Annotated in this window: 45 protein-coding genes (2 of these 45 only partly in view); 21 read left to right on the top strand and 24 right to left on the bottom strand. The window is 37.5% G+C overall.

Features of this window, described 5'->3' with window-relative positions:
• From K5X82_15460 to K5X82_15445, 4 genes are all read left to right on the top strand, one after another.
• Positions 1–42 carry the 3' portion of a carboxypeptidase-like regulatory domain-containing protein gene (locus K5X82_15460; GenBank protein ID QZT36629.1) on the top strand. Its footprint begins 5,889 nt before the window's first position, so only the last 42 of its 5,931 coding nucleotides appear in the window; its start codon lies off the left edge, out of view; it ends in the stop codon at positions 40–42.
• Between the two features lie 902 nt (positions 43–944).
• Positions 945–1,688 (top strand): hypothetical protein, encoded by a 744-nt coding sequence (locus K5X82_15455; GenBank protein ID QZT36628.1) that lies wholly within the window; start codon positions 945–947, stop codon positions 1,686–1,688.
• Positions 1,689–3,414: 1,726 nt separating this feature from the next.
• Positions 3,415–4,626 carry a hypothetical protein gene (locus K5X82_15450; GenBank protein QZT36627.1) on the top strand — a complete coding sequence of 404 codons (1,212 nt, stop codon included), beginning with the start codon at positions 3,415–3,417 and terminating at the stop codon, positions 4,624–4,626.
• A gap of 9 nt (positions 4,627–4,635) precedes the next feature.
• The gene (locus tag K5X82_15445; GenBank protein QZT36626.1) at positions 4,636–5,550 is read left to right on the top strand and encodes a DNA/RNA non-specific endonuclease; all 915 of its coding nucleotides are present in this window, start codon (positions 4,636–4,638) and stop codon (positions 5,548–5,550) included.
• 104 nt (positions 5,551–5,654) lie between these two features.
• On the opposite strand, the gene K5X82_15440 is transcribed toward K5X82_15445, so the two are convergent.
• The 3 genes from K5X82_15440 to tsaD all read right to left on the bottom strand — a co-directional run bounded on the left by K5X82_15440 (position 5,655) and on the right by tsaD (position 8,268).
• The gene (locus tag K5X82_15440) at positions 5,655–5,828 is read right to left on the bottom strand and encodes a hypothetical protein (GenBank protein QZT36625.1); all 174 of its coding nucleotides are present in this window, start codon (positions 5,826–5,828) and stop codon (positions 5,655–5,657) included.
• A gap of 308 nt (positions 5,829–6,136) precedes the next feature.
• Complete coding sequence (locus K5X82_15435; protein QZT36624.1) at positions 6,137–6,505, bottom strand: hypothetical protein; 369 nt, start codon at positions 6,503–6,505, stop codon at positions 6,137–6,139.
• Positions 6,506–7,236: 731 nt separating this feature from the next.
• Positions 7,237–8,268, bottom strand: coding sequence for a tRNA (adenosine(37)-N6)-threonylcarbamoyltransferase complex transferase subunit TsaD (tsaD, locus tag K5X82_15430; GenBank protein ID QZT36623.1), 1,032 nt, complete (start codon positions 8,266–8,268; stop codon positions 7,237–7,239).
• Positions 8,269–8,451: 183 nt separating this feature from the next.
• Between tsaD and K5X82_15425 the strand changes: the two genes are divergently transcribed.
• The 4 genes from K5X82_15425 (at position 8,452) to K5X82_15410 (ending at position 15,135) form a co-directional block, all read left to right on the top strand.
• Entirely contained in the window at positions 8,452–12,933 is a 4,482-nt protein-coding gene (locus tag K5X82_15425; protein QZT36622.1) for a translocation/assembly module TamB, read from the top strand.
• A gap of 115 nt (positions 12,934–13,048) precedes the next feature.
• A complete protein-coding gene (locus tag K5X82_15420) occupies positions 13,049–13,750 on the top strand; it encodes a MotA/TolQ/ExbB proton channel family protein (GenBank protein QZT36621.1) in 702 nt (233 codons plus the stop codon).
• Positions 13,751–13,758: 8 nt separating this feature from the next.
• Positions 13,759–14,190: a biopolymer transporter ExbD gene (locus K5X82_15415; protein ID QZT36620.1), complete on the top strand. Its 432-nt coding sequence runs from the start codon at positions 13,759–13,761 to the stop codon at positions 14,188–14,190.
• A gap of 18 nt (positions 14,191–14,208) precedes the next feature.
• Positions 14,209–15,135, top strand: coding sequence for a hypothetical protein (locus K5X82_15410; protein QZT36619.1), 927 nt, complete (start codon positions 14,209–14,211; stop codon positions 15,133–15,135).
• An 80-nt stretch (positions 15,136–15,215) separates the two neighbouring features.
• Here K5X82_15410 and K5X82_15405 read toward each other — a convergent pair whose 3' ends face one another.
• From K5X82_15405 to K5X82_15395, 3 genes are read right to left on the bottom strand one after another with little or no spacing between them, the layout of a single operon-like run.
• Positions 15,216–15,734 (bottom strand): acetyl-CoA carboxylase biotin carboxyl carrier protein subunit, encoded by a 519-nt coding sequence (locus K5X82_15405; GenBank protein QZT36618.1) that lies wholly within the window; start codon positions 15,732–15,734, stop codon positions 15,216–15,218.
• A 2-nt stretch (positions 15,735–15,736) separates the two neighbouring features.
• Positions 15,737–17,233, bottom strand: a complete 1,497-nt coding sequence (locus tag K5X82_15400) for an ATP-grasp domain-containing protein (GenBank protein ID QZT36617.1) — start codon at positions 17,231–17,233, stop codon at positions 15,737–15,739.
• 16 nt (positions 17,234–17,249) lie between these two features.
• Complete coding sequence (locus K5X82_15395) at positions 17,250–18,797, bottom strand: acyl-CoA carboxylase subunit beta (protein ID QZT36616.1); 1,548 nt, start codon at positions 18,795–18,797, stop codon at positions 17,250–17,252.
• Between the two features lie 473 nt (positions 18,798–19,270).
• Between K5X82_15395 and K5X82_15390 the strand changes: the two genes are divergently transcribed.
• Entirely contained in the window at positions 19,271–20,251 is a 981-nt protein-coding gene (locus K5X82_15390) for a lysophospholipase (GenBank protein ID QZT36615.1), read from the top strand.
• A 252-nt stretch (positions 20,252–20,503) separates the two neighbouring features.
• Here the strand turns inward: K5X82_15390 and K5X82_15385 are convergent, their stop codons facing one another.
• The 8 genes from K5X82_15385 to K5X82_15350 all read right to left on the bottom strand — a co-directional run bounded on the left by K5X82_15385 (position 20,504) and on the right by K5X82_15350 (position 29,771).
• Entirely contained in the window at positions 20,504–22,120 is a 1,617-nt protein-coding gene (locus K5X82_15385) for an organic solvent tolerance protein OstA (GenBank protein QZT36614.1), read from the bottom strand.
• Positions 22,121–22,237: 117 nt separating this feature from the next.
• Positions 22,238–23,485: a peptidylprolyl isomerase gene (locus K5X82_15380; protein ID QZT36613.1), complete on the bottom strand. Its 1,248-nt coding sequence runs from the start codon at positions 23,483–23,485 to the stop codon at positions 22,238–22,240.
• Positions 23,486–23,618: 133 nt separating this feature from the next.
• Positions 23,619–24,464, bottom strand: a complete 846-nt coding sequence (locus tag K5X82_15375; protein QZT36612.1) for a hypothetical protein — start codon at positions 24,462–24,464, stop codon at positions 23,619–23,621.
• A gap of 504 nt (positions 24,465–24,968) precedes the next feature.
• Positions 24,969–25,196: a hypothetical protein gene (locus K5X82_15370; protein ID QZT39140.1), complete on the bottom strand. Its 228-nt coding sequence runs from the start codon at positions 25,194–25,196 to the stop codon at positions 24,969–24,971.
• Between the two features lie 28 nt (positions 25,197–25,224).
• Entirely contained in the window at positions 25,225–26,460 is a 1,236-nt protein-coding gene (locus K5X82_15365) for a hypothetical protein (GenBank protein ID QZT36611.1), read from the bottom strand.
• 78 nt (positions 26,461–26,538) lie between these two features.
• Positions 26,539–27,147: an OmpH family outer membrane protein gene (locus tag K5X82_15360; protein QZT36610.1), complete on the bottom strand. Its 609-nt coding sequence runs from the start codon at positions 27,145–27,147 to the stop codon at positions 26,539–26,541.
• 171 nt (positions 27,148–27,318) lie between these two features.
• A complete protein-coding gene (locus K5X82_15355; protein QZT36609.1) occupies positions 27,319–27,906 on the bottom strand; it encodes a hypothetical protein in 588 nt (195 codons plus the stop codon).
• A gap of 224 nt (positions 27,907–28,130) precedes the next feature.
• The gene (locus tag K5X82_15350; GenBank protein QZT36608.1) at positions 28,131–29,771 is read right to left on the bottom strand and encodes a leucine-rich repeat domain-containing protein; all 1,641 of its coding nucleotides are present in this window, start codon (positions 29,769–29,771) and stop codon (positions 28,131–28,133) included.
• 576 nt (positions 29,772–30,347) lie between these two features.
• Here K5X82_15350 and K5X82_15345 point away from each other — a divergent pair.
• Together K5X82_15345 and K5X82_15340 are read left to right on the top strand one after the other, a co-directional pair.
• Positions 30,348–31,259 carry a proline dehydrogenase family protein gene (locus K5X82_15345; protein ID QZT36607.1) on the top strand — a complete coding sequence of 304 codons (912 nt, stop codon included), beginning with the start codon at positions 30,348–30,350 and terminating at the stop codon, positions 31,257–31,259.
• A gap of 120 nt (positions 31,260–31,379) precedes the next feature.
• Positions 31,380–31,919 (top strand): hypothetical protein, encoded by a 540-nt coding sequence (locus K5X82_15340; GenBank protein ID QZT36606.1) that lies wholly within the window; start codon positions 31,380–31,382, stop codon positions 31,917–31,919.
• Here the strand turns inward: K5X82_15340 and K5X82_15335 are convergent.
• The 4 genes from K5X82_15335 to K5X82_15320 form a co-directional block, all read right to left on the bottom strand.
• Complete coding sequence (locus tag K5X82_15335; GenBank protein QZT36605.1) at positions 31,914–32,636, bottom strand: HAD family hydrolase; 723 nt, start codon at positions 32,634–32,636, stop codon at positions 31,914–31,916. The two genes, K5X82_15340 and K5X82_15335, sit on opposite strands and share 6 nt — an antisense overlap.
• A gap of 7 nt (positions 32,637–32,643) precedes the next feature.
• Positions 32,644–33,660 (bottom strand): FAD:protein FMN transferase, encoded by a 1,017-nt coding sequence (locus K5X82_15330; GenBank protein ID QZT36604.1) that lies wholly within the window; start codon positions 33,658–33,660, stop codon positions 32,644–32,646.
• Positions 33,661–34,015: 355 nt separating this feature from the next.
• Positions 34,016–34,975 carry a hypothetical protein gene (locus K5X82_15325; GenBank protein QZT36603.1) on the bottom strand — a complete coding sequence of 320 codons (960 nt, stop codon included), beginning with the start codon at positions 34,973–34,975 and terminating at the stop codon, positions 34,016–34,018.
• A 328-nt stretch (positions 34,976–35,303) separates the two neighbouring features.
• Positions 35,304–37,472: a M4 family metallopeptidase gene (locus K5X82_15320; protein ID QZT36602.1), complete on the bottom strand. Its 2,169-nt coding sequence runs from the start codon at positions 37,470–37,472 to the stop codon at positions 35,304–35,306.
• 94 nt (positions 37,473–37,566) lie between these two features.
• Here K5X82_15320 and K5X82_15315 point away from each other — a divergent pair, with 94 nt between their 5' ends.
• Positions 37,567–38,808 carry an ISL3 family transposase gene (locus K5X82_15315; protein QZT36601.1) on the top strand — a complete coding sequence of 414 codons (1,242 nt, stop codon included), beginning with the start codon at positions 37,567–37,569 and terminating at the stop codon, positions 38,806–38,808.
• Positions 38,809–39,404: 596 nt separating this feature from the next.
• On the opposite strand, the gene K5X82_15310 is transcribed toward K5X82_15315, so the two are convergent.
• Complete coding sequence (locus tag K5X82_15310) at positions 39,405–39,788, bottom strand: hypothetical protein (protein QZT36600.1); 384 nt, start codon at positions 39,786–39,788, stop codon at positions 39,405–39,407.
• A gap of 630 nt (positions 39,789–40,418) precedes the next feature.
• On the opposite strand from K5X82_15310, the gene K5X82_15305 reads away from it, so the two are divergent.
• From K5X82_15305 to K5X82_15290, 4 genes are read left to right on the top strand one after another with little or no spacing between them, the layout of a single operon-like run.
• Entirely contained in the window at positions 40,419–41,198 is a 780-nt protein-coding gene (locus K5X82_15305) for a patatin-like phospholipase family protein (protein QZT36599.1), read from the top strand.
• A gap of 31 nt (positions 41,199–41,229) precedes the next feature.
• Positions 41,230–42,495 carry an aspartate kinase gene (locus K5X82_15300; GenBank protein QZT36598.1) on the top strand — a complete coding sequence of 422 codons (1,266 nt, stop codon included), beginning with the start codon at positions 41,230–41,232 and terminating at the stop codon, positions 42,493–42,495.
• Between the two features lie 21 nt (positions 42,496–42,516).
• On the top strand, positions 42,517–42,999 hold the full coding sequence (coaD, locus tag K5X82_15295) for a pantetheine-phosphate adenylyltransferase (protein QZT36597.1): 483 nt from the start codon (positions 42,517–42,519) through the stop codon (positions 42,997–42,999).
• Positions 42,989–44,413 carry a hypothetical protein gene (locus K5X82_15290; protein ID QZT36596.1) on the top strand — a complete coding sequence of 475 codons (1,425 nt, stop codon included), beginning with the start codon at positions 42,989–42,991 and terminating at the stop codon, positions 44,411–44,413. The genes coaD and K5X82_15290 overlap by 11 nt, the downstream gene beginning before the upstream one ends.
• A 72-nt stretch (positions 44,414–44,485) precedes the next feature.
• Here the strand turns inward: K5X82_15290 and K5X82_15285 are convergent, their stop codons facing one another.
• The 3 genes from K5X82_15285 to recJ form a co-directional block, all read right to left on the bottom strand.
• Positions 44,486–45,253 carry a transporter gene (locus K5X82_15285; GenBank protein ID QZT36595.1) on the bottom strand — a complete coding sequence of 256 codons (768 nt, stop codon included), beginning with the start codon at positions 45,251–45,253 and terminating at the stop codon, positions 44,486–44,488.
• 191 nt (positions 45,254–45,444) lie between these two features.
• Entirely contained in the window at positions 45,445–46,674 is a 1,230-nt protein-coding gene (locus tag K5X82_15280; protein QZT36594.1) for a uracil-xanthine permease family protein, read from the bottom strand.
• 69 nt (positions 46,675–46,743) lie between these two features.
• Entirely contained in the window at positions 46,744–48,465 is a 1,722-nt protein-coding gene (recJ, locus tag K5X82_15275; protein ID QZT36593.1) for a single-stranded-DNA-specific exonuclease RecJ, read from the bottom strand.
• Between the two features lie 531 nt (positions 48,466–48,996).
• On the opposite strand from recJ, the gene lysS reads away from it, so the two are divergent.
• From lysS to K5X82_15255, 4 genes are all read left to right on the top strand, one after another.
• Positions 48,997–50,718 (top strand): lysine--tRNA ligase, encoded by a 1,722-nt coding sequence (gene lysS / locus K5X82_15270; protein ID QZT36592.1) that lies wholly within the window; start codon positions 48,997–48,999, stop codon positions 50,716–50,718.
• 21 nt (positions 50,719–50,739) lie between these two features.
• A complete protein-coding gene (locus K5X82_15265; protein QZT39139.1) occupies positions 50,740–51,735 on the top strand; it encodes an NAD(P)H-dependent glycerol-3-phosphate dehydrogenase in 996 nt (331 codons plus the stop codon).
• A 26-nt stretch (positions 51,736–51,761) separates the two neighbouring features.
• Positions 51,762–53,108 (top strand): glucose-6-phosphate isomerase, encoded by a 1,347-nt coding sequence (locus tag K5X82_15260; GenBank protein ID QZT36591.1) that lies wholly within the window; start codon positions 51,762–51,764, stop codon positions 53,106–53,108.
• A gap of 61 nt (positions 53,109–53,169) precedes the next feature.
• Positions 53,170–54,078: a DMT family transporter gene (locus K5X82_15255; GenBank protein QZT36590.1), complete on the top strand. Its 909-nt coding sequence runs from the start codon at positions 53,170–53,172 to the stop codon at positions 54,076–54,078.
• A gap of 80 nt (positions 54,079–54,158) precedes the next feature.
• Here the strand turns inward: K5X82_15255 and K5X82_15250 are convergent, their stop codons facing one another.
• On the bottom strand, positions 54,159–55,106 hold the full coding sequence (locus K5X82_15250; GenBank protein QZT36589.1) for a TonB family protein: 948 nt from the start codon (positions 55,104–55,106) through the stop codon (positions 54,159–54,161).
• 230 nt (positions 55,107–55,336) lie between these two features.
• Between K5X82_15250 and K5X82_15245 the strand changes: the two genes are divergently transcribed.
• Positions 55,337–56,347, top strand: coding sequence for a hypothetical protein (locus K5X82_15245; GenBank protein QZT36588.1), 1,011 nt, complete (start codon positions 55,337–55,339; stop codon positions 56,345–56,347).
• Positions 56,348–56,399: 52 nt separating this feature from the next.
• On the opposite strand, the gene K5X82_15240 is transcribed toward K5X82_15245, so the two are convergent.
• A protein-coding gene (locus tag K5X82_15240; GenBank protein ID QZT36587.1) for a lysine 2,3-aminomutase crosses the window boundary here: on the bottom strand, positions 56,400–57,671 show its 3' portion. The gene runs 24 nt beyond the window's last position; the window shows 1,272 of its 1,296 coding nt (coding positions 25–1,296); its start codon lies off the right edge, out of view; the stop codon is at positions 56,400–56,402.

The raw sequence follows: 57,671 nt of genomic DNA, 5'->3' as shown, positions 1-57,671 counted from the left end.
TATGGCAACAATCAAATTAAAAGCATAAAAGTGAATAAATAGGATGTTTTCAATTGCTCGTACATACAATGTTTTCTTTAATCATTGCACGTACGAGCAATAAAACATCAATCACACATACAGTCAAATCAATGCACATCCAAAACATTATAATTACCATAATAAAAAGAATCGTAAGATTGCCAAACGCTGGGAACGCTGAGCTCTAGCTCGGCAACGAAGCATCAACCAAGATCCATGAAGCAATACTAAGTTGTCGCTCTCCTGATACACGATGCCGAGCGAAGCGCTGCGTTCCCAGCAGCTGTCCCATACCCTTGCACCCCAACCAAGATCCGTGAAAATCCGTCTAATCCGTGGCTATGAATTTCTTATTTTCCATTCATATGCATCAGCACTAAGCGCAAGGCGTGCCAATGAATTGGCACAAACCATCACACTCCAACGTCAACCACACCACATCCAATACGACCTAGTTTGTGCCAATTCATTGGCACGAGAGGGACACCTCATCCATATAACATATAATAATCGCTATGTGTAAATAATATCATAGATCTAAGGTCGAATAACCATCTATTTTTACACCCCCTCCAGAGAATATCCCTACGATACAGCTATCATAGAAAATAGGGGAGTTGGCCCCGCCCACCCAATAATAATGCCCCCGCCCTGCTTCCACCCAAACACTCAGCCTCTCTTTCAGTCGTCCCTCCTTCAACATACAGCTTCGCTATCTCTGGGCTTCGCCCATCGCAAAAAAAACAATCCCTATACCTATAGCCTTATGAGCTTCGCTCATAAGGCTATAGGTATAGGGATCAATTAAAAAAAAGTGTCTCACCTATTTTCTTCATCCAATCATAGTCTAAGTTAAAACACCTAAGATTTCCTTATATTTATCAACACATTACAATTATCAATCTTGCATATAAATCTCAAGCATGAAAAGAAGAATACTGATTATTAAAGGGCAAAGTAATAGCATCAATGAATTAAAAAATGACAAAAAATATATTTCTTGTTATATCGACTATTTTAAGTCACATGCTGGTGGATGTTATGAAGATGATGAAATCATTAGTTTAGAAGAACCATCTCTTAATGAAATAAAAATTCACAATAGAGATATTGACTCTTCAGACTCTCTTATCGTACTTCTATTAGGTCATGGAGCCACTTCAAATGGTAAACATGTATTTCAATTACAAAAAAATGTAATTATTAATCCTGGACAACTTATATTTAAGACCAGAATTCAATTGTTTATAGTGGAAAGTTGCAGAAATATCATTAATAAAATAAGTGTCAAAAAAATTAACAACACTACGCCTAAATTTAAATACGGTGGTCTATTTGATCTTGATAAAAGACCAAAAACAAAACATGAAGTCATTGAAGCTTATAATAAAGCTATATCTGCATCAAATGATGGTTGCACTTACCTTTTTTCTGCAAATGTAAATCAAGAAGCATACAACTATTATTTCCTTAGATATCTTGTAACGACTGCCCTAGACAAACACCAATATACAACATGCGATCATGTTTTTTCTATTGAAGAAATGTTTGACTTAGTAAAAAATAAAGTCCAAGATAAATGCTTAAAAACCCCAGGAATTAAAGCTAAACAAACTCCTATTATGACAGGAAAAGGTGATTTCCCTTTTGTCGTTTCAATTATGTAGTAATAAATAACTTTATTTTTTTTAAAACCGTCAGTTGCAACAACTTAGTCTGTAAATTTATTTAAGTTGAAAGAAAATCAGTCAATATAAAGTTGTCAACTCTTTATATTGACTGATGTAAAATGAGTCTACTTCTTCTTTTCACTCCGCTTCTCATAAATCAGACATCCACTCAAACCAACTAGGAACGAAAGAACAATATGTATCAGCCCCCCTTAAATCATCCAGTTGTCTCTGTTGTCCTCGAATCTCCACATTTAATCTCGCTTCCACTCTATCCAATCGCTCAAAAAATCGATCTTCCCAATAAACCACTTTATGTTCTTGAGTCAACAACCTAACTTTCGTCTGATCTAATGTCTTCTTAACCTCTTACACATCATTCTCTGGATGTTCCACACTATCAAAAGAACTGATCCCAGTCAAACTAGCAAACACACACACCACATCCAATACGACCTAGTTTGTGTCAATTCATTGGTACGATAAGGAGACCTCATGCAAACATTTAATTTGCAACAACCATATGCTAAAAGTGCTAAATTTTAGACACGAGCATCGCGCCTCTACGTAGTCATAAAAAGATCTGTTTCATCTGTATGCCATCCGCAGGGAACGCAGTGCTCCGCTCGGCATCGTACCACAAGAGAGCGACAACCTTAGTATTCCTCTGCGTAGGTTGCGTCACGGGCAAGTTGCTCAATGGTAAAGTTGATACACGATGCCGAGCTGGAGCTCAGCGTTCCCAGCAGTTGCCCCATACCCTTGCACCTCAACCAAGATCCGTGAGAATCCGTCTAATCCGTTTCATCTGTGGCTATATTACCATGTATCACCACTAAGCGCAAGGCATGCCAATGAGTTGGCACAAACTACGCAAATCCACGTCAATGGAATGGATAGAGAGCAGTCGGACTTTCAGCCCTAAATCGGGAGGAACCTAGATACCCAGCGCTTCGCACTGGGCTATTAACTGTAGCACCTTCAGTGCATGTTGAAGTATGGTAAATGAGAGACAACCGCTGGGAACGATGAGCTCCGCTCGGCATCGTACCACAAGAGAGCGACAACCTTAGTATTCATCTGCGTATGTTGCATCACGGGCAAGTTGCTCAATGGTAAAGTTGACACACGATGCCGAGCGAAGCTCAGCGTTCCCAGCAGTTGCCCCATACCCTTGCACCTCAACCAAGATCCGTGGAAATCCGTGGCTATGAATTTCTTATTTTCCATTCATATACATCAACCCTAAGCGCAAGGCATGCCAATGAATTTGGCACAAGAGGGATACCTCATCCAAACATTAAATTTTGATAGTAGGTCTAATAGGGCGATTAGGGAAACTTTTGACTGTAATAGTGGTGAATTACTTTTACAAAAAATTAATGACAATTAATTTGCTATTTAAACCCCTTTTGACATACACTAATCAATGTCCCCTTCCTCCTCAATTCTCCTCCTTACTTATGCTCAAATACTCAGACTCTCTTTCACTCATTCATCTTTTAACATACAGCTTCGCTATCTCTGGGCTTCGCCCATCGCAAAAAATAAAATACCATTAGATTATTACATAAAAACACCTAAGGTCTAAAATATTGTTTAACTAAGACAATGATGTTTATTCAATACTACATTCTATCACATAAAACTTCAATATAAATAAACATAAAAAGCATAAATATTATTTATATTTGCATATCGACATCTATTAATTTTTACACAAATGAATCCCTACAAACTACTTTTATGCTTAACGGCTATTACTCTTATTAGCTGTAACTCTTCGAAAACAAACAATAGCAATGACTCTAAAAACAACCTACTTGCTTATTACAATTATAACATTGATTCAATTGCGAAAGCAACTCCAATAAGCAAGTCCGACTTTATTAAAATAGAGATCGGAGAAATTGAGATCAATCGTGAAGGGCATGATATGATACAAGAAATCATAGAAGCTGACAAAAGAGAAGATATATCAAGTATTAAATCTGAATACTCTCTTGAAGAAATAACAACAAAAGCACCTAATTTTAGTCCAATCCCGAAAGAAATTTACTCTTCGGAAATTGAGCATAATAATTCATTCCAAAATCATCTATATTCATCCGCAAGTAAATCTCTTATCAAGAGTGCAAAGAGTGTTATTGATGAGGAATTTGGGATCTTTAGACAGTTTCACCATCTATGGAATGCATTACTCGTGAAATGTTATATAAAAGACGATTCTGAAATCACAAGTGAATGGAATAATATCATAAGAAACAAATTAGACCTTCAAAATCTAAATGTCAATATCAATAATCGCATTAGAAACTACCAGAACCTTGTTTATAACAAACATTTATACCTTGATCCAAAAAATGCAACAAAATATCAAGAGTTACCAATGGTCAAAATTGACATTAATAAACTAGATTTGATGATAGAACCATACATCCAAGAAAAACTCTCAAATGAAGGATACGATATTGGTATTGACATATTCTTTACAATCTTGATTGTTTTTATTACTTCTTTAATTTATAAGCCTTTAATTGACAATGCAATTATTAATGCTAATAACTGGGGGAAAATTAGAGAAAATCTTCTTAATACTGGTGAGCTTCTTGTACAATCTAAACGAAAATCAAAGGACAATCCCTGGTGGATGAATCTTGCAATGGATGCATTTAAAACTGCAAACAAAGGTTTTACTGAATACAGGATTAGAGAAGCTAAAGCTAAATTTGAATCTGAAAGAAGACTTTGGAGATCCATAACAGGTTCAATAATAACTATTGCATCACTCTGTTATTTCGTCCCTCAAGATCTTAAAATAGAAGCACAAATTCAAGAAGAATTGACGCAGATCTTCATTAAAAACATTGAAGTTAAGAATATAGATGTTTTAGAAAATCTAGACAACTACACTAACCATTTTTTTAACGTATAATATTGAGGTATGAGGTATCTATATGTTCTTTGCATTCTTTTTACAATTATTTCCTGTGACTCTATTGCAAAGAAAGGCATCAAACAACTTGTAAAAAAAGGTGCTAAAGAAACAACTGAGGAAATAACAGAGGAAGGATTCGAAAAAATAATTAGAGGAGCTGCAAAAGAAGCTGTAGAGGAAGCAATTCCATTAACGAAAGTATTAAAAAACGCAAATAAAAATATGGTAACGAAGGAAATCCGAAAAGTTGGATTTTCTTCTATTACGGAACTTATTCAATCTAATAAGTTTATAGTTAAAAGCTCTAATGGTAGACATAAAGTTTTTTCTAAAGAAGGAGAACAATTAGCGACAATATTAGTTACAAATAAAAATACGCTTATTAATACAAATTGGGTCTCTCGTGGTACTAAAGAAGCTAAATTAAATACTCTATTAAACACTTCGAACTTAATCCCAAATGCAACATACAACGCAAATGGAGCTAAATATTTTACAGATGAACTATCTAGACCCACAAAAGCTATTATGCCATCATTTGCTAGAGTAAATAAAGTCCCTCGTAATAAAGGTATGCAAAGACAAGCAAGAGAAATGGCGATCGGTAAAATCGAAGCTAAAAATTATGATGGAGGTCATATGATTGCAAATTCTCTTGGCGGAATTAGTGAAGGTATTAATATTGTTCCTCAAGCCCCCAATGTTAATAGAAGAACAAGTCGTAATGCTTCTAAAATTGCGAAAGAAAACAATTTTTATGCTATCGAAGATATTGTGAGACAAAATTCTAAATTTATTAAAAACTATACAGTACAAAATGTATACGTTGGTACATCTAGAACTCCAACAAAACAAATCGTATCATATGAATTACGAGGAGAAACTGTAAAACATACTATTCTTAACCAAGTATTTGACTAGGTTAGCAAACCTTGGAACCTACACAAATAAATGTATCAAGATAAAATAGAATAACTCATATAGATCGCTCTCTCTGGGCTTTGCCCATCGCAAAAAAACAAACCCTATACCTCCCATGGTTTCAATCCTCCTGAAGTAACCATTTTATCTGTAATAAAAGCACCACTAGTCTGATCTAAATCCATTTCTGAAACAATTAATCCACTTGATTTGTCAATGATACTAATAGGTATATTACTTATTAGTATCATTGACAACTCTCTTCCACACTTCTTCATAAGGTTGGTTAATATCCACTATATTATTAGGAAGTTTTGGAGGTTGCACTGCTTCGTATGATGCACAACTGGACAAAAAGAAACTCATCAATAGGAGAAAATACGTTATTTTTTACAATTTAAATAATTCACACAAATATACCTCTTATTGATATTTGCATATCGTAATAATTATCAATAGCTATTAAAAACCCCTTTTTTATTAACCATTAAACCGAAAATAATGTATCTAAAATCACAACACAATAAATACCACATTTTCAACAATATCCATTAATTATCATCTGGCTAATATCAAAAGAAATATTCTACTCCTTCTTCTCACTTCTCTTCTCATAAATCAGATATCCACTCAAACCAACCAGGAACGAAAGAACAATATGTATCAACCCCCTTAAATCATCCAGCTGCTTCTGTTGACCTCGAATCTCCGCATTAATTCTTGCCTCTGCACCATCCAAACGCTCAAAAAATCGATCTTCCAAATAAACCAACTTCTGCTCTTGAGTCAACAACCTAACTTTTGTCTGATCTAATGTCTCCTTCACCTCCGCCACATCATTCTCTGGATGTTCCACACTATCAAAAGAACTGATCCCAGTCAAACTAGCAAACACACACCACATCCAATACGACCTAGTTTGTGTCAATTCATTGGTACGATAGGGAGACCTCATCCAAACATTTAATTTGCAACAACCATATGCTAAAAATGCTAAATTTTAGACGCGAGCATCGCGCCTCTACGTGGTCATAACAAAAAAAGATCTGTTTCATCGGTGTGCCATCAGCTGGGAACGCTGAGCTCCGCTCGGCATCGTACCACAAGAGAGCGACAACCTTAGTATTCACCTGCGTATGTTGCATCACGGGCAAGTTGCTCAATGGTAAAGTGGACACATGATGCCGAGCTGGAGCTCAGCGTTCCCAGCAGTTGCCCCATACCCTTGCACCTCAACCAAGATCCGTGAGAATCCGTCTGATCCGTTGAATCCGTGGCTATGAATTCCTTATTTTCCATTCATATACATCAACCCTTTGTGTCTTGGTGGTTCTATTTTAATCGGTATCCCATCCCTTGCGCTTCAAAGATGATATCGATGTTGGACATCTAAGGATATGATGGTAATAAAGTGGGGGACTTCTCTATATTTTCGACATATATGACTTACGGTTTGCATACGGTTTCTTTACCTTTTTGTCGTGTGGAGGTAAGGGAAGGGTAACTTAAGGGTAAGTTTAGGGTAACTTTAGTATAGGGATGGGTGCTAGAAGGGGGCTGGTTTTATGCAAGAAGAAAGGGCTTTCGTATATGAAAGCCCTCTGTTGGTAATGGTCCTACTCTATAAGAGAGGATTTCGAGTTTATGGTCTATTTTAATGATAGTCCAATCCTCTATAGTTATTTTTTATTTATCGAATGTTACTCTCGAATATGGCATTGCATCTTGACCAATGAAATCTTGGTTTAGATACTTGTAGTGCCCTGTAATGGCGATCATGGCCGCATTATCGGTTGTGAAAGCAAAAGGTGGGATAAATAGATTCCAACCGAATTTTTTTGCATCGTCTTGTAGGGCAGCGCGCAATCCTTTGTTTGCGGATACTCCACCTGCAATAGATACTTCGTTTATTCCTGTCTCTTTGGCTGCTTTACGTAGTTTAATGAGAAGGATATCGATGATTGTTTTTTGTAGGGATGCACAGATGTCGTTTCTATTCTTCTCGATGAAATCGGGATCTACTTTGATTTGGTCTCTTAAGAAGTATAAGAAACTTGTTTTCAACCCTGAGAAAGAGTAGTCGTATCCTTGGATACGTGGTTTAGAGAAGGTGAAGGCATCGGGATTACCTAAGGCAGCATACTTATCGATTAGTGGGCCTCCAGGATAAGGTAGTCCTATGACTTTGGCACATTTATCGAAGGCTTCTCCAGCTGCATCGTCGATGGTTTGACCAATCACTTCCATAGAGAGGTAATCGTCGACACGAATAATTTGTGAGTTACCACCAGATACAAGAAGACATAAGAATGGGAATTTAGGCATTTTTTTGTCTACTCCTTCTTCGCCAATAAAGTGAGCAAGGACATGTCCTTGAAGATGGTTAACATCAATAAGTGGCACATTTGTCGATAGCGACAAACCTTTTGCGAAAGAGGTACCCACAAGCAGGGAACCAAGTAGACCAGGGCCTCTAGTGAAGGCGATGGCAGAAAGTTCAGTTGCCTTAATACCGGCATTTTTCAACGCCATATCCACCACGGGAATAATGTTTTGTTGATGGGCTCTTGAAGCGAGTTCAGGAACAACGCCACCATAGGCTTCGTGACATTTTTGACCTGCGACCTCGTTACTCAATATCACCCCATTTTTGATCACTGCTGCTGAAGTATCATCACAAGATGATTCAATCCCCAATATAAAAATATCCTTTTCCATATGCTATATACGACAACGAAACGAGGAAATCTTGATATTATCGTAATTTTTTTAGCATCTTTTTATGAACCTGTGCAAAAAATTACGATTTTTGTTATCGAAGTATCCTCGGTTACGAAATGTTATTCTTTTTAAAGACTCAAAGTTATTAAAAAAATAGGTAAAATAGTACTACTTATACTCTTGATGCTAATAATCACTTTATGTGCTTGTTACGTTGCATTGATGAGCAGTCGTGTGCAGACCCTTATTGTGCAGTCCATAACGGACGATATCTCACAGCAGTTGGGGGCACAAATTTCCATACGAAAAGTTGATATTCGATTCTTTAACAAACTGGTTTTAAAAGACTTTCTACTGAAAGATCAAAAACAGGACACCCTTCTCTTTTCGAAAGCATTGGTTGTGGAGGTGGATTCGTTGAATTTAGAGAAACAACAACTGTTCTCTAATAGTATTCTGTTGGAGTCGGCTTATATCAATTCGAAACGATATAAAGATAGCTTAAGCTACAACTACCAGTTTTTAGTAGATTCGTTGCATAGCGACACCCCTCAAGAGAGTGGATCGCCATGGCAGTTTCAACTTCGCAATGTTCGTATTGAGGATGCACATATTAAGAATAATGATGAGAATGTGAAAGAGCTGTCGGATCTTTTCGACTATCGTCATATTGACCTGAAAAATATTACGGTTGATTTTTCGACTTCGAGGATGGACTCACTACTTCTTTTCAATCTAAACCAGTTCTCTTTAAAAGAGATTCATTCGGTAGAGTTGAAAAACATTACGGGAAAGCTGTCGGTGGACCCACAACAGGTACAAATACACAATCTGAAGGTAGAGACAGGGTTTTCGAAGCTTGAGGTAGATAGCTGTTTTATGCAGTTAAAGCAGGATAGTGTTTCGCTGGATATGATAAAAAGACCCTTTTATCTCCACTTTAAAAAGTCGAGTGTGTCACTTAAAGAGGTTGCCTATTTTGTTCCAGAGATAAAGGGGATGAATGAGGTTGTGTCGTTAAAAGGAACTATTAAAGGTCCGGTATCAAATTTGAAGGGAAAGGATTTTGAGCTTCGGGTTAAGGATCATACTATGCTGAAAGGAAATGTGGGTTTCTCAGGTCTTCCGAACATTAAGAACACCTTTATCTTTGCTCGTTTGGATAGAGCGGTGGTAGATCTAAGAGAGGTTCGTCGTATCAGGATGCCTTTATCATTTGGTGCGGAGTATATGAATCTACCTGAGAGTATCGACAATGAGCATCAACTCTATTATGAGGGGGAGTTCACGGGGTTTCCTTCGGATTTTGTTTCGTTCGGAACACTTACAGGAGCGTTAGGAAAGGTGGATACAGATATTGCTATTCGACCAGATGACGAAGGGAAAGTGAGTGTCAGTGGGGTGTTTAACACGACCAACTTTAAGCTGGGCGAATTGGTACAATCGGAGTCTCTGGCTAATTTGACACTTCGATCGAACCTTCATGGATACTATACCAATGAGAAAGATTATGATCTGAAGGTGGTTGGAACCATTGATGATATTCAAATTAAAGACTACATTGTTCACTCTATTTTTCTAAATGGACGCGCCTATGCAGGTGGTTTTGAGGGTGGAGTAAAGATACAAGATCCACACCTTAACCTTGACTTCAATGGGAAGGTGGATTATATGGCTGAAATACCTAGTTATAATTTCCATTTGAATGTAACTGATTTTGTTCCCGCGTATCTTAAGCAGAGCGAAATTAATCGTATCGATACGCTTAACCTAGCCTTGCAAGCGAATTTTACGGGGAATAGTATCGATAATTTCAAGGGGAGTGTAAATATCGATCGCTTCGATATGGCCAATGGAAATCATCATTGTACGTTCAATGATATTTTGATGGAGACCGACAAACAGCAGGGACAGAGGAATTTCAGGTTGAGTAGTGATTTTGTGAATATCGGTATCATAGGTGATTATACTTATAAGTCGCTTTACCACTCGGTACGAAACATTCTGTCGTCACACCTTCCTAGTTTGTCGAGCGAATCGGTGTTAACGGATAATAATAATATTACGATAAAAGGACAGATAACGGATGATAAAGGGTTATTGCAGTACTTCTCTCCGAAGTCGGCGATACGTTTCCCTATAGAGATTACGGGGGCTTTGACGGATTCGACACATACCGCAAATCTATTGGTGGACATCCCAGAGGTGTATCATGACAACAATCTGATTAAGCATCTGACACTAAATATTTTTGACAACCAGCGCTCTTTACAGGCTCGCGCTAGGGCTTCTAAATTGTCTATCGGAGATGGCTATTCGTTTCATAATTTAGCACTACACTCAAGAGCTGAAAACGATACGATATTTTCTTTGATTTCGTGGAGTAATGCCGATGAGATGACCTATTCTGGAAATATACCTATTCAAACTATTATATCGAGAGATAATGAGGTGCGTAGAGTTCCTAAATTTAGGTTTAAGGTAGATCCGTCATATGTTTTTGTGGCTGACCACGAGATTGGGATTAGTCAATCTACTATTGATATTGACAGCAGTTCGGTAGCTATTTCAGGTTTAGAGATTACCAATATGAACCATCGTTTAAAAATTGATGGTAAGATGTCGTCGTTGCCGAATGACTCCATGAATATTAAGTTTAATGATGTCGAGATAGGTAAGATAGACACCATTTGTGCATGGGACACAGGCTTGAGTGGAAATATTAATGGAATCATGACATTGAAGGATCTCTATAGACACCGCATCGTTTTGGGAGATCTATTTATTAAAGACTTTTCGTTTAGTGATAAGCCTTTGGGGGATATATCGCTGAAGTCGGATTGGAATAGTATCGACAAGGAGCTGTTTTCGCAATTGCTACTACTGAAAGATGAGCGTAGAATTCTTGATGCCCATGGTACTTTTTCGCCGTCACAGAACCGGATGGATTATGATGCGGAGTTGGATAAGGTTCCGTTTATTAGTTTGATGCCTTTCTTAAAGCACTTTTCTTATCATCTGGGTGGTAGCATATCGGGTAAGGTGAAGGTTCAAGGAAAAGCGACACACCCCTATTTGGTGGGGACAGTGCTACTCGATAAAGGAGAGGTTGGAATTGATTTCACTAAAACGACCTATACCATATCGGATAGTGTGACGTTTGTACCAGATACCATGAAGTTTGTGAATATGGGGTTAATCGATGAAGAAGGGAATACAGGTTCGTTTAATGGTTATATTAAACACGACTTCTTCTCTAATTTTGTCTTCGACCTGAATATCGCGACGGACTATCTATCGGTACTGAATACTACGGTAGATGACAATGAGGAGTTCTATGGTACTGCACATGGTATTGGAAATGTACGTTTGACAGGAAATACGGATGACTTAAATCTGTCGGCCAATGTAAAGACAGGTCTTGGTACCAATATTACGATTCCGATGGTGGGTCCATCGAGTGCGACGGAGAATAGCTTTATTCGATTTAAGAAACCCAAAAGGTTCTTTAAGGTGGAAGAAGTTCTGAAGCAAGGAGAGGTGGATGAGTATTTCACGCTTAATTTGGATCTGACCATGACTCCTGATGCAAAGTTCCGTATTTTATTTGATCGTAATTCGGCCGACCTGATTGAAGGTACAGGTTCTGGTGATATGCGTATCATTTACGATAAGGAGGGTGATATCAGTATGTATGGTAATTACACCATCGATAAAGGGAACTACAATTTTACGCGACAGGGTTTTATCAGTAAACACTTTAAGGTAAAAGAGAACAGTACGCTGAGTTGGGAAGGAGATCCATATAAAGCAAGGCTGAACCTTGAAGCAGTGTATTCAACGAAGGCTTCGTTGAAAGAGCTTCTAGGAGAGAGTAGTTCTAGCAATGACTATAGTAAGCGTATTAAGGTGGACTGTATTATTAAGTTGACCAATGACCTCTCTAACCCAAAAGTTGATTTTGCTATTGAATTGCCCACAGCCGATGAGAGGACTAAGGATGAGATTGCACAATATTTATCGACCAAAGAGGAGATCACCAGACAGATGATTTCGATTCTACTTATTGGTAAATTTACGACTCCTGATTATCTAAAAGGGGCTGATTCGGAACAATCGAACAATGCAGATATCATTAGTTCAACGGCCTCGGAACTTCTGTCGAACCAGTTCTCTAGTTGGTTGTCAGAGATATCGAATGACTTCGATATTGGCTTTAACTATCGTCCTGGAGATAATGTAAGTGATCGCCAGATTGAGGTGGCTTTAAGTACCCAGCTACTGAACAACCGTGTGTTGATCAATGGTAATATAGGTAATAACGGGAGTTTACAGTCAAAGAATGCCAACGAGATTGTGGGTGAGGTGGAGGTCTATGTCAAATTGACTAAAAACGGGAAGCTACAGTTAAAGGTTTATAACCGATCGAATGACGAACTACTATACGATACGGCACCATATACTCAAGGGGTAGGTGTTACTTTCAAAGAGAACTTCAACAGTTTCGATGAGCTATTCGAACGTTACAAACGCCAACGTGCAGAGCGTAAAGAGCGTAGACAGAAGAGGCGTTTATTGAAGAAACAACAGAAACAGAAGGCAGAAGAGGAAGAGGATCAAACAGAAGAGGGGGACCCAAAGTCTATAAAAGAAGAAAAATAGGGCCACTTTGTTGTTTATATATGACTTCCTTGTTATTTTACAGATATAAATAATTATTTTTCATTGCCTTTATATAAATTTGTATTTAGAATTTTAATTGAAACATTATATAGACATGCATACCCTATCTATTTTACTAAACGCTACGGCACAAGCAGCTAATGAAACTGCAATAAACATGAATATGCAGGTAAACAATAGCCTTACTCCTGCTGACATCTTTCAGAAAGGTGGATTCATGATGTACCCATTGGTCATATTGTCGATCATCGCGCTTTATATCTTTGGTGAGCGTTACTTCGCTATTGCTAGAGCTAGAAAGTTTGATAACGGTATGATGAATGATATCAAACATAAGATCAAAACAGGTGACCTTGATGGTGCACTAATGGTTTGTGAGACTTCGAACACACCTATGGGACGTATGATTGCAAAAGGAATTCGTCGTATGGGACGTCCATTGAGTGATGTACAGACAGCTATCGAGAATGTGGGTAACCTAGAGATCTCTAAATTGGAGAAAGGACTACCTGTATTAGCAAGTGTTTCTGGTGGTGCACCGATGATTGGATTCCTTGGTACTGTAATGGGAATGATTCAAGCTTTCTACGAAATGTCGAGTGCCAAGAATGTGGAGATCTCGAACTTAGCTGGAGGTATCTATACTGCGATGTCAACAACAGCAGGTGGTTTGTTGGTAGGTATTCTTGCTTACTTTGCTTACAATATTCTTGTGGCACGTGTCGATAAGACTGTAGCTATCATGGAGCATACATCGACAGAGTTCATGGACCTATTACACGAACCAACAAAATAACCTAGCGTATGTCATTAAAAAGAAGAAGTAAAGTAGATGCTACGTTTAGTATGTCGTCGATGACAGATATCGTGTTCCTATTGTTGGTGTTCTTTATGATTGCATCGACCATGATCGGGCCACCGAGTCTCAAGATTACACTTCCACAGAGTGCACAGGGGAAGAGTAACAAGTCGATATTTACGATATATATCAATAAACGAATGGATTATAGTTATGCCAATGGATCGGCACAGCCGCAGACATGTAACTATAGTGACCTACAACCAGCCTTACAAACGACTTTCCCTGAGAATGAATATGTGAAGGGACAACCAAGACCTGTTGTGATGCTACAAGCAGAGAAGAGTGTACCTGTGGAAGAGGTTGTGAAAGTAATGTCTCTTGCGAGAGAGTTGAACTATACGTTGCTCTTAGGGACATCGAATGTCAGAAAATAAGCCCTCAAATGAACTAACATGGTAAATCAAAATGATGATACCCGACTTCATGGTGCTGTTTTTTCGTTGGTTACACACCTGATTATTGTACTGATCCTTTGTTTCGTTACGCTAGATGGGCAAAATGGAGGAAGTGATCAAGAGTACGTTGTGTTGGTGGATAATAGAGGAATGGATAGGGTGGCACAAGCCAAGCCTAAACGTCCTGTGAAGCAACAGAAGAACGATAAGATCGCAACAGCTTCGAAAGCCAGACCTAAAGAGCATCAGAAGAAGGTAGAAAAGATACATAAAAGTGTAGTCACACCTAAAGCAGGAAAGTCTTATAAAAATAAGTCTAACGAAGGGGTCAAAAAAGATACACCTAAAGTCAATAATAAGAAGACTACCGATATCAACTCTGTGAAGAAGGCAGAGGAGAAGAAGAGACAGGAAGAAGAGCGACGACATAAAGAGGAGGTCAAACGTGAGAAGATGATCAAGAAGCGTCGAGAAGATAGTATCCGTAAGGTTCAAGAGAAGATCAAGATCGCAGAGCAGCAGGCTCAGGAGATGTTGAAGAATATCATTACTACTGCTGAGAAGACCAAAGAACAAGAGAAGGTCAATAATAGAGCGACAGCAAGTAGTAAGACCAGTGCGGTTTCGACCAATTCATCTAAACGTAAAGGGCTGAGTGTAGCCAATCGCGTCTATCTTTCTGGAGCAAAGCAACCAGGTCATATTGGTGCTGAAAGTGGAACTATCTACTTAAACTTGACGGTGAATCCGATAGGGCAAGTTTCTAAAGTGTTGGTAGATGAGGGGAAGACAACCATTACGAGTCAGCGTACTATAGATAGTGCAATTGCTTTTGTTAAGACCCTTAAGTTCAACTCTGTTGGCAACGATCAATATGATCACGGGTATTACAAGCTGACCTATAAGAATGGCGGTTTTTATTAATTGCATGAGATCATAATATATATAAAGGGTGAAAGCTAGTTGCTTTCACCCTTTTATGTTTAATGGTTACTTTTGATTGGTTATATCACTTCGATAGTCACCATCTTATGTCCTGCCACCACCACCTCTTCGGGCTTGATATTGAGTTCGGTCACCACTCCAGAGATCGGAGCAAGAATCTCGTTCTGCATCTTCATTGCCTCTAGAGTAAGGATGATTTGTCCCGCCTCGACATTCTGTCCTTTGGCTACAAATACATCTACTATCTTTCCAGGAATAGGTGCAATAACCTCTTGCTCTTTCTCGTCTTCATCGCGAGTTAGAATCTCTTTTCTTCTTTTAGAGATCTCTGTGTCGATTACGAAGTTATATGTGTTACCATTGACAAGTACGGTACACTTATTTTTCTTTATCGATACGATCTGTGCTTTGTGGATCACTCCATCTAAAGTCAATTCAATCTCTTCTTGAGAGAAATCTGTTCCAATATGGATCTCTTCTCCATCCATCGTTTTAAGCTCACCAAGCTCTTCGATAAACGTATATTCGTTCTCTCCACCCACATAGAACTTATTGGTCTTTCTTTTACGTGCTATCATGATTAAAGATTTTTTAAGTGTTTGCTCTGTAACCATGGAGAGCTTAGTTTTTGCTCTAAATCTCCAGTCTCAATATCACTTTTGTTATTCAAGTATAACTGCATCGCCACATAAGCAGCCACCATCTCTTCGTTTGGTTTTTGGTGGAACACTTGATCTATGTCTTTTAACAAGAACGAAGTGGTATAGCTACCCTCAATAAACGAAGGGGTGTCTAATATCTTTTTAAAGAATCCTAATGTGGTTTTAATTCCTTTGATCTTGATCTCTTCAAGAATCTCTCTTGAGGATGCCAATACAGCTTCACGGCTCTCGCCAGATACGATCACCTTTGCAACCATCGAATCGAAGTATGGAGGCACGACAATGCCATTGCGATAACCAGTGTCTAAACGCAGTGCAGGGTGTGTTGGAAAATCGTACTGCTCGATAATACCGAACGCAGGTGCAAAGTTAGACTGAACATCTTCGGCATTTAGACGATATTCAATACATGCTCCTTCGATTTTGATATCCTCCTGTTTGAATGGCAGAGGCTCATCTTGTGCGATGCGAATCATCTGCTCGATAAGGTCCACTCCTGTGATAGCCTCAGTGATGGGATGCTCTACCTGTATTCGGGTGTTCATCTCTAAGAAGTAGAAGTTCTTATCGGTATCCACAAGAAACTCAACGGTTCCAGCACTGTAGTAGTTTGCATACTTTGCAATGTTTACAGCAGCCTCGCCCATCTTCTGTCTTAGGGTGTCGTTTAGTGCTGGAGAAGGCGCCTCCTCTACAAGCTTTTGGTGCTTACGCTGAATACTACACTCTCTTTCGAAAAGGTGCACTACATTTCCATGCTTATCGGCAAGGATCTGAAATTCGATATGATGGGGATCTTCAACATATTTCTCGATAAATACATCTGCATTGTTGAAGATACCTTCTGCCTCGCGACGTGCCATCTTGAACATCATGGACAGCTCATCTGGTGTACGTGCCACACGCATTCCTTTACCACCACCACCAGCTACCGCTTTGATAATAACAGGGTAACCAATATTGTCGGCCAACACTTTTGCGTCATCGATATTCTCCACGATGTCCTTACTCCCCTCTAAGATAGGGACACCAGCCGCCTTAGCCATCTTACGCGCCACTCCTTTATCGCCCATATCTTCAATTGCTTGGGCAGAAGGACCAATAAGAATAACGCCTAATCGATCGCATGCCTCAGCTAATTCGCGACTCTCAGACAGGAATCCATAACCAGGATGAACGGAAGTCACCCCATGATTATGTGCGATCTCCGCAATCATATCTGGGTTCATAAATACGTTTTCGTGGCTGTGGGCTGTGACATCCACAATACGATCCATATGCTGAAGGTATACTGCATTCGGTTCATAATGGGTCATAAGACCAAATACTTCGATCCCCATCTTCTTTGCTGTTTGAGCAATACGGATGGCAATCTCTCCTCTATTGGCTATAAGTATAGATGATATTTTTTTCATACTCGTTATTTGCAAATTAAAGTGGAATGTTACCGTGTTTCTTAGAACTCTTCTCAACGAACTTATTCTCTAACAGTGCGAAGGCTTTGATCAACTTATCACGGGTAGTCTCAGGTAGAATCACCTCGTCGATATATCCTTTTTGATCTGCGATATAAGGGTTTGCCACCTCTTCTTTATATTTTAAGATCAATGAGCGACGCACCTCTTCAGGGTTCTCTGATGCAGCAATCTCTTTCCTATTAAGAATCTTAACAGCACCTTCTGGTCCCATCACAGCAATTTCGGCTGTAGGCCATGCGAAGTTGAAGTCGCCCCCCATCTTATTGCTGTTCATAACAATATAAGCTCCACCATAAGCTTTACGAAGGATCACGGTGATCTTAGGTACGGATGCTTCAGCAAAAGCAAATAGTAGTTTGGCACCGTGCTTAATGATCGCTGCATGCTCTTGTTCGATACCGGGTAAGAAACCAGGTACATCTTCTAACACAAGTATCGGTATATGAAAAGCATCACAGAAACGAACAAATCGCGCTGCTTTGCGAGAAGAATCAATATCTAAAGTTCCTGCAAGGTGTTTGGGTTGATTGGCCACAATACCAATAACCTGATTGTTCAACCTTGCCAAACCAGTTACAATGCTCTGTGCGTATCCTTCTGCTGTTTCGAAGAATGACCCCTTGTCAACCAATCTGTTGATAATCTCAATGACATCGTATGGCTTATTAGAGTCATCTGGAATGATTTTAGAGATATTCTCCATTCCATCAGGTAGGATATTCACACTTTTGGATACAGGAGGTTGTTCTATGTTGTTGGATGGCAAATAGCTAAGAAGCTTTCGAACACCTAACAGGGTATGCTCTTCATCATCATAGATAAAGTCGGCAACACCACTCTTTGCACTGTGAACATCAGCACCACCAAGCTTCTCACTTGTCGTATCTTCGTTCAGCACCTCTTTAACCACATTTGGCCCCGTCACAAACATATAGGCCGTTTTACGAGTCATAAAGATGAAGTCAGTCAAAGCAGGAGAGTACACTGCACCTCCAGCAGCAGGTCCTAAGATTACTGAGATCTGAGGAATAACTCCTGACGACTTTACATTGTTCATAAAGATACCAGCATATCCAGCCAGACTAGCAATACCTTCCTGGATTCTTGCGCCACCAGAGTCAATCAATCCAATGACAGGATGCCCCATCTTTAAACCAAGATCTTGTACTTTTTGGATCTTCTCGGCATGGATTGTACCTAATGAACCACCTTGATAGTTAAAATCTTGTGCATAAACAAGCACATCTCTGTTGTTGATCTTACCATAACCACAGATAACGCCATCACCAAGTGCCTTAGGATCGTTTCCTTCATAGTTTAATGGCAATGCAAATGCATCAATCTCAACAAATGAATCCTCGTCTAATAAAATATCGACACGTTCTATTGCAGTCAGCTTACCTTTTGCATGCTGGCGTTCAAAATATGCATCGTCAAATTTTTCATTAAACCTCTGATCACGGTCGTTAAACCTTTTGTAATGTATTCTATTATCCTTCATTAAAATATATTTTTTTCAGAGTGATGGTTTTCTTACTATAACTGATTGTGGGGGGGTATAAAAAAAGAATCTGTGGGTAGCATCAAATATCATATTCTTAGCTTCAATGTTCATTCTAATATGGGGGCATATTTTAGTTCTAACATTTTATTCTTTCTACGATAGTAGATCAAGCTTAAAGTTAATAGTAATCTATTTAATAACCAAATAGCCAGACCTTTCACTGTTATACTGACAAATTGAATCATTTTTACAAGTAATCGCAACGGACATTGGTTAATATTTGTTAACAAAAAATGAACCTTATTCTTATCGAAAACGTTACAGAAATAAGAGACATCTGTTTATCAACACATTACATATAGACAACTGTATATTGAAAAAATAGAACATTCGAGTTTTATAATCAAAAAGTGATTATTTTTAGCATATAATTCTTTACTTGATCGAAATAACAACAAAATTGACATAGCATGAAGAAGGTTAGAATAGCCATAATATGTATCCTTTTCCTTATCGCAGGATACTTTGTAGGACCACGACCTAGACCATATAAGCTCACGGATTCTCTACCAGAGATTGATAAGAAGGGAGACGAACTTGACCAATGGGTCAACAAACGCGAAGCAGAAACGGAAACAAGAGAGGACAATGAAGCACGTATCATCTGGAATAACAGAGAGACCAAAGAGGATACGGAGTATGTACTTCTCTATCTCCATGGCTTCTCTGCATCATGGTATGAAGGGGCTCCTATTAACGATCATATCACCAAGATGATGAATGCGAATGCATATTATGCTCGACTTCATGATCATGGGCTCAAGAAGAAGAATGCACTGCTAGATATGACTCCAGACAAGCTTTACGAATCCTCAAAAGAGGCTCTAGCTATCGCACACCAATTAGGGACGAAAGTCATTATCATGAGTACCTCCACTGGGGGAACACTTTCGTTGAAGCTTGCAGCAGACTTTCCAGAACTTGTCGATGGATTAATTCTCTACTCTCCCAATATTGTTATCAAGCAACCCGAAGCGAAGCTACTATCTAAACCATGGGGGCTAGACATTGCACGTTTGGCGATGGGTGGTAACTTCCGCGTCTTCCACGACACGGGCAAGGTGGCACAATACTGGTACCAGAAATACCGTGTAGAGAGTATGGTTTATCTACAGCAACTTCTAGATATCACGATGAACGAAGAGACTTTCTCGAAAGTTACATGTCCTACGTTTATTGGTGCCTACTACAAAGATGAAAAGCACGAAGACAACACTGTTAGCGTTAAAGCGATAAAAGAGATGTACCCTCTATTAGGAACCGAAGAGAAAGAGCTTGTTCTATTTCCGAATGCCGACACACATGTGATAGCAAATGGATTACAGTCACACAGTTGGCAAAGAGTAGAACGAAGAACAGAGGCGTTCCTAAAGAAATATATCCTCAAGTAATATCTATGGGATGTTTACATGGTTGATAGGATATGGCAAATATATCTGCTAGGAGAAGACAAAGTAATGGTACTATAGAGTTATTCGACAGAGATCGTTTTTAATGTTTAATAGACCAAATAGGAGGACAGCGTAACGGTGCATATAAATATCGTATCGAGAAAATAGCGTAGCTATAATCGCATATACCAACAAAGGCCTTCCAACGATATTGGAAGGCCTTTGATATAATTAGGTAAACCTAATGAATAACTACTTCTTATCTGATTGGCGTAATGATTTTCGCACCTTTTCTAGAATCTCTTTCTTAGATATCTGGTCTACAATATTGCGTTCAACCTCTTTACCGTCATCATAAGCCTCATAGTTAAAGATATCCTCTGGGCTCTTAGGTCTTATGGCCTCCTCCCATCTAAACAGAGGTAACTTGAGATCTTGGTTACCAAAATCGGCAGGAGGAAAGAAGTCCATCTTAGGTTGAGTAATAAAAGAGATACGATAGATCTTATTCTCTTTCATTTTGATCTTTATATTAGAACACTCTGCCTTATTGACTCCCATCATACCACTCTTATCCTTGACATAGTATATCGTTTCGCCATTCCCAATCACATCCAACACATCCAATGAGTTATTGACAATGTAACCAACCATATTCTTACCACTAATTTGATTATACATATCTAGGCTATCCTTCGATACCATAAATGCATCCGTATAGAGCTTCAACAGGTCGGCTCCTTTAGGTTGGTTCGCATAGGTAATAGAGTCTGCAGTCATCTGGTTATTCATTGCCCAAACGATCGGTTCAAAATACATTCGCATCACCGAATCTTGCGCACTATATACCAATGAGTCACATTTTCCTTGCATATCTTTGCGATAAAACCGCACCTTATTGTATGCTAAAAATATCTTTTTATCGGCAATAGAGTCAGCCATAGGGTAAGTACGTAGCGTATCGGCATGCAAAAACAGGGTATCCTTTTCACTATACTGAAGAAGCTCGGCTTTTTTAGTCACCATTCCCTCCTCACTATGTTCATTATACTCTCCTATTTCACCACGTATCTCAAGCATGCTCTTAAAATCCTCAATCTCTACATGATGATATGCCCAAGCTTGTCCTCGTAGCTTATCATACAGAAGTGTATCACACCTCAACTCCTGCTTCTCATTCCCCATACGAGAATTCTTATACAGCTCAGCATTTTGAGATATTGTCTCATACCAACCTAATTCAGAATAGAGATAACCTGAATCGCCATTGACAGTCGTTGGACCAGATATATAGACAATCTTATGCTCCGTATCATACTTCAGTGTATCGGAATCCATGATAAAATCTTTATTGACAAGATGTACACTATCCTTAAAGAACAACATCTTATCCTCCGAGTAATATCTACCCACACGACTATTCAAAGTATTTAAACTATCCACAATAGTACCACCGGTATTGTAATAAGCCATACCGTGTTCCAGGTTATACTCCAACTCATCGGTAGTAAGCACCAAAGAGGGGTCTTTTAGCTCTACATTACCACGAATAATGGCTAATGCCGTATTCCCATCATAAACAAGACTGTTTCCCTTTAGGTCAACAGTATCTCCTTGCGTAATATGAATACGTCCAAAAGCATCTACTTTATTCTCATTGGAGTAGAAATAAGCACTATCACAATGCATGATAGCCCCCATATGTCTTACTATTACGTTACCAATCAAACGATCAGCATTCTTTGCCACCCCCACATTACTCACCAAGCTATCGCTGTGATCGATATACACTCTACGCTTTTGAGCTGTAGAGACATTCGCCACAAACAATAAGCCAGCAGTAAGCAGAATATATAGGCTTCGTCTCATACTTAGACAACAATTCAAAACAATAATTCTTTATTATAATACAAAAAAGCTATTTACAAGAGAACAAAATTAATGCCACGTTTCTCTTGTAAATAGCCTTTATTTTTTAGATAATAATTACTTCTCCCAATTATTATCAAAATTACAATTCGCATAAGAAGGGTCAATTCTCACATACGTTTCACCCATATGATCTTTGATCCACTGACGGTATACATCCTCTTTCTTCTCACCCAAGAATTGGTCATACAACACTTGATAATCCTCTTGTGGATTTGCCACGTGCTCCTTCGTCTTAGTGATCAGCTTAACCACTTTATATGATCCACCACCTTTACGAGGGTCTTCAGCCCAATAAGGCTTAGAAATTTTCCCCACTTTCATATCAGCCAACACCTTACTATCTTGTGGTGGCACCTCTGAAATATTAAACTTAGATGACATATTCATTTGATTAATCACCAAGCCACTATTATTTCTCGAATCTTTATCTGATGAATATAAGAAAGCAGCTCTCTTCCATGTAATCTTCTCGTCGTCGATCATATCCACGATAGAGTCGATACGAGCCTTAGCTCCCTCTTTCTCTTTAGGATCTATCTTTGGACGCATCAAAATATGTCTAGTATTTGCTTTACCACCTTTCTTCTCCACCATCTGGATGATATGGTAACCAAAATCACTCTTAACCACATTCGAGACCTCTCCACTTTCCAAGTTAAAAGCAGCCTCGGCATAAGCAGGGTCTAACTGACCTTTACCCATAAAACCAAGTTCACCACCATTGGTTGCGGAAGGACCTTGAGAATATAATACGGCCATCGTAGCAAAACTAGAACCATCCTCAACACGCTTCTTTATCTGACGCAAACTATTCTTTACTCTCAACACCTCCTTTTCAGGAACCACAGGAGTCACTAATATCTGTTCGTACTCCAACTGGCCACCTACCTTAGGTAACTTCGACTCGTCTGTATCTTTCACATAACGACGAACCTCAGCCGGTGTTGCTGTAACCCCTTCAGTGATTTTACCTCTCATCTGCTGGGTAACAATTTGTTGACGGATATTCTCATCCAAACTAGAACGAATTTCCGACATATTTTGCTTAAAGAACTTCTCGATATCACGATCCGTACCAATACGTTCTCTATACATTTGTAAACGACGTTCCATCTCACCATTAACCTGACCATCGGTCACCTCAATAGTCGTATCCAGTGCTGCCTCAGCCATCAACAGTTTGGCTTCTAAAAACTGTTCAAGGATCTCACATTTCATGTCACCATCGGTGGTCATACCCTGTGCTTGCATCTGCAAGTACTGTTGCTCCACATCTGACTTAAGGATAATGTTATTACCCACAATAGCCACAATTTCGTCTATAACCTTGTCCTGGCCATTAACCATTACGCTACAACATAGACAAAATGAAAGTAAAAAAGCTCGTAAATTCTTTATATACATACTATCTGATTCTTGTTCTTATTTTTCCTACTTATTTTATTCTATCATCATGCATAGCCTCCTTATAAGTAAGGCTATCCAATTCTCTAAGGAGATTACGTTTTCTTTCGTTCAATATCCAATTTTCCACTCGTTTCCTTGAATATTCATACGGAGCAAAAGCACCAGCATCCATAAATTGCTTCAAATATACACATCTAAAGTTTAAAGAATCCTTTTGTTCGTAATAACGATTTCTTAAAAAAAACCTTTTGGGTTGCTGAAAGTCATCTTTAAAAAAACGTTCTACCATATGAAAAGGAATCCATTCGTCTTCAAAATCATCATAGCGCGTAGCATAACGGAAACAATAAGACTCTAAAGATAGAAAATCATTTGTATCCTTTGACATTAAAAGCCTCTTAATCTCTTCCGGCTCCGAAGCATAGGTTGGAACTTGCACTACTACAGCCTTTACAATAGCGGTAGGCAGCTTAAACTTATCCATATGCTTCTCATAATATGATTTCGATAAATTAACAGGAACTAACGTATCCAAATGTTCTGAAATATATTTTTGTTCCAAGCGATAGATCAGTAAATTCTCACGATACTCCTCCATCTTACGACTCATCTCCATCTCATCGACAGTCAATGTACTTTCAGCTTTACTCACCAAGAGTTTTTGCCTCACCCACTGCTGTTTATAATTTGCAATAAAAGCAGCACGATCCAAGCTATCCAGACCTTCTGGCAGCCACTGAAGCACCATCTCTTCAGTCAGTTTATACCTTCCAACCTCCGCGATCAACGCAGTATTATTCTCATTTTGTTCCACACGAACACAAGAGAGCCACAATACCGCAATGCATATATTTAACAAAAAAAGCTTATTCATTTCACCACCATTTTGTATGAAAGAATCCATATGTTTCTAAGGGTCGGCTTCTTATATTACTAAGAAGTCTACTCAAATATAACAAAATGATAGTATAAAAGTGTTAAGATAAGTTTGAATCGCCATGAACGATTACAAATGCTGTTGAACACCATACGGTATTGAGCCGTACACCATCCAACTCGAAGTAATTCCGTCATAAAAAACCATGACCAAAACCATAAGAACAAAAAAGGTTGTCTCGATCTGATCGAAACAACCTCTCTATTTTATTCTGACTTACATTTTGAAGAACAACTTCCACAGCTTCCCTCACCCATAGAACAAGCGCTTTTACGCACTGCATTCTCTCGGAAAAATTTAGCTGAAAGAAGTCCAAAAACGACCGCCATAAAAAATAGCACGATTAAAAACATCTTAAGAGTAGCCATGATATCATGATTTATGGTTTCACCACAAATTTAAGACTTTATTGTCTTCTACTCTATTTTTAATCGTTAAAAATTACTTTGCTAACTTCAAATTACTGAAATTAACCTTAGAGTAAGCTCTTTTTTGCTCCATCGCATCATAGCTTTTGGCACAGATCAGACCTCTCTTTTTCATCTCTCTATTCCCTCCTACATGGGTATGAGGAAATTGACCATTCTTTTTCAGTAGTATCTGAGTTGCTAAACCTGCAACACAAATTCCTACCAACACAATAGAAATCAGTACTAATTTAACTACAATCATAATTCCTTATTTTGTGCAAAAATACTCATTTATTCTCTAGAATCTCTCTCTTTCGCAATATTTGGAGTGCTTCTAAGGTAGAGTCCTTCTCTTCAACTAACCCCAAAGAGATCAACCCACTAAGTGTCGTATCTTTACAAAAACCATGCTCTATCAGAAAATTTAAACATTTTAAGACCCAAAATGCATCGAAGAGATGAAAGAATCGCTTTCTAAAAGCACCACTTGTACTACAATTCTGTCTCAACTGCGACAATTTATCGATGTCTCCATGACTGTTCATGAACTGAGCAACATCCGGGTCCACCTCCAACATCACATCGTTAGAAACAAACAGATGATCCACCCGGTCAAATAACGTGGTGATCTTACGAAAAGAGACCAAAGGATAGCTCACACTCAGATCTTCGCCTTGGTCATTCCATTTACGCAGCATGGGGCCTGTCCCAAAAGGAACCCTATCAGACAAACGAACACATGGATACACAGTCAATCCAGACAGTAGCCTAGGAGTTCCAATATGTGTAAGTTTATGCAGAAAATAGAAATCCTCACCAGCCTTACGGTCGTTCATTCCTCCCTGCTTCACATAAGCCTCTGCTCTCACAGAAAAAGCAGACCCTACAGTATGAAACGCATAAGGAAACCCCGTAGATTTAAGTGCCTCTGCATAGTAGCGCAGATGCAGTTCATAGTCGACAATACCACGATGAAGAGCCTTATTAGAGTCAATTGGGTGCTCAAAATAGTGGATATAAAAAAGGTTACGATCCGCCAATGCCACTTTCGATAGTTCCATCAGGTAGTTGGGCGAAACAGTGCAATCAGCATCCAGCGAAGCGATCAAACCATCAGAACGATCCACTCCATTGAAGAACCCCACCGCATGATCCATCAGCGTCTTTCTTGCAAAACCAACACCAGCCTTCTTCTTCCGAACATCCTCCACCAGAGCAGTGCGAAGATAAAACCAAGAAACATTGCTTAACTCTTGCGACAACGCATCGAGTCGTTTCATACCACGACGATTCTCTTGTCGAACCGACTCCGATGACATCTCTCCTGAATTAAAAAGCACCAAAACCAACACAGGATTATCGGGACGATCACAAGCCATCAAGCTTCGAATACAAAGATCTATCTCAGGCTCATCATAAGCTGGAATAATCACCACAAGAGGGGTTTCAGGTAGACCATTGAAATCAAAAACTTGATTATCACTATGGACAATCTTTTGTAAATATTTATCCGCAAATCCCATAAACTACAACTAATAAAAAAAGCAAGAGACATGAATGCTCTTGCTTTTTTGGAAATATCTATCGAATACTACTCTCTATTACTTCTTCTGCGATCCGTTTAGGATATCCAGAATCTCAGATGTGATATTGTCTCCACCCTCTGTACGCAATACAGCAGCACCATCTAAAATATACTTATAATGTTGAGCATCTTGGAAACGATCCAATACAGCATTCAAACTATCTAGAACACGCTGATTATTTTCCGCCTGAATCTTTTGAAGCTTAGCAGACAGTTCATAGTCCATCTTCTTCACCTCTTGCTCCATTGCCAAAATACGATCTCTCTCTTTTCTCGCACTTGTTTCAGTCAAGAAACCACCACGCTGTAGTTTAGCTTGGAAAGCTTGTGCATCTTCAGTAAACTTTTGCTTCTTCGCACCAAACTCTTTATTATATCCTTTTTGAGTCTCTTGGAATGCCTCATTAATCTCTTTCGCAAGATAGTAGTTCACCACCAAAGAGTCCATTCTAACAAATGCAATCTTTCCATTGTTAACAGGAGCTGAAGCTGTTTTCGTTTCTTGATTATTTTGGTTACATGCACTAAAAACCAATACAACGATTAGGCTTAAAAGTAGTGCAATAGAATTACTCGTCTTCTTATTCATAAGTTTCGTAAAATAAATAGTAAATGTGTTTTTCATTCGCTCTTTAATTACAAATATAAGATTTTGTATATCACATTCCTTATATTATTTCACAGAATTAAAACATTTTATCAACTAAAAATACACAAGAAAACATACCCAAGATAAACCACACAAGCAAAATCACCAATTAGCTTAATTGATTATATTTAACACGGATCTTATGTTCTATAAATTAACATCATTTGAACCGCCTGTAGCAATATGATATTCACGTTTCATCAATTCAATGAGTTGTTGATCCTTAGGATTTCTCTTAACAGCTTTATATGCTCTGACAAATCGAGGATGTCTTCTATAGATAATTTCTACAGATCTAATACCAGACGAATACCAAGCAAATGAACCAAACAATATCCAACAAAATACTCTCTTAAAGACACGTGAAAAATATTTACGCTTTTCCCTATAGTGCATGACTATTTCAGAAGCCATAACTCCCAATAAAATAACCAGACCTATCACTACAGCAATATTGCTGCTCGTTACAAAAAGTAGATGCTCAGCAGTACCTATACAGGTAAGAAACAAACCAACACCTGCGATTATTGACATCTTTTTTGTTATAGGATCATATAAACAATTTTGAATTTCACCCTTTCTAAAGTGATGATCTCTGAAATGAATAAAACTCCATATAACATAAAATACCCCCAAGGCTCCAAGTCCAAATCCTTCAAGAAAGACCCCATACTTAACGACAGCCACACGAAAAATCACTCCCAAAATTAGCAGATAAATTAATATCTTCTCCAACGTTATCATTACTTAGATTTATTACGTAATAAACAATTAACTATTTTAATCAATAGTTTTTATTTAAACCTTCTTCACACTCCCATTAATTAAATAAGGTTTGATATACCATGAAAGCATATTAAACCTTACTGAGATTGTCACAACGCATTTAATCTTAACACAAACAACAAATAACCTAAAACTAAAATTGTTGCAACAACCTACACTCTTACCTTATTTTATTAGTTCGCTTTGCCTACAATTTTACTTCTAGCTATTTGACCATCTTCAAAACGAATCAAAACCAAAGCTGTCGTACCCAAGCCTAAGTTGGTACTCCACTCATATCCAACTTTTGTAGACTCCTGAAGCTTGCGTCCCATCGTATCATACATGGCCACAGATGCCATCGGTTTTGTACTTCGAACGGCTACTTGACCATTCGATGACCATAAACGATAATGCTGAACATCAGCCTGCGCTACATCGGTAGCAACTTTTTTGTATGCATTAAGATATACATAAGTCACCCAACGAGAGTTACTTCGATAAACTTCTCTATACGAAATATTTTCAAAAGTCATTTTAACCCCAGTATCACCAAAAGCAAAAGAACTATACTCACAAGTTGGTGCTTTAGGTGCTTTAAGATGCAGTATACCTATTCCAGAAGAGGAGAATGCAAAATTACCTACAGTAGACACTTTAGCACCGATAGTTAAATTATGCAACGGGGTCCAAGCAAAAGCACTTTGACCAATCGTTGTAACATTATCCGGAATCACCAAAGGTTGTGCATTGTTAAGACACCCCTTAAAAGCGTAATTACCAATCTCTACCAAACTCTTAGGGAACTCGATCGAAGTCAATCCATGACAATATGCAAAAGCATGTTGATTGATATAATACAAGTTTTCAGCCCCTGAGAAGTCAATCGCTGTAACAGTTGTATTTGGTATCGCTGAAGATTGACCAAAAATTCCTGAACTCAATGGTCCTGCTCCGAACTTACCTGAAATACCTACTACTTTCTGTCCATCTATAGTTGCAGGAATCGTTATTACAGTTTCATCTCCATGGTAAGAAGTAATTTCAACACCATCAATCCAGTTATATCTTGATAATTTATATTGTACTTTTTTCGTTCGCCACAAATCCCCATCATGCTTACCAAAAGTAGACAAACGACGAAAAACAGGATTTAGCTTTTTATATTTATCGTTCTTTCTATAAGCTGCCACCACATCATCCTCCACAAAAATACGTGGCTGTGATGCCTTACGGAAAGCATTTTCTGCAATATCAGGGAATGTCTTACTATGAATAATAAGTTGCGGAGAGTCATGCATACTAAAAGCAAAATTTCTGATTGTCTCAATTTGATCGCCAATTTCAATAACTTTGATCAGGGCACAATCACTAAAGGCATGCATTCCGATTCGTTTAACACTTGAAGGTAAAGTTACAATCCCATTCAATGAACTTTTATAAAAAGCAGCAGATCCGACCTCTTCTAAGCCATCATTCCACACAACAGTTTTTAAAGCGATACAATGACCCAATGCTTCATCTGTAATCACTTTTAAGTTTGTAGATTGACTAAGATCAATTCGTGTTATGGTTCTATTAGGGATATTGAAATATTGACCAAATACACCTACATTTTCATCGGGTTTATCTTCAAAAACACCAATGATTGCAAGAACTTTCTGTCCCTCAACGTCAGCTGGAAAAACAACCTCTGTATCTGATCCAAGATATCGGGTAATGGCAACACCATTCTCCCCTTCATAGTTATATGGGGAAGTATCCCATAATTTTGCTTGCCCAAATCCTAGAATGGGACATAGCAAGACCAATAAACTAAATAAACATTTTTTCATAAACACAAACACTATTTGATTTTAAACCACATATATACACAATTATTTTATATCTCACACACATATTTACCATTTATCATAAATAAATAATATATAAAGACGAATATCACTTAAAATACGCTATTGGAGCATATTTTAACCACCATCAAAGATTGTCAAAGAGCAATAATTCCACTAACACACTTTTATCACAAAGGATCATATACCATTACGACTTACACTTCACCTATATTAAAGACACAGTTCCAATACATTTAAGTTACGGTTCCTTTACCTTTTTGTCGTGTGGAGGTAAGGGAAGGGTAACTTAAAGGTAACTTAAGGGTAAGTTTAGTATAGGGAAGGGGGCTAGAAGAGGGCTTCTTGACTGCGGTGACATACGCACAAACCGGAGCAATAGTTGTCTATATAAAAGAGTTTAATAGATGGTTTGCTAAAAGGATATAAAGTGTCATAATAAAAAGCTCAGTTAAATGGATATAAAGAGGTGACATTCATCATATAAGGATATTCGAACATTTTCTATATTTAAAAGGGGGAAATCTCCCCTATATTAACCCTAAAACTTCATTTACTATGTTTCAATCGTTAATCGCGAAATTGCTTCCGAATTTTCCGGAGTCGTTTGTGTGGAAGTTTTCTAAAAAATATATTGCAGGCAAGGACCTTGAGAGTCTCCGTATTGCAGCACGAAAAGAGAGAGAGAAAGGTGCTGTTACCACTGTGGATCTACTCGGGGAGGAGATACAAAACATGAATGAGGCTCACTATTTTTTTGAGCAATATTCGGAATTGATCCCTATCTTGGCAGAAAACGATTTGGATGTCAATATTTCGATCAAACCCTCTATGTTTGGTATGAAGATGGACAAAGAGACCTGTTATAAACTTTACGAAAAAATTATTGAAAAGGTCGCAAAGTACCCTACAGGATTTGTTCGAATTGATATGGAAGACTCTAGTTACACCTCGATGGAGATAGCGTTGTACGAACACCTCCTAAAAAAATATCCTAAAAACGTTGGTTTGGTCATCCAGGCCTATCTCTATCGTTCAAATAAAGATGTGGTAGAGTTGATGGAAAAATATCCTGACCAGAGCCTTAATTTCCGTCTTTGCAAAGGCATCTATCTCGAACCGAAGGAGGTAGCCTACCAGGATAAACAGGAGGTAAGAGACAGCTATATTCGAATATTAAAATCGATTATCAACCACGGAGGTTTTGTAGGTATCGCAACCCACGACAGTTGGATTGTAGAAGAGGCATTAAGCTGGATAAGAGCCCATGAAATACCCAAGAGTCAGTATGAGTTCCAATGTCTATGTGGTGTGAAAGAGGGACTTAAAATGGACCTGATCAAACAGGGAGAGAAAGAGCGGGTATACATTCCTTTTGGAGAGCATTGGTTTGCCTATTCAACCCGACGATTAAAAGAGAATCCTAAGATGGTAAATGATATTATCAAAGCCTTTTTCTCTTTTTCGTAAAGAGGTTATAAATAGAAACATGCCTGCTTTACATATTTTATACACGAAGTACGGCATGTTTTGATAATGTTTTCATATTTTTAGATGCTTAAACATTCATTAGTAACAAATTTAGCATCTATGAAGCAACACCGATGGGTTGTTTTTATTTGTGTTTTTATGGTAGGTTTCACTATAAAAGCACAAACACAAAGAACGGAAAAGAGAGAACTTACCATAGAGAATATTGAATTTCAGTATTCTGCAGATACGGCCAAGGTTAATCGTCAATATTGCAAAGACATGCAGGCAGCACCTAGTGCTGTGATGATACTTAAAGCAATCAACGATGCCGAAGACTCTTATAATAATTTGGTCAACGAGTACTTTAAGATTCTTTTTCAGAATTTAAATAAAGACGAACGCATTATGATTATGAATGACCAGAGAAGATGGAAACAATTCATACGTGCCCAATTAAAGTTATACGGCACCTTCTCGAAGCCACCATATGTTCATAAGGATCAGAATCAGCACCACTATATTTACTATTCGAAAAAATATTTAGAACAGACCAAGCAGCGTCTCAATACCCTTTTTTCGTTTATACGATCGGTATATCGAAGGAATCATCAGGATGCATTTCAACTCGAAAGAGAGTGTGTTTCTCCTCTTTTATAAAGAGGGAGAAACACAACTATTCTGCTGTTCGATAGATGTAATCAGCACAGGAACTTCAGATATACTTCCTCTTTCAAAGATTCTATCAGAATCTTTCTTATCGGCGTGTTCGAAAGCCCATGTTGACTTATAGGGGATGAATATGGCATGCCCTCCGATCTCTTCCACTGGTAGCACATCGGATTTGTAGGAGTTCCCTACCATTACAAGCTCTTTCACATCCACACCCACCTCATTGAAAAACGACTGATAACTTTCATTATCTTTCTCTTCAAGGACTCGAATATATTTGAAGTATGAGACCAAACCACTTTCAGCGATCTTTCGATTCTGTTCCATTAAATCGCCCTTGGTAATGAGCAGAAGCTGATAGTTCTTAGACAATTTGTGTAAAGTCTCTTTTACTTGTGCCAACAGCACCACCTTTTTCTTAAGCTGTTCATGTCCCAGCGCAATGGTTTGCTCTATCATTTCAGATAGGTGCTTGGTGGCATACTGATTACAGAAGCCCATTAATGATAACATTAATGAGCGCGTGCCGTAACCATATAGTGGTACATTATTCACGATATAGTGATACAATAGTTCTTTTAATTCCGTCTCGCTATAGTCACTATTTGGGGCCAACATCGAAATAAACGCCGTTTCAGTTTCTCTGAAATAGGGTTCATTCTCCCATAGGGTGTCATCGGCATCAAATGCAATATATTTTATCATACGCTTACTATTCAATAATATCTTTAATCTGTTTTTTGAAGCCTGGAGAGCTCCAGATTTTCGTATTCCCTTTGTCGTCAGCATAGATAAAAAATGCCTCTAGTTTAGGGTTAGCCAAAACGATCTCCTGCGATTTTTCAACTCCTAACACCATAAAGGAGGTGGCAAAAGCATCCGCCTCCATACATGTTGGAGCCATCACACTCGAACTCAAAAGAGAGTGTTGAACAGGATATCCTGATCGAGGATCAATTGTGTGGGCATATTTCTTACCCCCATCCACATAAAAATTTCGATAGTTACCAGAAGTGGCCATTCCACAATTTTTTAATGAAACAGTGGCTTGAAGTTCTTGATGGTCTAATGGCATATCCTCTTTGGGCTTATTGATACCTATCACCCAAGTTTTATTTTTACTATTGACACCTTGTGCCACTATTTCGCCACCTATCTCTACCATGAAGTTCTTACACCCTTTATTTTTCAGGTATTCGGCCACAACATCCACAGAAAACCCTTTGGCAATAGCACTTGCATCTAACATGGTACGAGGATCTTGTTTTATAATTTTCCCCTCTTTAAGGTGTACTTTCTGATAGCCAACAATAGATTTGAGGCTATCCACCACTTCAGGAGTTACTTTCTCTCTATTCTTAAAACCAAATCCCCATGCATTAACCATCGGAGCAACCGTCATATCAAATGCTCCTTCTGTAGCTTCTGAAACCAAAACAGCTTTGTTATAACATTTCAAGAAGAATGGATCAAGTTCGGTAGGTTCATTCTTATTGATCTTCGATATGGTAGATACAGGATTAAAAGTAGATAGGGAGTTATCGAAACGCTGCATTTCGGCTTTGATCTCTTCATGCATATCGTCACCATCAGGACTCTCATACACAATATGGTATAAGGTTCCATAAACGGCACCAGAGTTAAACACATACTTTGACGAAGAGGTACTACACCCCCATAGGCAAGTAACGCATAAACTTAATGCGAGCCAAATTCTAAACTGCTTCATAAGGAAAATCGTTTTGAGTTGCTTTTTCTTTTGATCCAACAAAGTTATAATAATCAACAAATAGTTGACGACTTTGTCTTAATTATTGCACGATATGGTAAAAATAAAGCGGAAACAAAAGATAGATTTCGTTTCCGCTTTTTTTAAAACAACTCTTTATTTTAGTTCCATTGATCAAGGTCTAGGTAAGTGCTATCATCCGGAACCAACAGTTCATTTTAGGATGAAAGTATCTCTTTATCTTTGTATGTAACATGTGAGCAAATAATATACAAAGTAAGTCTAAAGATAGAGCTCATTTCATAAAGGAACTGAAATAGACAACGATATAAAATAAGCACTACAACCTATGGAACTATTTTACTGTCACATGTACCATCTTTGAATTCTGTAGAAGAACAAATTCATTGGCTGTAACTTCATCTGCATCTAGCACTAGATCATATGGAGTCTCATATTTTATCTTACCATTTGAATCAACCAGCCATAGTCCAATTGGAGATTCCATAGCAACAAGAGTAACATTATGATTAAAGCATACCTTCTTTCCCTCTTCCGTGACAAAAAGGTAGTCATTCCACTGAACTTTAGGCTCTAATATTTCTTGCTTCCATTGAATAAAATTCATTGTAGAGTAGAGCACTCCATCAACAGAAAAATATACTTGATCCACAGAAGGAGTGGATTGTAATTGAATATTACTTTCAAACGAGGTGGATACCGCTGTCCATGTTTCCCCTTGGTCACTGCTTTTTAAGACTTCACCGGAATTGTTGCTTTCACAAAAAAGGTCTCCATTACCATTTCTAGCTATCTCTGAAACTCGAAATGGAACATTATCCATTCTATGCCATGATCTACCATAATCAGCTGATTTGTACATACCACTTTGATTTATGATAAAAGCAGTGCCATCATTGAAAGTTGACATTTCAGTTGAAATATTATAATCACAAACCATTACATTATTCTTCGTTGCAAAATCATCGTTAGAAGTAGTAACCAGCAATTGCGCATTATCTTTGCCCCCCCTTTCTACGACCATTAGATGATGGTCATCAAACAACTGTATATCAACTAGACTTTGAGACGAATATATTTTTTGCCAATTTTTGCCCCAATCCATCGTTTTATATACACATTGATGATCCATAGCATATCCGATTTCTTTATTCACAAAATCGATGTGTGAAATGTTTTTAGGAGTGACTACATCTTCAAAGGTTAAATCAGAAATAGCATTCTTAGAAGGCAATAAATCAGCATCTTTACTACAAGAGTAAAATAGAATAACAGTTAGTATAAAGTATTTCATAGCAAATTATTTTTTATGTTTTAGGATTATATCGGTAACCCTTTTTTTAATTACCTCAGTATATTACAATAGAACATTTCGATACGAAACGATTCTTTCCTATATGACACGAGTAAAACATGACGATATAACTATCCACTTAATGGCTTAAGCTTTCTTTAAAATGTTTACGATACCACGACTTAATATTGTAGCCCGCCCTGAAAACTAGTTTGTTATATAGTAATATCAAATCCCAAATAGAATATATATCTAATACTAATTCATATTTTGCAAATAAGATGAGCATTCAGAGTAGACTGACTATATTTGATTTCGATTAAGAGCTCTATTTCACCAAAAAAGGAATGGACTGAGTTTCACCATTTACACAATACAGATTCAGAATATAAAATCCTGATGAAAGATTTGGAACATCAAAGAATAGTTCACTATTCTTTTTAATTTTAGACAGTTTAAAATTATATATCGGATATCCTCTATCATTACAAATAACGATATAAGACCCCTTGCTATAATCTTTACCTGCAATCATACGTAATTGACTACTATTAATTGGGTTTGGACTAATTGAAAATAATGTAGGAACAGGTTTACCTTCACTATTATCATCACCTAAATTGAGGACATGAAGACTACTATAACTCACATCACCCAGTGCATCTGTCACTGTTAGATTTAATTCAATATCATAATCATATGGCATTGCACACGAGAAAGACGGGTTTGTAGAAGTTACTACATTCTCTAATCCATTATACCCCATAGACCAATTATATAAATAAGGTTCTTTCCCTCCACTACCAATAGCATCCCAACTGTACGTTCCACTATTAGTTGCTTTATTCGGACCTGATATATATGAATATAAGTCCGAATTAACTCCAACAGCATCCCAAGCCTTACGAACCTGTTCAACTTCTTCTGAATCAACCCCATAAATACTTATTGCGACCTCAACCGTAAACCGCCTAAAGTCAGAATAATTCGAAAAAGATGTTAAGTAATCGACCTGTGTATTATAAACTATTTCTGCAGCCTTCTCGATACCGATCCCTTCAAGATCATATCGAACATAATAACTTGTACCATTATCTACTCTTGATCCTTGATTAGTTCCTGATCCACCCTCTGAAAGTAAGTAAAACCAAAAGTTACCAACTGAACTATTAGTATGAACTCCATAATGATCAACAGAAGTATTTTCCCAATTCTCTCCTTTGTAAAACTCAGGGTATCCTTTTGAAGAAGGATCACTCATTGATCTTAAGCCTGATGAAATTATTTCCTCTCCTATTATATATCTATTCTTTTCAGGTGCATATTTCGACTCAATAACACAAGCCCAAATATCACTTAAAGACTCATTAATTGCCCCCGATTCACTATTATATACTAATCCACATGTAAACTGAGTAAGTCCATGTGCAAATTCATGAGCTACAATGTCTAGACTCATGACTTGTGAAAAATTAGAACCTTTTCCGAAAGTTACACATTCATTGGCTCCATCCCAAAATGCATTATCATTATCAGGGTATCCAAGAGAAACAAGATTTGTATTATAATATCCTAAGAGAGGCTTTCCTTCACTATCGATTGAATTACGACTAAACACAGTATCAAAATAATCATAAAAAAGTATCTGTGCCCATAATACCTCACTTCCAACTCGTACTTCTATATCAGAAGAATTCCAGATATTATCACCATCTCTGTGCACGATTGCAGATATATAACTTGAACCAGAATCCATATCCTTCGCATATATACCACCCCCTCTGACTAAATTTTTTTGATAATAAACTCCATTCTCTTCATAAGTATCAATATCAATTACACCAGAGTAAAATGAATATGCTTGACCAGGTTGTAATTGCTCTATACTAGAATCCTGTAAGATAAAATTCTTATTCTCTAGTGATTCTTTAGAAACATTTTTATTATCATTGATTAATGAGTAATTAAATAGAACCTCTCCATTATTAGCATCAATATAAATACACTGTCTTTTAAATGGCTTACTGCCATAGATAATCATTTTATAAGCTTTACGAAATTCACTGTCAAATTTACCATTTTGATATTTTCGCATATAAACTAACGAAATTGACTTTTCTGTTTCTTCTTGAATAAAATCTTCACATTCAATGAATTCTTTTGCAATAGACATTGCACTACTACGTGAAACTAACTGATTTTCTGTACTTATGATAATATCAGCTAAACCTTCTACGCTTTTAACCATTTGTTCTGACTTAAAAACTAAAACATCAGCAAATTCTAAGTTAAGCCCATCTTTAGACCTTGAATATTTTTCAATATATTTATTGGTTTTATACTTTGACCAAATAACATCGTCTCTCTTTTTAAAGTTATTTTTTAAAACATCACTTAATAAACTATAGTGCATTGGTTTAGCAAACTTAACAATCTTCTTATTATCCTTAATTAACACTTTAATCGATTGCTGTCCACAAACATTTAACGGTATCATTGTGACAATAAATAAAAAATAAAGGCTCTTTCCGAAACTTAGTGGGTATGCTACATGTTTAATTTCTATATAATAACTTCTAAAATAAGACATCATGTACGATTTATTAGCCTCAGCCTTACATATTGAATCTCCCTATTTTATTGATGGTATTAACTTAGACAAGGAATCCCAACGTTTAGATGTTTATATCGATTTTAAGAGAGGTTCTCGTTTTAGTCACAATGGAGAGGATAACCTACAGGTGCATGATACACGAAAGAAAACATGGCAGCATTTAAGCTTCTTTGAGTATAAGTGTTATTTAACTGCACGTGTTCCCCGTGTTATAAAGGGAGATGGTAATGTTGCTATTCTTGATATGCCTTGGGAAGGTGAACTACCTGGTTTTACACTGTTGTTTGAAGCATTATTAATGTCCTTAATTTCTTATATGCCAGTTCATCAGGTTGCACAAATGACAGGTGTTTATGATGATAAGCTATGGAAGTTGGCAACTTTGTATGTCGATACAGCAAAGGCCGAAGAAGACCATTCTGATATTGAGATGATAGGGGTTGATGAGACTTCTTGTAAAAAAGGGCATAATTATGTTACTTTGTTTGTAGACCTAAAAGAACGCAAGACAGTACATGTTACTGAAGGAAAAGGGGCAGAAACTATTGCTTCTTTTTGTAAGGTTATTCCACATTATCACGACCAAAATAAAGTGATCAAATCAAGTAAAATAAGTCATGTCAGTTGTGATATGTCTCCTTCATTCATTAGTGGCATAGCAACACACCTTCCAGATGCTTCCATTACATTTGACAAGTTTCATATTATGAAGATAATCAATGAAGCAGTAGATAAGGTTAGACGATCTGAAGCAAAAGATGAAGAGTGTCTAAAGGGGAACAGGTATTTATTCTTAAAGAACAAGACAAACTTCACCTTAAAGCAACAGCAAGCCTTTAAGGATCTTTCTATATCAAACAGTAAATTAAAGAGTTTCAGAGCACTCCGAATACGTGAAAGCTTTCAGGATATTTACACATACGCTAACACGGCAGAAGAGTTTGTGTGCTTATTAAAACAATGGTATTATTGGGCAACTCACTCTAGGATGGAGCCTATCATCAAGGCTGCCAATACAATTAAAAGACATTGGGATGGCGTTGTGCAATGGATGGAAACAAAGATAAATAATGGAATATTAGAAGGTCTTAATTCTGTGGTTCAAACAGTAAAAAGAAGAGCTAAAGGATTTAGGGACACTAAAAATTTCATCACAATGATATATCTTGTTACGGGTAAATTAGATTTTAGAAAGGTGAATAAGCATTGTTCTTTTTAATATGATTACCCATCAAATCTTGGAAAGAGCCAAAATAAAATGATAGTATAGTTTTAAAGTTCATAGTTAAATTTATTATTGATTTATATTACATTATTTTATATCTCTGAATTTTTGAAAACTTATATATATCTAAGATACCTCAGATTACATGCCTTATGCTACACCTACAAGACCTATTTCACTCAAAATACTAATATAGACGCATTTACAGCATTGAGCTACATTTATAATTTGAATGCAAGATTCATTCACAGACATATTCTATCTAACATCATCATTTGAAATTATTTAAACATACAATACTAGAAATAAAAAATTTACAACAAGAAACAACACTCAAACAACATTGTGTATAAAATATATTTACCATTAGCAATTATAAATAAATAAAACACAAAATCCTAACCACAATACATGATTTACATAATATTTGACTTCTTAAAAAATAAACATTTTTTTTAACAATATTACATATACTTACACATCTATCATATCTCACATTAGAACACATCATATTATCATTAAATATGCGAATCAAGGAATCAAAACATAATTAAAAAACGTTGCAGATAGTTTACTGAATGCATGTACCATTAATCCTTTTGTAGACCCTTACTAGCTCTTTGTATATCTGTTTTTTCGATTAGCCAAGAGAACATTGCTTCAATAGATTGTCTAATTTTAGATACAGCTCTATTATACAAAACATCTACTGCTTTTATTCTCTGTTTGATTATCAAAGGCATCCCTTTTACTGCCTTTATAGGTGTCAACATTTCTGAATTATACTGATTCTTCTCATACTGGTTAAATTCATTATGCATGTAAATTTTATCTCCGAAGAAGGTTCTGTTCCGCATCTCGAACCACCTCTCCTTGTAGACGACAATATCGTTAATAGATGCAGGGGTAAAAAGGATTTGTTCTGGAAATGGTAAAGCATCTTGTCGTCTTATCCCCAGCATATGAAACTTCATGTCATAATATTAAACTTCATGTCATAATATTAAACTCCATTCGTAGAACAATAGCCTTTAATTGGTTACTTCAATGGCAACCTTGCCTTTTCGTTTGCTAAAACACGTTATATATTCTTGATATTGAACACCCCAAAGATATATTGTCATCACCTCTTGATCGGTAAAACAAGGGGAGTTATTGTTACAAAATCGTTCACAATAATATCTTAACTCATCGAAATAATAACAAATTAGATCGTATATCTTTATTAAATTGAAGTACTTATTCTAGATTATCATATTTAAAAGTCGCTTTGAATACAACTATAAGACACTGATTTTCAAGAATACAAAAAACAACATAAATATCTAATATACGAATAATTAAAATACTTGACCAGATATCAAATTCAACTCCTCATTCGCATTAAATATAGACAGAACAACAATTGTATATATACAACACATTTACAGCCTCATTTCTAATAGCAATAGTAAAGCACATAAGTTTTCCACTTCTTGTTTGTACGCCTTACGGTTGATATGTTGGTTTATATCAATATCTATCGATTAAATGGTTTTCCGAAGAAAACAAAGATGATCCATTGACTGTTTTATTTACACATATATTCATTAAACAGGATCATTATGGAAGGTCAAAAAAAGAGCGTAGGTTTAGCATTAAGTGGCGGTGGAGCAAGAGGTGTTGCACACATGGGGGTGATCAAAGCATTTCAGGAAGCAGGAATCCCAATTCATGCTGTATCAGGTACAAGTATGGGCGCTTTGGTTGGAGCATTGTTAGCAAATGGATTTAGCCCCGAGGAGATGCTTGAACTTCTCGACAAGAAACATATCAAAGGATTACTTCATCCATCCATGAAAAGCCACGGATTAATTAAAGTTGGATTTAAGACAACTTATCTTGATGAGATCATGCCCTACAAGACCTTCGAGGAGTTGAAGATTCCGTTGTTTGTTTCGGTCTCTAATATTACCAAGGGTGAGTTAGAGGTAAAGAGCCAAGGTGAGTATCTACCATATGTTATAGCCTCGTGTTCTATTCCTGTCGTTTTTCCAGCACAAGAGATCGATGGGCAGTGTTATGTAGATGGTGGTCTTTATGACAATTTACCTGCCATGTCGTTATACGATCAGTGTGATTATATTGTAGGTGTTCATGTCAATTTCAATGGAGAAGAGCAGATTAAAAATAGTATGGTACAGGTTGCAGAGCGGTGTTTTCAACTGATCATAGGCAACAATGTAAAGAAGGCACTCCCACACTGTAATGCCATTATTGAGCCACATGAATTGCGGAAGTATGGTACTTTTGATCTTAAGTCTAAACTGAAAATATTCAAAATTGGTTATGATTATGGTCGAAGGATTATAAAAGATAAAATTATTCACGATATTTGTTCGTAGTACCATAGACAGTATCGTAAATATTAAGAAGATGAAAAAGGTTTATAAGTTTGGGGGAGCATCGGTGAAAGATGCAGCCAATATCATTCGTCTTTCGAAACAACTGAAAGCGGACATTCATCCTCACAAGGTGGTGGTTATCTCTGCTCTTGGCAAGATGACCAATGCTTTTGAAGTGTTGGTGAATGCATATTATGACCAAAAGCGAGATGATATCGCTATGGCCTATCGTGTGATATACGATTATCATTATGGAATTATTGCAGACCTTTTTGAACGACCACAGTTAGGGCTAATCGATCAGCTATTTGAACAGTTAGCACAACGTATTGAGGAGGTGCCTTCCATGAATTTCGATTATGAGTATGATCAGATTGTTAGTTTTGGGGAGATTCTATCCACCACACTCATTTCAGAGTATTTGAACTTTGTAGGGGTTAAGAACAGTTGGATAGATATACGCCCTGTGTTAAGGACTTCAGAGAACTATAGAGAAGGAAATGTCGATTGGAATATCAGTAGCCAGAATATTCAAAAGCAATTTGTCTTTACAGAGAACCATTCGATGCTCTATATTACCCAAGGGTTTATTGCTTCGACCTACACGAACCTAACTACCACTCTAGGTAGAGAAGGTTCAGACTATTCAGCTGCCATCATTGCACACTGTTTGAATGCGATGTCCGTAACCATATGGAAAGATGTAGAGGGGGTGTTGAATGCTGATCCTAGATATTTTGAGGTCTCACAGAAGATCGAACGCATCTCTTACAAAGATGCTATAGAGTTGGCTTATTTTGGTGCTTCGGTGATACATCCTAAGACACTGAAGCCACTACGGACAAAACAGATACCGCTATATGTAAGAAGTTTTGTGGATCCTACCCTCTCGGGAACTATGATTGGTAATGGACCATATGATACCATATTGCCACCGATATATATTCTTAAACGCGATCAGGTGTTGATCACCATTTCGGATAGAGACCTTTCGTTTCTATCGGAGGAGGATATTGCCTTCTTCTATCAGACCTTATCGGAACACCAAGCCAAATCTAATTTGGTACAGCAGTCGGCGCTGTATTTCTCAGTGGTGATCGATAAGAATCATCGTCAGTTTGAAGAGATGGTCGGGAAGTTAATGGAGAATTATAAGGTGATGTATAATCAGAACTTGGAGCTTCTAACCATTCAGAATAGTGAGCCTAAATTGGACAACTTAGATTATATTCAAGACCGAGAGGTGTTGATTGAGCAGCATAGCCGCAAAACATCACGCTATTTAGTTAAACAATAAAACCGCATAGATTAAAAAGATATGTCAAGAATTGCAGTATTTCCAGGGTCGTTTGATCCTTTTACTATTGGACACGAATCAATAGTAAGAAGAGCATTGCCTCTATTCGACCAGGTTATCATTATGATTGGATATAATTCGGAGAAGCGCTCATTTTTTCCATTGGAGAAGAGAGTAGAGTGGATAGAGAAAGTATTTTCGGATACCAGTAAAGTGACTGTAGCAACCCACGAAGGGTTGACTGTCGATTTCTGTCGTAAGGTAAATTCCAACCATATCCTCAGAGGGTTGAGAACTGCTGCAGATTTTGAGTATGAGAGAGCTATAGCACAAGTAAATAAGAAGATGGAGGACGATCTAGAGACAGTGTTCTTGCTCACAACCCCAGAGCATACACCTGTTACTTCGACTATTGTAAGAGATATTCTTCGTCACAAAGGAGATGTGTCGATGTTTCTCCCGTCGAATATTACGATGAAAGATTTGGCTGACTATGTGGGATAGAATACAACGATTTATCACCATCTTGTTCCTTTGTGTTGTTTGGGCTACTACGGCCCATGCCACACAATTGCATATACAGAATCCGAGCTATGCAAACAAGCGTGTAGAGATCTACACTTATTGTAGCCCTATAAACATGACTCGCATGGTTTTATGGGAAGGGAGTTTTAATGCATCGGGAGAGTTGTCGACGACTATTGATTTGAAACAAATCACCAAGGGATATATGGATTTGGGGACTTATCAATTTGAGTTCTTTATGGAGCCTAAAGCTAAATATGATTTGGTCTTGTCCGATTACAAGCCGAAGAGTGAAGCACAGAAAAGTAGTATCTATTTTAAGAGGCAACCCTTTATGGTGGGGTTCAAGAAGTTGGGTAGAGAAGATATCAATATTCAGCTACAGCATTTTAATACCGTTTATCGTAAGCTTTCGCGCCAAAATGCTGAGTCGCTCTTCTTTCAAAGAAACAGAGCACGCTTAAGAGAGGTGTTAGCCCAACTAGACTCGTTAGATGACCCAAGTAAAGCATATCTTCATTATCATGTTGCCATTCGTAAGAGTGAACTAACCGCATCGGTAGAGGGGTGGAATAGTGACAAGATTATAACCAATCAATTGACCAAACTGCCTTATCTTCCATGTCATGCGACCTATATCTCCTATTTCAATCGTATTTTAGATAATGATCTATACAAACGGGCGATGTCACTTAACCATGAGAAACTAAAGCAGGCAGTATCTAAAGAGGATTTGACAACCATACGTTCTATTTTAATCCAAGATGGGATTACCAAAGGGTTGGTGGATGCTTATATCCTAAAGGGGTTACACGATGCGCTATATTATAAAAGCTTCAGTAAAAAGAGTGTACAAGGTCTAATCAATAAGATGAAGCACACTGCAAACAAGGTTATACAAGAAGAGGCCTCGCAGGTTATGGTAGAGTATCGTGAGAAGATGGAGCAAGAGATCTTTATCGATATGGAGAAAATCACCTTTACGACCGCTTCAGAGAAAATGGATATTGTATGGAAAGGGAGATACCAATATTGGGCATTTATTGATTTGAAAGGGGTCAATGCCAAACAGCAAATTAGTGAGTTAAACACACTTTCTAAACAGCTGGGGAAGGTGTTGAACGTGGCTATTGTGATTGATGTCAGTGAGATTGATAACCCACTAATAAAAGATATTAGAGGCTCTTTGGTTTATAGTAATCGAAAGAGATATGACCTCAAGAAGTTATGTCAGGTGTCAGGAACACCTACATATGTTTTGCTAAACAAAGAGTTAAAAGTACTACAAAAGAGTGCCTTAAGACCAGATGTGAAGTTTCAGAACTATTTCATGGGATTTTATAGGGAGGAGTATATTAAGGAGCAGAGAGCTAAATATAATAGTACTAAATAGGGCACAAAGTATATCGATATAAACCCGACTATGGAGTGGGGTTTATATCGGATTGTGTGTGTGTGTTTAGGTCTATTTAGAGAAGGAGATTAAATAAGATGCGCCCGCAGAAATAAAATATCCTTTACGAAATCCTTTTAGATTTGTTCCTACCGAAAGGTCAAGCTGTAGATTCTCTTTCAACAGATAGGTCACTCCAAGGTCCATATAGTGATGCATTTTGTCGCTATTGTGGGATGTATAGTCGAAATATTCAATAAAAGCGCTCAATGTCTCTTTAATTATCGGCTGGCCATAAGCAACCGATGCGGAATACTCGACATTATCGTTTCCAGCGGTCCATATGGCCCCTGCATTAAACGAGATAGATGATCCGTTATCAAACTCCCACCCTCCTAGAATTTTGACAATAGGCTCAGAAGCGTCAGGAGAAAAGTGGTTGTCTCCTGTTGGAATGACATAATGAAAGAGTAGTGAGAGGTAAGGCAAAAACTTATCTTGATCTAACACATAGAATTTTAATCCTACCTGCATATCCCCCCAGCCATAATTTGACATGGGGTTACCTTCAATACCTTTGGAGTGCATGTATGCGATATTAAAACGCAACTCTAGATTATCGACAAGACCATATCGAAGGAGTGTGGTGTTATAGGTATGGTTGATCTCTTTAAAGTCGGTTGACTTCTCGAACATATATCCGGTTTCTATCTGAAGGCTATTTCTCGGAACGGTATAGTAGGACTCTGTGACATCAGGACGATCGGTGTTAATATCTTGTGCATTGTTGTATAGTAAAGTTCCGAACAGACACCATAAGAGTAAAATTGTTTTTTTCATATCGCTGTTTTCTTATCATAACAGAAGTATACAGCACAAAGTTCAATCGTCCGATCCGTTGCTTCAGTTTGTCTCATTCAAAAATTGCATTTGCGAAAGTAGTACAATGGAAGGCATAAAAAAAAGTGTATTGAAAACCCAAGGTTCTCGATACACTTTTTAGTTGGTTGTAAGAAGCAAGATGATCTGAATTAGATCACAATATCATCTTTTGCAGATTTTTTCACTGCTTTAGAACGTCCAGGAAGAATTAGGTTTAGAATAACCCCAACAATAGAAGCTAGACCAATTCCTTGAAGCGCAAAGTCTCCAATTTGGAAGACTGCACCACCAATACCCATAGTAAGAACTACAGAGATGATCACTTGGTTTCTTGTGTTGTTCATATCAATTCGAGAATCCACTAGAGTCTTGATTCCGACACTAGCAATCATACCAAAAAGAAGGAGCATCAATCCACCCAAAACAGCTTGTGGAATCGTTTGAAGGAAACCACTAACTTTACCACATAGAGAGAAGACAATCGCTGTGACAGCTGTTATTCTCAAAATAGCAGGATTGGTTACTTTCGTTAGAGAAACAGCACCTGTTACCTCAGAGTAAGTTGTGTTTGGTGGTCCACCAAAGAAACCTGCAAACATAGTAGCGATACCATCACCAAGAAGTGTGCGGTTAAGCCCAGGGTCTTTAATGTAGTTTTTGTTCACCACACCACCAATCGCATACATATCCCCAACATGCTCAATGATTGGAGCAATTGCCACAGGAATCATGTAGAGTATGGCTTCCCAACGAAACTCTGGAGATTGCAGTTTTGGTAGCGCAAACCAATCCGCATTGATAATTGGGTCATAATTTACAGCTCCAAGCACCATAGAAAGGATATAACCGAAAGCCAAGCCCACAAAAATGGGGATAAGTTTAAATATCCCCTTTCCTGCCATTACTGTAAAAATTGCAACCATTAGTACGGAACCTGAAATTGCCCAATTGGTCTTTGCCATATTCACTCCATTGGGAGCTAACGACAATCCGATCAGCATAATCACAGGGCCGACGACCACAGAAGGAAAGAGAAGTTCAATAAAGCGCGAACCACGCAGCTTAATGACAGTAGAGATGATGGTGTAAACAATCCCAACGGCAATAATACCTCCGAACATCGCTGGCATACCATAGAGCTTAGAACAAGCAATCATTGGTGCGATGAAGGCAAAACTACTTCCTAGATAAACAGGAACTTTTCCTTTGGTAATAAAATGAAAAATGATGGTTCCAACTCCAGCGGTAAATAGAGCAACAGATGGGTCAATCCCTACTAAAAGGGGAACGAGTACAGTAGCACCAAAGGCTACAAATAGAAATTGAATTCCGAGGATGGTTTCTTTCACCCCAATCGACGTACGAGACGTAGAGTTCATAGTACAGCAAAAAATGGTTACAAAATAAGAAATAATTTACGTAATCATTTTAAAAACGATCTGTACCTATTAGGACTCGTGAGAACGAATATCTTTGACATTTAATTGTGTCGATACCTTTCCTCTAAACTCATTCTCCGTAATGGTATAGCAGACATCAAACGGCATAGCTTGTTTTACGATATCGAAATAGTGTCCTTGTGAAAAGGCTATTCCGGAAAACACAGAGGTTGAACGATTGGGTTCGACTAGATCTAACTTTAAGTGTTCTAGATTCTTACCCACCAACCTACTTGTACCATGATCTAAGACGTCTTCTGTTACAAATACAGGAGCATTGTTATGAGGTCCTAAAGGTTCAAACTGCTTCAAAATTCTTACAAATTTAGGATTTATATCGGAAAGTGAAACTTTTGCGTCAATTTCGATAGTTTGAACCATATCTTTTTCGCTCAAAGACTCCTCTACAATCTGATTGAATCGACGTGTGAATTCGCCTAATTTATCTATTTTCAGGGTCAAACCAGCAGCAAACATATGACCACCATAAGACTCTAGAAGATCTGAACATTTACCAATGGCCTCATATAGATCGAACGAACCAACACTACGAGCAGAACCTGTGGCTAAACCATTGGATTCGGTAAGAATAATTGTGGGTCTATAGAACTGTTCGGTTAAACGAGATGCTACAATTCCAACTACGCCTTTGTGCCAATCACGATTATATAGAACAGTACTTTTTTTCTCTACCAGCTCTTTGTTGTCGAGAATCATATGTAGCGCTTCGTTGGTAATATCACGATCGAGTGTTTTACGAATTTCATTAAACTCATCAATCTTACTACCAAGCTGTGATGCCTCTTCTGCTTTTTCGCTAAGCAAGATACGAACCGATTTGTTTCCATGCTCAATACGACCAGAGGCATTTAATCGTGGCCCTATTTTGAAGACGATATCGTTAATCCGAAGCTCTTGTCCTGAGACACCTGCATTTTGAATTATCGTTTTTAATCCGATAGAGGGAGCACTATTGAGTTTCTGAAGCCCCCAATAGGCCAATACACGATTCTCTCCAGTGATAGGGACAATATCAGCAGCGATACTAACGACAACAAAATCGAGGAAATCATATATTACATCCAAAGGGATGTCATGTTTCAGACAGTAAGCATGTACAAATTTAAAGCCCACACCACATCCTGACAGCTCCTTGTAAGGATAATTACAGTCGATCTGTTTGGGGTTTAACACGGCGACAGCATCTGGTATTATCTCATCAGGGTTGTGGTGGTCACAAATGATAAAGTCTATCCCATATTGCGTGGCTAACGCCACCTTATCGACCGCTTTAATACCACAGTCTAAAACAATGATTAAATCAAATTTATTTTCTGCAGCGTACTCTATACCTTGGGTAGAGACTCCATAACCTTCTATATATCTATCGGGAATGTAGTACTCATACTCTTTGATAAATTTACGGATAAAGCTACACATCAATGCAACCGAAGTGGTACCATCAACATCATAGTCTCCATACACTAAGACTTTCTCCTGATTTTCAATAGCTTGATGCAGACGATCCACCGCCTTATCCATATCTTTCATAAGGAAAGGGTCGTGAAGGTCACTCAATTTTGGACGAAAGAACATTTTCGCATCATCGAAAGTTGTCACTCCTCTCTGAACTAATAGATTTGCGATTGCCATATCTACCCCGAGTGCAGCCGACAAAATCTTTATCTGATTAGCATCGCCGGGTTTTCTATATTTCCACTCTTTTTGCATGTGATATCCTTTCGTCTATTGTATATCTAGATCTAGAACAAAACATTTCTGTTTTCCTAAGACCAAAAGTATAGGTATCCCAAAGATAAGAAAAGAGGTTCTTTTTGCAAGAGCATTTGGAGAAGCCTAAAATAAGTCATTCTATTTTATTATTACACACAATAGAAGAAATTGTTCAATCATTACTCCACCATAATACGAGCTCATCCAATTGTATATCAAAAACTTAACACCAACCTTCGTCAAGTATTGATACTGAATAATTTAACTAAATATATCATAATAATCAAGGCATTCTATTTTAGTTAATACACTACCATTGAGAGACTTAATTCTAATGAAAAAAAAAGAAAAAAACTACACATGTGAAGAAAAGCCCTATTTTTGATAGAAGTAAGCAAACATTTTTTTAATTTTGCCCTTTTACATTGGTAGGCAGATCTGAAACAGTTGGAATGATATATTTACGGGTATATTCTCAAAAGATCAATTATTTGGAATCTGCCGATTAACCCATCTCATCTTTACAAAATGAGCAGAATAGAGCTAAGCGAACAAGAGATAATAAGAAGAAATTCTCTTCAGAAGTTAAGAGAATTAGGTATCGAAGCATACCCAGCAGAAGAATTCGAAGTGAATGCGACAAGTAAGGAGATCAAAGAGAACTTTGATGCCGAAAAGAATAACTACCAAGAGGTTGTTATTGCTGGTCGTATTATGAGTCGACGCATTATGGGGAAGGCCTCTTTTGCAGAGCTTCAGGATCATAACGGTCGTATTCAGATTTATGTCAATCGCGACGAGATCTGTGAAGGAGACGACAAAACGCTTTACAATGACGTGTTCAAGAAGCTTTTAGATATCGGTGATATTATCGGAATCAAAGGTTTTGCATTCGTTACGCAGGTTGGGGAGATCTCCATTCATGCTAAAGAGCTAGTGGTTCTTAGTAAGTCTCTTAAACCGCTTCCTATTGTAAAAGAGAAAGATGGAAAGACATTTGATGCGTTTACGGATCCAGAGATGCGTTATCGTCAACGTTATGTCGACCTAATTGTAAATCCACAGGTTAAAGATGCTTTTGTTAAAAGAACAAAGATCGTCAATACGATGAGAAATATGTTCAATGAGAAAGGTTATCTTGAAGTTGAAACACCTATCCTTCAACCGATACCTGGTGGTGCATCTGCTCGTCCATTTGCAACACACCACAATGCATTAAATATGCCTCTTTATATGCGTATCGCAAATGAGCTATATTTGAAGCGTCTTATTGTTGGTGGTTTTGATGGTGTATATGAGTTCGCAAAAGACTTCCGTAACGAGGGAATGGATAGAACCCACAATCCTGAATTTACAGTGATGGAGATCTATGTAGCTTACAAAGACTACAACTGGATGATGGACTTCACGGAAGAGATGATCGAAAAAGTTGCACTTGAATTGCATGGTACAACCAAAGTGCAAGTAGGAGATAAAGAGATTGATTTCAAACGACCATTCAAACGTATTACGATGATCGACTCGATCAAAGAACATACGGGTATTGATATTGCAGGTATGGATGAAGCTGCACTAATCGACGTTTGTAAAAAGATAGATGTTGAAGTAGACCCTTCTATGGGTAAAGGAAAATTAATTGATGAGATATTTGGTGAAAAGTGTGAAGGGAACTACATCCAGCCTACTTTCATTACGGATTACCCAATAGAGATGTCTCCTCTGTGTAAAAAACACCGTACGAACCCTGATCTTACAGAGCGTTTTGAGTTGATGGTTAACGGAAAAGAGCTATGTAATGCTTATTCTGAGCTTAACGATCCTATCGATCAGTTAGAGCGTTTCCAAGATCAATTGAAGCTATCTGAAAAAGGGGATGACGAAGCTATGTTTATTGATATGGACTTTGTTAGAGCACTTGAGTATGGTATGCCTCCTACATCAGGTATGGGTATCGGTATTGACCGCTTAACCATGTTGATGACGAATTCATCATCTATTCAAGATGTACTTTTCTTCCCTCAGATGAAACCAGAGAAGAAAGCAACTGTTGACCCAGATAGTAAGTTTGAAGAGCTAGGTGTTGTTCCAGAATGGATCGAAGTACTTAGAAAAATGGGAATTCAGAAAGTTGCTGAACTTCAAGAGATGAAGCCAGGTAAACTATTTAATGACCTTTGTGGTTTCAATAAAAAGAATAAACTTGGTCTTCAAAATCCATCTGCAGAGGAAGTGAAGAGTTGGTTCAACTAAGTTAGAAGCTAAATGGCTGAAATAAATAACAATCAAAGAATTGCAGTAATTGGAAGCGGGAGCTGGGCAACAGCTCTCGCCAAGATGCTTATGCATAATGTTAAAGAGTTTAATTGGTATTTCCGATCAGAAGATAATGTCAAGCTCTTTAAGAAATATAAGCATAACCCAAAGTATCTGCGTGCTGTTGAATTTGATACGGATAGAATTCATTTCTATACAGATATCAATAAGATAGCGGAAGATTCAGATATCTTAATCTTTGTAGTGCCTTCGGCATTCTTGAAAGATGCAGTTAAAGATTTAACTGTAGATATCTCAAATAAATTCATTGTATCAGCAATTAAAGGTATTGTCCCTGACGACAATACCATTGTTGGTGAATTCTTCCACCAGCGTTTTAACGTTCCTTTTGAGTCAATAGGCGTTATTGCGGGACCATGTCATGCTGAAGAGGTGGCAAGAGAATTGCTCTCTTATTTGACGATTGCTTGTCCGGATATTAAGAAGGCAAGACAATTTGCATTCAATCTTGAATGCCCATTCATTCGCACCCATATTAGTGAAGATATTTATGGGACAGAGTACTCATCTGTAATTAAAAATATCGTCTCTCTTGCTTCTGGTATTGCACATGGACTCCGTTATGGAGACAACTTCCAAGCAGTACTGATATCTAATGGTATCCAAGAGATCAAACGCTTTGTGGATACAGTGCATCCTATCACTCGCGACATCAAATCAAGTGCCTATCTTGGAGATCTTCTTGTAACGGGATATTCTCAATTCTCTCGTAACCGAACTTTTGGTATGATGATTGGAAAAGGATACTCTACTAGATCTGCGATGTTGGAGATGCACATGGTTGCAGAGGGCTATTATGCGGTGAAATGTATTAAGGAGATCAATGAGAGATATAATGTAAATATGCCGATTACTGACGCGGTTTATAATATCTTATATGAGAACATCTCACCTTCTATTGAGCTGCGATTGTTGACTGAACATCTTAGATAGAGACATATTACAAAAACGAAATAAAGATGGAAAATATCTCGCTTAATCTTAATCGTGCCTTAGGCTTTATAAGCCAAGAAGCTATCGATAGCTATAAAGCAGATGCTGAAAAGTTTAATGTTGCATTACACGAAAAGACAATGCGTGGTAATGATTACTTGGGGTGGGTTAACTTGCCTTCAAGCATTACTGACGAACACATTGCTGATGTTAAAGCAACGGCACAAAAGTTAGCAGCAAAAAAACTTGATATATTAGTTGTAGTTGGTATTGGAGGCTCATACCTTGGTGCCAAAGCTGTTATTGATGCGCTTTCTAATAATTTCCAACAATTCCAAAAAGGAGATGCGCCTTGTGTAGTATTTGCAGGACAAAATATTAGTGAAGACTATCTTGCGGAACTACGTCAACTACTTGCTCACAAAGAGTATGGTATCGTGGTTATCTCAAAGTCAGGAACGACTACAGAGCCAGCATTGGCTTTCCGTGTTCTGAAGAAAGACATTGAGACGAAATATGGCAAAGAAGAGGCAGTTAGTCGTATCATTGCAGTTACAGATGCATCTAAGGGTGCGTTACGTCAGCTTGCAACAGAAGAAGGATATAAAACATTTGTTATTCCAGATGATGTTGGTGGACGTTTTTCTGTTCTTACTCCAGTAGGACTTATTGCGATTGCTTGTGCTGGATTCGATATTACGCAACTGATCCAAGGAGCGAAAGATATGGAAGCACAAACATCTCCGGAAGTAAAGTTCGAGGATAACTTAGCAGCGCAATATGCTGCCGTTAGAAATGAACTTTACAGAAATGGAAAGAAGATTGAGATCCTTGTAAATTACAACCCTAAGCTTCACTATTTCGCGGAGTGGTGGAAGCAGTTATATGGTGAAAGTGAAGGTAAAGAAGGTAAAGGGATCTACCCATCTAGTGTAGATTTCTCATCTGATCTTCACTCTATGGGACAGTATATTCAAGAGGGTGAAAGAACTCTTTTTGAGACTGTTCTTTCAATCAAGAATGTAAAGAATACCGTCCTTGTACCTACAGATGAAGCAAATCTTGATAGCCTGAACTTCCTTGCTGGTAAAAGAGTGGATGAAGTGAATAAGATGGCTGAACTAGGAACTGCATTAGCTCACGTGGATGGTGGGGTTCCAAATATGCAAGTCGAAGTTCCTGAAATCAACGAGTACTATCTTGGTCAGTTGATCTACTTCTTCGAGAAAGCATGTGGTATCAGTGGATATATGCTTGATGTAAATCCATTTGATCAACCAGGAGTAGAAGCTTATAAGAAGAATATGTTTGCTCTTCTTGAGAAGCCTGGCTTTGAAGCAGAAACTCAAAAGATTAAAGAAAAACTTAAGTAGTCAATATATTGATGCAATAAGGTCACATACTCTCTGTATGTGGCCTTTTTTTTACTTCTTTATGAAAAATGATAGAACCAAAGGATATATCTTATCCATCTTAGCTACCATCTTCTTCTGCCATATCTATATCTTCTCGAAAAAGGCAATGGAGCATGCTACTTTATCTCAATTCTGTTTCTATTGGTTTGGACTATCACTCCTTCTGAATGGATTCAGTACATTGATTACCAATCCTATTAAAAAGATAAAAGAGATAGTGAGTAACAACTATAAGGTGCTTATTACTCTGGGACTCCTTGAGATAATTATCTCTATAACACTTTTTAGTGCCATTCATTATATTCCAAATACAGCAGTTGCTGGAATGTTGGGTAATCTATTTCCTATATTCACTGTAATACTAGGGATTACGATCCTTAAAGAGAAAATTTATCCTCTTGAATATATAGGACTAATTGCTGCATTTGTAGGTATTCTTGTAACATCCTTTCCAGAAGATGCAGTGTGGCGAGACTTCCTTAATAAAGGAACTATTCTAGTGATTGTAAACTGTATTGTGTCAGCTATCGCAACGATTATAATCAAATCAAAGATTCAGAATATTCCACCGCTTCTACTTAATAGCAATCGTGCAATAGCGCTATTTATTTATGCTTGCATCGCTCTGTGTATCACAAAAGATTCGCTTCAAATTCCTCCTATTGCAATCAAGAACATTGCCATTGGGGCAGTGATCGGACCTTTTATTGCAATCAATCTAGTCTACTATAGCTTCAAGTATATGGAAGCCTCAAGAGCTACTGTGATACAGAGTACAAAGGGGTTAGTACTAATTGTCTGCACCTATCTATATTGGGGGGAACTGCCGAAGTTCTATCAAGTGGCAGGAGGTATAATCACACTTGCAGGACTAATATTTATGTCATACATAGAGATCCACAGTAGTAAAAGTAAGAGATCTTCTTAACCCATACTATCTACAAATAAATAAGGGGTAAAAGTAATAAAACTTCTACCCCTTATCTATTTTTACAGATCACGAGTGATCTAAATGGTATTACTCAATGTAAAACGGATTAAGAATCTTAATTCTGAATCAACTTTCTTATTATTCGATTCCGCAGGAACAAACTTTAATAGTTTTACAACTCGACATGCTTCATCATTCAACGAAGGAAATACACCTCTAACAATACGGGTACCTTTAACATCCCCAGAACTATCAATATCTGCAATGACCACTACGTCTCCAGTCACATGACCTTCTTGTGCATCTGAAGGATATCGTATCGACCTTGCAATAAAACGGTGCGCATCAGCAATTGTACCATTAATATATTGAGGCAACTGATCCACTTTCTTCAACACCTTACCATGTTCATCATACTCTGAGTACAACATGATATCGCCATTATTATACTCTCGGTGGATCTTTACTTGACCATTCTCATAATAAGAGTAGAAGCTAACTTCTCGCCCCTCTTCATATAAGCGGAATAGTTTTGGAACAAGATTAGGGTAGAAAACCTTATAAGACTTCATATAACCGTCTGCATATAGCTTTTCGATCATCACTTGACCATTGACATAGAACTTCCTAAAAGTCATCTCTAACCCATTGTCATAAGTCTTTTCACAAACCAAAGAACCATTCTGGAAATATTGACGATACTTCCCATGTAGCACTAGTCCCATCGGCACTAACTGTTTTATAACGTCTTTCGATTTCTTATTAAACTTACCCCAGCGAATTATATCCATACTCTCAGCTAAACATGTGCACTCCCATTTCAGGATGCCTGCCATTGTATAGCTCTTCAAGTCATATACTCCCAAAGAGTCATTTCTCACTACCCGGTAGTAGTGTGTCGCGCGTTTTCGTTTTACTTCCCGATTCTTCTTATTGTAGTAGAAGATCTGGGTGTCAGGAGTAGAGGCATGCACTCCTAAAACCATTGTTATAAGGAAGATCAATAAAGGTAAAGACTTCTTCATTTTACTTTAATTAACAGAGATTTTGAGGTACTAATAAATAGCGTATTATATGTTATGTCTAACCTAATAATATAAGTAACTAATAATTGGTATTCAAATATAGTTGATTTTTAAGACTATTCGAACATAATACATTTATTATCTATGTTAAAACTATTGTATTATTAACTTATTATTGATAATATTATAGATAATCAATCAACAACACCACATTAAGAACAACATTTACGATGAAAAAAACAGTGGGAATGCTAATCCTTATTATGATCACTATATGTCATAATGAATTGTCAGCACAAAAGAGTACGAAAGAGAAGCGTCATCATTACGAGTTTATGTTATCCCCAATTAGCACACTTGAAAATGATACAATTGTTTCGAAATATGAAGTACGAAGCACATTCAAAATGAATAAAGTCTCTCTTCAAAAGAATAATTTACTTTACCAACAGCTGCTAAAAAGCCAGCTAGAATTATCAAAATTGGAGACTGAAAGAAAAATTATTCACACCGAAAGGTTAAAAGAGAGTGCTTCAATACTCAAAGAGACAGAAATGCAGTTTAATTTAAGTATTGATACAATCAAATCTTTAAATTCAACAAAGGCGCAGGAAGAGCATCTACAACGTCTAAACCGACAGATTTACGCGATTAAAAACTTAGATGAATATGAGATAAAAAAGAAGGCATTTGGTTTAGGAATATATTTAGGTTTACATTATGAAGTTTATGGAAGAGAGTTGTCTAAATATTATGAAAATAGCACATCATTAGAGCTCGGATATGGCACCTCATACAAAGATATATTCTGGTATTTTCACATAAACTATGGAAAACTTAAAACTAAGAATTTCCAATCGACAAACGATCTTAATCTAAACCCTGAAGTAGATAAGACAGAGATAGGAACCTCTCTATCATATAAACTTTATGATACACATAAGTGGAGAATATCTCCTATCGTTAGATATGACTATGCTATTGTAGCAGGACTATTAGACGAACGAAATACCGACAATATAAACGGTTATAATAAAGTATCTGCTGGAGTAGACATCGACTATATTCTATCTAGAAGGCTATGTTTAAGACCAGGACAACTATTCTCAGGAAAAGAGATGGAAGACATCTCAATAAGAGCTAAAATGAATATTGGCTATATGGAGCTACCACACAATATTAAAGGGTGTCTATTCGAATTTGGACTTGTCTTCAATATATACGGAAGATTCATAAGATAATTATCATTCATAAAAAAGGGACCCTTAAAAAGTCCCTTTTTTATCACCATCATTAATGATGCATATTTCGTAATTCCTCTTCATAGAAGAACTCTTTTTCGCCAAAAGCGGGAACCAAATCATTAATCCATATTGCCTTCGGGTCGTATTTTGCAAAGAAAGGCCTTCCAACCCATTCCGGATTACGCCCTTGGATGAAAGATAAGACAAATACCTTCTCTCCTTGCACCTCTGTTACCCCAACGATCTGTATTTTACCAGGATCACAAGACATACTAGGACCTCTTACTGTTCGACAAATACCACTTACGGATTGGTATGCATCTTTAAAGATATTCCATGCATTATCCAATGTCACAGCAAAATAGTCTTGTGCACCAGTATCTCTCGCTACAAACATATAGTAAGGAATAATCCCTAGGTCCACCTGCTTACGCCACATCTTAGCCCAAACTTCAGGACTATCATTAAGATGTTTCATCAAAGGACTTTGTGAACGAATTTGTGCTCCTGTACTTCTAATCGCATCAATTGCATCTTTAACAGCTTCAGTCTCTAATGCACCATAATGATTAAAATGAGACATTATACTCAAATTGATTCCACTATCCGTAACCTTCTTAAAAAGTTCTAGCAACTCAGGAGCATCATCATCTGTAGTAAAGCGATAAGGCCAAAAAGTCAAAGCCTTTGTTCCAATACGAATCGTCTTCAAGTTCGGTAAGTTTGCATCTAATAGCGTATTAAAATAGCTAGCAAAGAACTTCGTTTTCATAATCGAAGGATCACCACCAGTAAACAACACATCTGAAATCTCTGGATGCTCTCTCAAATAGTCTACCATATAACTTGCTTCTTTCATCGCAAATTTCTCATCTGCTAAAGCAAATTGTGACCAACGGAAGCAAAATGAACAGTAAGCATGACAGGTTTGTCCTTGTGATGGGAAGAACAACATCGTTTCACGATACTTATGTTGCATTCCTTCTAACTTCTCACCATTCAATTCTGGAACATTATGTGCCTGTCCTGCTGGATTAGGATTTAATTCATAGCGAATTTCATCAACCGCCTTTTTCAACTCACTCTTAGCAACTCCCTCTTTTAAAAGCTTTGCAACTCTATTATAATGTGCTTCTGACAACATCCCTTTTTGTGGAAAAGTCAATGTGAAGAAAGGATCATTTTTCCAATCATCCCAATTGATTAACTCATCAACCACGTAGTTACTGGTCTTAAAAGGAAGAACACTACCAACCACTTCGATATCGAAACGATCTTCATCGGTTAGCTTCTGTATTTGAGGTAAGGTTTGATAATTTGA

Source organism: Prolixibacteraceae bacterium (genome assembly GCA_019856515.1).
In the GTDB taxonomy this organism is placed as follows: Bacteria; Bacteroidota; Bacteroidia; order Bacteroidales; family Prolixibacteraceae; genus Halosquirtibacter; species Halosquirtibacter xylanolyticus.
This window is presented reverse-complemented; position numbering and strand designations above follow the sequence as displayed.

What these genes read in the sequence shown, in the direction of transcription:
- K5X82_15330 (QZT36604.1), bottom strand. Translation starts at nt 33,660, where the DNA reads ATGAAGCAGTTTAGAATTTGGCTCGCATTAAGTTTATGCGTTACTTGC.
- K5X82_15350 (QZT36608.1), bottom strand. Translation starts at nt 29,771, where the DNA reads ATGAAAAAATGTTTATTTAGTTTATTGGTCTTGCTATGTCCCATTCTA.
- K5X82_15260 (QZT36591.1), top strand. Translation starts at nt 51,762, where the DNA reads ATGGAAAATATCTCGCTTAATCTTAATCGTGCCTTAGGCTTTATAAGC.
- K5X82_15345 (QZT36607.1), top strand. Translation starts at nt 30,348, where the DNA reads ATGTTTCAATCGTTAATCGCGAAATTGCTTCCGAATTTTCCGGAGTCG.
- K5X82_15390 (QZT36615.1), top strand. Translation starts at nt 19,271, where the DNA reads ATGAAGAAGGTTAGAATAGCCATAATATGTATCCTTTTCCTTATCGCA.
- K5X82_15290 (QZT36596.1), top strand. Translation starts at nt 42,989, where the DNA reads ATGTGGGATAGAATACAACGATTTATCACCATCTTGTTCCTTTGTGTT.
- K5X82_15395 (QZT36616.1), bottom strand. Translation starts at nt 18,797, where the DNA reads ATGAAGGATAATAGAATACATTACAAAAGGTTTAACGACCGTGATCAG.
- K5X82_15450 (QZT36627.1), top strand. Translation starts at nt 3,415, where the DNA reads ATGAATCCCTACAAACTACTTTTATGCTTAACGGCTATTACTCTTATT.
- K5X82_15280 (QZT36594.1), bottom strand. Translation starts at nt 46,674, where the DNA reads ATGAACTCTACGTCTCGTACGTCGATTGGGGTGAAAGAAACCATCCTC.
- K5X82_15340 (QZT36606.1), top strand. Translation starts at nt 31,380, where the DNA reads ATGAAGCAACACCGATGGGTTGTTTTTATTTGTGTTTTTATGGTAGGT.
- K5X82_15310 (QZT36600.1), bottom strand. Translation starts at nt 39,788, where the DNA reads ATGAAGTTTCATATGCTGGGGATAAGACGACAAGATGCTTTACCATTT.
- K5X82_15285 (QZT36595.1), bottom strand. Translation starts at nt 45,253, where the DNA reads ATGAAAAAAACAATTTTACTCTTATGGTGTCTGTTCGGAACTTTACTA.
- K5X82_15440 (QZT36625.1), bottom strand. Translation starts at nt 5,828, where the DNA reads ATGAAGAAGTGTGGAAGAGAGTTGTCAATGATACTAATAAGTAATATA.
- K5X82_15385 (QZT36614.1), bottom strand. Translation starts at nt 22,120, where the DNA reads ATGAGACGAAGCCTATATATTCTGCTTACTGCTGGCTTATTGTTTGTG.
- lysS (QZT36592.1), top strand. Translation starts at nt 48,997, where the DNA reads ATGAGCAGAATAGAGCTAAGCGAACAAGAGATAATAAGAAGAAATTCT.
- K5X82_15400 (QZT36617.1), bottom strand. Translation starts at nt 17,233, where the DNA reads ATGAAAAAAATATCATCTATACTTATAGCCAATAGAGGAGAGATTGCC.
- K5X82_15420 (QZT36621.1), top strand. Translation starts at nt 13,049, where the DNA reads ATGCATACCCTATCTATTTTACTAAACGCTACGGCACAAGCAGCTAAT.
- K5X82_15405 (QZT36618.1), bottom strand. Translation starts at nt 15,734, where the DNA reads ATGATAGCACGTAAAAGAAAGACCAATAAGTTCTATGTGGGTGGAGAG.
- K5X82_15415 (QZT36620.1), top strand. Translation starts at nt 13,759, where the DNA reads ATGTCATTAAAAAGAAGAAGTAAAGTAGATGCTACGTTTAGTATGTCG.
- K5X82_15375 (QZT36612.1), bottom strand. Translation starts at nt 24,464, where the DNA reads ATGAATAAGCTTTTTTTGTTAAATATATGCATTGCGGTATTGTGGCTC.
- K5X82_15300 (QZT36598.1), top strand. Translation starts at nt 41,230, where the DNA reads ATGAAAAAGGTTTATAAGTTTGGGGGAGCATCGGTGAAAGATGCAGCC.
- K5X82_15320 (QZT36602.1), bottom strand. Translation starts at nt 37,472, where the DNA reads ATGATACCGTTAAATGTTTGTGGACAGCAATCGATTAAAGTGTTAATT.
- K5X82_15305 (QZT36599.1), top strand. Translation starts at nt 40,419, where the DNA reads ATGGAAGGTCAAAAAAAGAGCGTAGGTTTAGCATTAAGTGGCGGTGGA.
- K5X82_15325 (QZT36603.1), bottom strand. Translation starts at nt 34,975, where the DNA reads ATGAAATACTTTATACTAACTGTTATTCTATTTTACTCTTGTAGTAAA.
- K5X82_15365 (QZT36611.1), bottom strand. Translation starts at nt 26,460, where the DNA reads ATGGGATTTGCGGATAAATATTTACAAAAGATTGTCCATAGTGATAAT.
- K5X82_15250 (QZT36589.1), bottom strand. Translation starts at nt 55,106, where the DNA reads ATGAAGAAGTCTTTACCTTTATTGATCTTCCTTATAACAATGGTTTTA.
- K5X82_15335 (QZT36605.1), bottom strand. Translation starts at nt 32,636, where the DNA reads ATGATAAAATATATTGCATTTGATGCCGATGACACCCTATGGGAGAAT.
- K5X82_15360 (QZT36610.1), bottom strand. Translation starts at nt 27,147, where the DNA reads ATGAAAAACACATTTACTATTTATTTTACGAAACTTATGAATAAGAAG.
- recJ (QZT36593.1), bottom strand. Translation starts at nt 48,465, where the DNA reads ATGCAAAAAGAGTGGAAATATAGAAAACCCGGCGATGCTAATCAGATA.
- K5X82_15410 (QZT36619.1), top strand. Translation starts at nt 14,209, where the DNA reads ATGGTAAATCAAAATGATGATACCCGACTTCATGGTGCTGTTTTTTCG.
- K5X82_15255 (QZT36590.1), top strand. Translation starts at nt 53,170, where the DNA reads ATGAAAAATGATAGAACCAAAGGATATATCTTATCCATCTTAGCTACC.
- K5X82_15245 (QZT36588.1), top strand. Translation starts at nt 55,337, where the DNA reads ATGAAAAAAACAGTGGGAATGCTAATCCTTATTATGATCACTATATGT.
- coaD (QZT36597.1), top strand. Translation starts at nt 42,517, where the DNA reads ATGTCAAGAATTGCAGTATTTCCAGGGTCGTTTGATCCTTTTACTATT.
- K5X82_15435 (QZT36624.1), bottom strand. Translation starts at nt 6,505, where the DNA reads ATGAGGTCTCCCTATCGTACCAATGAATTGACACAAACTAGGTCGTAT.
- K5X82_15445 (QZT36626.1), top strand. Translation starts at nt 4,636, where the DNA reads ATGAGGTATCTATATGTTCTTTGCATTCTTTTTACAATTATTTCCTGT.
- tsaD (QZT36623.1), bottom strand. Translation starts at nt 8,268, where the DNA reads ATGGAAAAGGATATTTTTATATTGGGGATTGAATCATCTTGTGATGAT.
- K5X82_15315 (QZT36601.1), top strand. Translation starts at nt 37,567, where the DNA reads ATGTACGATTTATTAGCCTCAGCCTTACATATTGAATCTCCCTATTTT.
- K5X82_15455 (QZT36628.1), top strand. Translation starts at nt 945, where the DNA reads ATGAAAAGAAGAATACTGATTATTAAAGGGCAAAGTAATAGCATCAAT.